The sequence below is a fragment of the Pseudomonas sp. UBA7530 genome (assembly GCF_002479365.1).
Lineage (GTDB): Bacteria > Pseudomonadota > Gammaproteobacteria > Pseudomonadales > Pseudomonadaceae > Aquipseudomonas.
Window position 1 is genome coordinate 282583 of the sequence record NZ_DLMS01000001.1, and the last position, 55549, is coordinate 338131.

At 64.3% G+C, this 55549-nt stretch carries 54 protein-coding genes and 2 pseudogenes (2 of these 56 running past the window's edge); 20 read left to right on the forward strand and 36 right to left on the reverse strand.

Going from position 1 to position 55549, the window contains the following annotated elements:
- A protein-coding gene (locus tag B2U07_RS01330) for a transglycosylase SLT domain-containing protein (protein ID WP_296275553.1) crosses the window boundary here: on the reverse strand, positions 1–264 show its start. 1152 nt of this gene lie to the left of the window's left edge; 264 of the gene's 1416 nt are visible here — the first part of the coding sequence; it begins with the start codon at positions 262–264; its stop codon lies beyond the left edge, outside the window.
- Positions 265–520: 256 nt separating this feature from the next.
- Here B2U07_RS01330 and B2U07_RS01335 point away from each other — a divergent pair, with 256 nt between their 5' ends.
- The 3 genes from B2U07_RS01335 (at position 521) to B2U07_RS01345 (ending at position 3348) form a co-directional block, all read left to right on the forward strand.
- Positions 521–1348, forward strand: a complete 828-nt coding sequence (locus tag B2U07_RS01335; RefSeq protein ID WP_275544972.1) for a TatD family hydrolase — start codon at positions 521–523, stop codon at positions 1346–1348.
- Positions 1349–1432: 84 nt separating this feature from the next.
- On the forward strand, positions 1433–2896 hold the full coding sequence (locus tag B2U07_RS01340) for a methyl-accepting chemotaxis protein (protein WP_275544971.1): 1464 nt from the start codon (positions 1433–1435) through the stop codon (positions 2894–2896).
- Positions 2897–2991: 95 nt separating this feature from the next.
- The gene (locus B2U07_RS01345) at positions 2992–3348 is read left to right on the forward strand and encodes an Mpo1-like protein (RefSeq protein WP_275544970.1); all 357 of its coding nucleotides are present in this window, start codon (positions 2992–2994) and stop codon (positions 3346–3348) included.
- A gap of 46 nt (positions 3349–3394) precedes the next feature.
- Here the strand turns inward: B2U07_RS01345 and B2U07_RS01350 are convergent, their stop codons facing one another.
- From B2U07_RS01350 to selD, 11 genes and pseudogenes are all read right to left on the reverse strand, one after another.
- Positions 3395–4192 (reverse strand): acyl-CoA thioesterase, encoded by a 798-nt coding sequence (locus tag B2U07_RS01350; protein WP_275545340.1) that lies wholly within the window; start codon positions 4190–4192, stop codon positions 3395–3397.
- A gap of 106 nt (positions 4193–4298) precedes the next feature.
- Positions 4299–5063 (reverse strand): CHAD domain-containing protein, encoded by a 765-nt coding sequence (locus B2U07_RS01355; protein ID WP_275544969.1) that lies wholly within the window; start codon positions 5061–5063, stop codon positions 4299–4301.
- Positions 5064–5134: 71 nt separating this feature from the next.
- Positions 5135–7120, reverse strand: a complete 1986-nt coding sequence (locus tag B2U07_RS01360; protein ID WP_275544968.1) for a DUF3488 and transglutaminase-like domain-containing protein — start codon at positions 7118–7120, stop codon at positions 5135–5137.
- Positions 7117–8073 (reverse strand): DUF58 domain-containing protein, encoded by a 957-nt coding sequence (locus B2U07_RS01365; protein WP_197856477.1) that lies wholly within the window; start codon positions 8071–8073, stop codon positions 7117–7119. Before B2U07_RS01365 ends, B2U07_RS01360 begins: the two co-directional genes overlap by 4 nt.
- A complete protein-coding gene (locus tag B2U07_RS01370; RefSeq protein WP_275544967.1) occupies positions 8073–8990 on the reverse strand; it encodes an AAA family ATPase in 918 nt (305 codons plus the stop codon). Before B2U07_RS01370 ends, B2U07_RS01365 begins: the two co-directional genes overlap by 1 nt.
- A gap of 95 nt (positions 8991–9085) precedes the next feature.
- Positions 9086–9952: a methyl-accepting chemotaxis protein gene (locus B2U07_RS22985; RefSeq protein WP_419096313.1), complete on the reverse strand. Its 867-nt coding sequence runs from the start codon at positions 9950–9952 to the stop codon at positions 9086–9088.
- Positions 9944–11053: pseudogene (locus B2U07_RS22990) on the reverse strand (HAMP domain-containing protein); the annotation flags it as partial. The pseudogene B2U07_RS22990 and the gene B2U07_RS22985, both read right to left, overlap by 9 nt.
- Positions 11054–11179: 126 nt before the next feature.
- Entirely contained in the window at positions 11180–11785 is a 606-nt protein-coding gene (locus B2U07_RS01380) for a flavin reductase family protein (protein WP_275544965.1), read from the reverse strand.
- Positions 11785–12063 carry a hypothetical protein gene (locus B2U07_RS01385; RefSeq protein ID WP_161868011.1) on the reverse strand — a complete coding sequence of 93 codons (279 nt, stop codon included), beginning with the start codon at positions 12061–12063 and terminating at the stop codon, positions 11785–11787. Before B2U07_RS01385 ends, B2U07_RS01380 begins: the two co-directional genes overlap by 1 nt.
- Before the next feature lie 77 nt (positions 12064–12140).
- Complete coding sequence (mnmH, locus tag B2U07_RS01390; RefSeq protein WP_197856473.1) at positions 12141–13241, reverse strand: tRNA 2-selenouridine(34) synthase MnmH; 1101 nt, start codon at positions 13239–13241, stop codon at positions 12141–12143.
- Positions 13241–14275 carry a selenide, water dikinase SelD gene (gene selD, locus B2U07_RS01395; protein ID WP_275544964.1) on the reverse strand — a complete coding sequence of 345 codons (1035 nt, stop codon included), beginning with the start codon at positions 14273–14275 and terminating at the stop codon, positions 13241–13243. Before selD ends, mnmH begins: the two co-directional genes overlap by 1 nt.
- Positions 14276–14382: 107 nt before the next feature.
- Between selD and B2U07_RS01400 the strand changes: the two genes are divergently transcribed.
- Positions 14383–15396, forward strand: a complete 1014-nt coding sequence (locus B2U07_RS01400) for a patatin-like phospholipase family protein (RefSeq protein WP_275544963.1) — start codon at positions 14383–14385, stop codon at positions 15394–15396.
- On the opposite strand, the gene B2U07_RS01405 is transcribed toward B2U07_RS01400, so the two are convergent.
- The 11 genes from B2U07_RS01405 to B2U07_RS01455 all read right to left on the reverse strand — a co-directional run bounded on the left by B2U07_RS01405 (position 15397) and on the right by B2U07_RS01455 (position 25130).
- Positions 15397–16482 (reverse strand): AI-2E family transporter, encoded by a 1086-nt coding sequence (locus B2U07_RS01405; RefSeq protein ID WP_275544962.1) that lies wholly within the window; start codon positions 16480–16482, stop codon positions 15397–15399. It lies immediately after the preceding gene.
- A 75-nt stretch (positions 16483–16557) separates the two neighbouring features.
- Entirely contained in the window at positions 16558–17361 is an 804-nt protein-coding gene (locus B2U07_RS01410) for a DUF4892 domain-containing protein (protein ID WP_275544961.1), read from the reverse strand.
- Positions 17362–17500: 139 nt separating this feature from the next.
- On the reverse strand, positions 17501–18364 hold the full coding sequence (locus B2U07_RS01415; RefSeq protein ID WP_275544960.1) for an alpha/beta hydrolase: 864 nt from the start codon (positions 18362–18364) through the stop codon (positions 17501–17503).
- Positions 18361–19164 (reverse strand): alpha/beta fold hydrolase, encoded by an 804-nt coding sequence (locus B2U07_RS01420; RefSeq protein ID WP_275544959.1) that lies wholly within the window; start codon positions 19162–19164, stop codon positions 18361–18363. Before B2U07_RS01420 ends, B2U07_RS01415 begins: the two co-directional genes overlap by 4 nt.
- Before the next feature lie 98 nt (positions 19165–19262).
- The gene (locus B2U07_RS01425) at positions 19263–19895 is read right to left on the reverse strand and encodes a LysE family translocator (protein WP_275544958.1); all 633 of its coding nucleotides are present in this window, start codon (positions 19893–19895) and stop codon (positions 19263–19265) included.
- Between the two features lie 42 nt (positions 19896–19937).
- A complete protein-coding gene (locus B2U07_RS01430) occupies positions 19938–20741 on the reverse strand; it encodes an AraC family transcriptional regulator (protein WP_275544957.1) in 804 nt (267 codons plus the stop codon).
- Positions 20742–20931: 190 nt separating this feature from the next.
- Positions 20932–21375: a hotdog fold thioesterase gene (locus B2U07_RS01435; RefSeq protein ID WP_275544956.1), complete on the reverse strand. Its 444-nt coding sequence runs from the start codon at positions 21373–21375 to the stop codon at positions 20932–20934.
- Positions 21376–21431: 56 nt separating this feature from the next.
- A complete protein-coding gene (locus tag B2U07_RS01440) occupies positions 21432–23099 on the reverse strand; it encodes an AMP-binding protein (RefSeq protein WP_197856463.1) in 1668 nt (555 codons plus the stop codon).
- A 184-nt stretch (positions 23100–23283) separates the two neighbouring features.
- Positions 23284–23742 carry a phosphohistidine phosphatase SixA gene (gene sixA / locus B2U07_RS01445; protein ID WP_275544955.1) on the reverse strand — a complete coding sequence of 153 codons (459 nt, stop codon included), beginning with the start codon at positions 23740–23742 and terminating at the stop codon, positions 23284–23286.
- Positions 23739–24086, reverse strand: a complete 348-nt coding sequence (locus tag B2U07_RS01450) for a DUF4389 domain-containing protein (protein ID WP_275544954.1) — start codon at positions 24084–24086, stop codon at positions 23739–23741. The genes sixA and B2U07_RS01450 overlap by 4 nt, the downstream gene beginning before the upstream one ends.
- 21 nt (positions 24087–24107) lie before the next feature.
- Positions 24108–25130 carry an NAD(P)H-dependent glycerol-3-phosphate dehydrogenase gene (locus B2U07_RS01455; RefSeq protein WP_017360809.1) on the reverse strand — a complete coding sequence of 341 codons (1023 nt, stop codon included), beginning with the start codon at positions 25128–25130 and terminating at the stop codon, positions 24108–24110.
- 282 nt (positions 25131–25412) lie between these two features.
- Here B2U07_RS01455 and B2U07_RS01460 point away from each other — a divergent pair, with 282 nt between their 5' ends.
- From B2U07_RS01460 to fabB, 3 genes are all read left to right on the forward strand, one after another.
- Entirely contained in the window at positions 25413–27317 is a 1905-nt protein-coding gene (locus B2U07_RS01460; protein WP_419096314.1) for an ATP-binding protein, read from the forward strand.
- A 218-nt stretch (positions 27318–27535) separates the two neighbouring features.
- Entirely contained in the window at positions 27536–28051 is a 516-nt protein-coding gene (gene fabA, locus B2U07_RS01465) for a 3-hydroxyacyl-[acyl-carrier-protein] dehydratase FabA (protein WP_197856459.1), read from the forward strand.
- 11 nt (positions 28052–28062) lie between these two features.
- Positions 28063–29283, forward strand: a complete 1221-nt coding sequence (gene fabB / locus B2U07_RS01470; RefSeq protein ID WP_275544952.1) for a beta-ketoacyl-ACP synthase I — start codon at positions 28063–28065, stop codon at positions 29281–29283.
- 57 nt (positions 29284–29340) lie between these two features.
- On the opposite strand, the gene B2U07_RS01475 is transcribed toward fabB, so the two are convergent.
- From B2U07_RS01475 to B2U07_RS01495, 5 genes are all read right to left on the reverse strand, one after another.
- A complete protein-coding gene (locus B2U07_RS01475) occupies positions 29341–30903 on the reverse strand; it encodes a methyl-accepting chemotaxis protein (protein ID WP_419096315.1) in 1563 nt (520 codons plus the stop codon).
- A 200-nt stretch (positions 30904–31103) separates the two neighbouring features.
- Positions 31104–31454: a hypothetical protein gene (locus B2U07_RS01480; protein WP_275544950.1), complete on the reverse strand. Its 351-nt coding sequence runs from the start codon at positions 31452–31454 to the stop codon at positions 31104–31106.
- Positions 31455–31458: 4 nt separating this feature from the next.
- A complete protein-coding gene (locus tag B2U07_RS01485; RefSeq protein WP_275544949.1) occupies positions 31459–32139 on the reverse strand; it encodes a dual specificity protein phosphatase family protein in 681 nt (226 codons plus the stop codon).
- Positions 32136–32861, reverse strand: coding sequence for a phosphatase PAP2 family protein (locus B2U07_RS01490; RefSeq protein WP_275544948.1), 726 nt, complete (start codon positions 32859–32861; stop codon positions 32136–32138). Before B2U07_RS01490 ends, B2U07_RS01485 begins: the two co-directional genes overlap by 4 nt.
- Before the next feature lie 9 nt (positions 32862–32870).
- On the reverse strand, positions 32871–34835 hold the full coding sequence (locus B2U07_RS01495) for an LTA synthase family protein (RefSeq protein ID WP_275544947.1): 1965 nt from the start codon (positions 34833–34835) through the stop codon (positions 32871–32873).
- 103 nt (positions 34836–34938) lie between these two features.
- On the opposite strand from B2U07_RS01495, the gene B2U07_RS01500 reads away from it, so the two are divergent.
- From B2U07_RS01500 to B2U07_RS01520, 5 genes are all read left to right on the forward strand, one after another.
- A complete protein-coding gene (locus B2U07_RS01500) occupies positions 34939–35622 on the forward strand; it encodes a response regulator transcription factor (protein ID WP_197856453.1) in 684 nt (227 codons plus the stop codon).
- Positions 35612–36880 (forward strand): sensor histidine kinase, encoded by a 1269-nt coding sequence (locus B2U07_RS01505; RefSeq protein ID WP_275544946.1) that lies wholly within the window; start codon positions 35612–35614, stop codon positions 36878–36880. The genes B2U07_RS01500 and B2U07_RS01505 overlap by 11 nt, the downstream gene beginning before the upstream one ends.
- 81 nt (positions 36881–36961) lie before the next feature.
- The gene (locus B2U07_RS01510; protein WP_275544945.1) at positions 36962–37651 is read left to right on the forward strand and encodes a class I SAM-dependent methyltransferase; all 690 of its coding nucleotides are present in this window, start codon (positions 36962–36964) and stop codon (positions 37649–37651) included.
- Position 37652: 1 nt separating this feature from the next.
- Complete coding sequence (locus B2U07_RS01515) at positions 37653–38357, forward strand: lipopolysaccharide kinase InaA family protein (RefSeq protein ID WP_275544944.1); 705 nt, start codon at positions 37653–37655, stop codon at positions 38355–38357.
- Positions 38354–38740 carry a diacylglycerol kinase gene (locus B2U07_RS01520; RefSeq protein WP_275544943.1) on the forward strand — a complete coding sequence of 129 codons (387 nt, stop codon included), beginning with the start codon at positions 38354–38356 and terminating at the stop codon, positions 38738–38740. The genes B2U07_RS01515 and B2U07_RS01520 overlap by 4 nt, the downstream gene beginning before the upstream one ends.
- Before the next feature lie 123 nt (positions 38741–38863).
- On the opposite strand, the gene B2U07_RS01525 is transcribed toward B2U07_RS01520, so the two are convergent.
- Complete coding sequence (locus B2U07_RS01525) at positions 38864–39874, reverse strand: amidohydrolase family protein (protein ID WP_275545339.1); 1011 nt, start codon at positions 39872–39874, stop codon at positions 38864–38866.
- 731 nt (positions 39875–40605) lie between these two features.
- Here B2U07_RS01525 and B2U07_RS22995 point away from each other — a divergent pair.
- From B2U07_RS22995 to B2U07_RS01560, 8 genes and pseudogenes are all read left to right on the forward strand, one after another.
- A pseudogene (locus B2U07_RS22995) lies at positions 40606–40947 on the forward strand (methyl-accepting chemotaxis protein); the annotation flags it as partial.
- Positions 40948–41175: 228 nt separating this feature from the next.
- Positions 41176–41511, forward strand: coding sequence for a PDC sensor domain-containing protein (locus B2U07_RS23000; protein WP_419096316.1), 336 nt, complete (start codon positions 41176–41178; stop codon positions 41509–41511).
- Positions 41512–41569: 58 nt separating this feature from the next.
- Positions 41570–41971, forward strand: coding sequence for an OsmC family protein (locus tag B2U07_RS01535; RefSeq protein ID WP_275544941.1), 402 nt, complete (start codon positions 41570–41572; stop codon positions 41969–41971).
- Positions 41968–42828, forward strand: a complete 861-nt coding sequence (locus tag B2U07_RS01540; protein WP_275544940.1) for a pirin family protein — start codon at positions 41968–41970, stop codon at positions 42826–42828. Before B2U07_RS01535 ends, B2U07_RS01540 begins: the two co-directional genes overlap by 4 nt.
- Positions 42829–42881: 53 nt before the next feature.
- A complete protein-coding gene (locus B2U07_RS01545; RefSeq protein WP_275544939.1) occupies positions 42882–43685 on the forward strand; it encodes an XAC2610-related protein in 804 nt (267 codons plus the stop codon).
- 106 nt (positions 43686–43791) lie between these two features.
- Positions 43792–44340 (forward strand): sigma-70 family RNA polymerase sigma factor, encoded by a 549-nt coding sequence (locus B2U07_RS01550; protein WP_275544938.1) that lies wholly within the window; start codon positions 43792–43794, stop codon positions 44338–44340.
- Positions 44337–45050: an anti-sigma factor gene (locus tag B2U07_RS01555; RefSeq protein ID WP_275544937.1), complete on the forward strand. Its 714-nt coding sequence runs from the start codon at positions 44337–44339 to the stop codon at positions 45048–45050. The genes B2U07_RS01550 and B2U07_RS01555 overlap by 4 nt, the downstream gene beginning before the upstream one ends.
- A gap of 183 nt (positions 45051–45233) precedes the next feature.
- Entirely contained in the window at positions 45234–46013 is a 780-nt protein-coding gene (locus B2U07_RS01560; protein ID WP_275544936.1) for a DUF4394 domain-containing protein, read from the forward strand.
- Positions 46014–46074: 61 nt separating this feature from the next.
- Here B2U07_RS01560 and B2U07_RS01565 read toward each other — a convergent pair whose 3' ends face one another.
- The 7 genes from B2U07_RS01565 to B2U07_RS01595 all read right to left on the reverse strand — a co-directional run.
- Positions 46075–46863: a dienelactone hydrolase family protein gene (locus B2U07_RS01565; protein WP_275544935.1), complete on the reverse strand. Its 789-nt coding sequence runs from the start codon at positions 46861–46863 to the stop codon at positions 46075–46077.
- A gap of 95 nt (positions 46864–46958) precedes the next feature.
- Positions 46959–47963, reverse strand: coding sequence for an HD-GYP domain-containing protein (locus B2U07_RS01570; RefSeq protein ID WP_275544934.1), 1005 nt, complete (start codon positions 47961–47963; stop codon positions 46959–46961).
- Between the two features lie 2 nt (positions 47964–47965).
- Entirely contained in the window at positions 47966–51655 is a 3690-nt protein-coding gene (locus B2U07_RS01575; protein ID WP_275544933.1) for a PAS domain S-box protein, read from the reverse strand.
- A 135-nt stretch (positions 51656–51790) separates the two neighbouring features.
- The gene (htpG, locus tag B2U07_RS01580) at positions 51791–53689 is read right to left on the reverse strand and encodes a molecular chaperone HtpG (protein WP_275544932.1); all 1899 of its coding nucleotides are present in this window, start codon (positions 53687–53689) and stop codon (positions 51791–51793) included.
- 84 nt (positions 53690–53773) lie between these two features.
- The gene (locus B2U07_RS01585) at positions 53774–55021 is read right to left on the reverse strand and encodes an MFS transporter (RefSeq protein ID WP_275544931.1); all 1248 of its coding nucleotides are present in this window, start codon (positions 55019–55021) and stop codon (positions 53774–53776) included.
- 60 nt (positions 55022–55081) lie between these two features.
- Entirely contained in the window at positions 55082–55528 is a 447-nt protein-coding gene (locus B2U07_RS01590) for a PaaI family thioesterase (RefSeq protein ID WP_197856436.1), read from the reverse strand.
- On the reverse strand, positions 55525–55549 hold the 3' end of the coding sequence (locus B2U07_RS01595) for a PaaI family thioesterase (protein WP_197856435.1). Its footprint extends 428 nt past the window's final position; only the last 25 of its 453 coding nucleotides appear in the window; its start codon lies beyond the right edge, outside the window; it ends in the stop codon at positions 55525–55527. The genes B2U07_RS01590 and B2U07_RS01595 overlap by 4 nt, the downstream gene beginning before the upstream one ends.

A 55549-nucleotide genomic window follows, 5' to 3' on the forward strand; every position in this document is an offset into this window, starting at 1 on the left:
ACGGCCATCGCGGGCATTGCGATTGAGGTATTGCTCGAAAGCGCGCAGGCGGTGGTATTCGATGCCGATGCTCTGGCCCTTGACCGAGCCGGAACTGTTGCGGCTCTGGTTGACCAGCACGCGCAATTCGCCACTGCTGCGGATAGCCGGCAGGTCGCGAGCGCTGCGGGTCTGGCTACCGACCTCCGGAGGGCCGGCCAGGCGCGCGCTGACGGGCAACGGCAGCACGGCCAACAGGCACAGGATCAGCAGCAATCGCGACATCGACTCTCCAGGGAAGGCGGTGACCGCCGAAGCCTCTTGATGGCCTGCTGCTCGCCGATGCGCGACAGACGGCTTCAGACCCTAAACCGCCGGACAACAAGGCGGGCGCGGAGATTGGCACAGCCGAGCGTTGCCGCGCCACCCCGCAACCTTGCATCAACCTTAAAAACAGCCAACAACCTATTGTTTTAAATCGACTTCCTGACGAACGGACGGCTTCTGCTATTCTGCCCCTTCGCGTCCTACAGGTGGCACCATGCAGCTCATCGATATTGCCGTCAATCTCACCCACCCCAGCCTCGCGGTGCAGGCCGAAGCGCTGGTCGAGCGTGCCTACGCCGCTGGCGTGTGCCAGATGGTGCTGACCGGCACCAGTCTGAACGAAAGCGAGGCCAGCCTCGCACTTTGCCGACAGCTGGACGCCAGCGGCGAACGTCTGTTCTGCACCGCCGGGGTCCATCCACACGACGCTAGCTCATGGAACGACACCAGCAGCGCTGCCCTCAAGTCGCTACTGGCACAACCACAAGTACGCGCCGTCGGTGAATGCGGGCTGGATTTCGATCGAGATTTCTCCCCGCGCCCCGCCCAGGAAAAGGCGCTGGAAGAACAGCTGGCGCTGGCCGTCGAGTTGCAGATGCCGGTGTTTCTTCACGAGCGCGAAGCCAGCCAACGCATGCTGGAGATTTTGCGCAACTATCGCGACCAGTTGCCTGCAGCCGTGGTGCATTGTTTCACGGGCGAGCGTCGGGCCCTGTATGCCTATCTCGACCTCGACCTGCATATTGGCATCACCGGCTGGGTTTGCGACGAACGCCGCGGCACGCACCTGCACCCGCTGCTCAAGGACATCCCTGGCGAGCGCCTGATGCTGGAAACCGATGCGCCCTTCCTGCTACCGCGCAGCTTGCGGCCAAAGCCCAAGAGCGGGCGTAACGAGCCGGCCTACCTCGGCGAGGTATTGCGCGAGGTGGCCCTGCATCGCGCTGAAAGTGAACAGGCGCTGGCGGCGCAGACCACGGCCTGCGCCCGGGCGTTCTTCAACATGCCAGCCATACTCGAGAGTCCGGCACCGGAGTCTTGATTGACGTCAAGACTCCGGTTGTTTTCCACGGCATACTGCTGGCATATAGCCAACAGTGAATGCAGCGACACGGATAACCACAGCATGGGCGCCTGGATCAGCAATCTTTCTCTGAAGTACAAATTCTGGGCGGTCAACGCCGTTGCCTTCGTCATCAGCCTAATGCTGGTGTTGTTCGCCCTGCATACCGAGCAACAGGCCCGCAGTGCCGATGCCAGGCTGGCTGCGCTGGAGCAGGCGCGCCTGCTGCAACAGTGGCCGCAACAATCGCCCTTGCCCAGCGCGGCCAATATCCAGGTGCTGCAAGGCAGCCTGCCGGGCGCCCAAGGTGCCCCCGATGCCAGCGGCTGGCAGCCACTGGAGCATGACGCCCGCTTCGGCGACTCGCCGGTAATCGGCGCGCAGCGCGTCACCCTCAGCGATGGGCGCAACCTGGCGGTCACCGCTCGCGCACCCAGCCTGCTCGATCTGTTCGCCGAGCACGCCCTCACCTACGCCCTGGCGGTCGCCGTGCTGATGCTGTTGCTGCTGGCAGCCTCGCAGCTATTGATCCGCTTCCTGCTCAGCCACCTCAACACGCTAAAGGACGTCATGCTGCAGGCCGAGCGCAGCGGAGACCTGTCGCTGCGCGTGCCGCTGGAGAGCCGCGATGAGGTCGGCCAGATGGCCGCCGCGTTCAATGCCATGCAGGCCGGCTACCAGCGTGTGGTCGGCACGGTTGGCCAGGTCGCCAGCGAGTTGAACAGCGGTACGCGCAACATGGCCGAACGCATGGGCGCCGTGCGCCAGGGCATGCTCAGCCAGCAGAGCGAAACCGACCAGGCCGCCACCGCGATCAACGAAATGTCGGCGACGGTTCAGCACATCGCCGATCACGCCGGCACCACCCGCGATCAGTCGCTGAACGCCGACCAACTGGCCCGCGCCGGCCAGCAGGTGGTCGAACGCGTCGAGCAGTCCATCGCAGCCCTGTCGCGCGGGGTGCAGCAGAGCGCCGGCAGCATTGAGCGCCTGGCCGAAGATAGCCAGCACATCAGCCGCGTGGTCGGCGTCATCCACGGCATCGCCGAGCAAACCAACCTGCTCGCCCTCAATGCCGCCATCGAGGCCGCTCGCGCCGGTGAAATGGGCCGTGGATTCGCCGTGGTCGCCGACGAGGTGCGCAACCTGGCCAAGCGCGTGCAAGACTCGACCGACGAGATCACCCAGATGATCGGCAACCTGCAGGGCGGCACCCGCGACGCCGTGGAGTTCATGCGCGAAAGCTCGGAGAACGCCAACCACTGCGTGCAACTGGCGCAGGAGGCTGGCGAGTCGCTGGCTGCGATCACCGCCGCCGTAGCGCTGATGCGCGACAGCAATACGCAGATCGCCGTGGCCGCCACCCAGCAGAGCCAGGTCGCCGAGGAGATGAGCCGCTCGGTGGTCGGCATCCGCGACGTTACCGAGCAGACGGTCGGCCAGACCCTGGAATCGGCGGCCACCAGCCAGCAACTCGCACAGCTGGCAGGCGAATTGAACAAGGCCATCGGTCAGTTGCGTCTGTGACAGCCCCCGATGAACTATCTGCCCGATAGCCAGGAGCAATTCGTCGTGCGGCAATGACAGCCCTAGACTCGGACCATCGAGTCGAGGACTGCATCATGAGCAAACGTCATCCCAATCTGCTGGCCTGGCAGTGGCGCCACTACGCCGACCAGCACAGGCACCCCACCAACCTGCTGCTGCACCTGATCGCCGTGCCGCTGTTTCTGCTATCGCTCCTGCTGCTATTGATCGGCCTGTGGCACCTAGGCTTCGTCCCGCTCGCGCTTGGCGCCATCGGCCTGTATGCCGCACTGGCCCTGCAGGCCCAGGGTCATCGCCTGGAACGGAATCAGCCGGAACCCTTCATCGGCAGGCGAGATGCCTGCAAGCGTCTGTTACTGGAACAGTGCATCACCTTTCCCCGCTTCGTGTTCAGCGGTGACTGGTGGCGTGCCTGGCGCAAAGGCAGGTAGCCAGCGGAGCCACAAACTTGCTGGCGCCCATCGGCTGCCTGGCGACTCAGCCGAATACCGTTACGGTCTGCCGGCTCAGGGCGATCAACTCGCCTGCCGGGCTCCACATCGCCGCGGCCACATGACCGTAGCCATCGCGGGCGTATTCGATGTCCGCGCGATACAAGCACCAATCTTCAGTGCTGAGGCTACGCAGTGGCTGGACGAACTCGATGGTCCAGGTCAGCGAACTGCCCGGCGCCGGACTTTTCAAATGCGCCAGCACCGCTGGCGGCCAGGCATCGACCAGCGCCAACAGATGCGCTTCGCTGAGCGCCTGCGGTTCGCCCTCGCCGCGCAAGCGCACCCAGCCGCCCATCTGCCGCGAAGGATTGTTGGTGAACGGCATGCCGCCGATGCCCCAGCGCATGGCCAGAAAGCGAGTGAACTCGGGCGTGACGTTGCGGACGTAGGGCAGTTCCTGGCACTGCTCGACCGGTGGAACCTGCGGTGCGGCAAGAGCCTCCACGGCGATCACCGACTGGCGAGACGCGCCGAAACTGCCCTGCACCACCGTCACCACCTGGCCATCCTGGACCGCGCGCAGGAGCATCTGGCTGACTGCCTTGCCTTCGCGCAGCACCTCGGCCTGGAAGCTCACCGGTACATCCGGCGCCACCGGCCCGACGAAGGTGATGGCCAGCGAGCGCACCGGCCGCCCCTGCGACACCTGGGCGCGCATCGCCTCGAAAGCAAGCGCGGCTACCAGACCACCGAAGCTGGCACGCCCCTGCCCCCATTCGGCCGGAATCGTCACGGCATTGGCATCGCGACGCACCGCGTCGAGCATCTCGGAAAAGACCATACGCACCTCAAGATTCATCGATGGCGACGATCTTAGGGTATGGGCACAGCGCAACGATAGCCTGGAAAAGTGCCTAAACGGTCATATTGCCGGCGAGAATGTCGTCTTATCCCGGGAAGTCGACATACAGCGCCAGCAACACCTCGTCAGCTCGGCGTTCAGCCGCTTGCTCGGCGCGCCGCCAGGCATCCAGACAAGGCTGCAGCGAAGGCGACGCTTCGGCCTGCGCCAGCCATTGCACATGATCGTGCCAGTCTCCCAAGGCGCTTTGCGCACGCTTGAGTCGCTGCCGTGCTGCCTTGTCCAAACGACTTTGCGCCGGGTAGGTTTCAGCGCCGTAACGCACTCGCTTGATCAGCAGGCGCAGGCGATGGCGGTCATGGGCAGGATCGCGCAATGCTCGGGCCAGTTGCCTTTGCTGACGGCGCAAACGACGCCGGATGCGTTTTTTTACGTCGTGCAATTGTCCCTGTCTGGCGGCGTCGTGCCAGTTGCTCGGCCAGCTGTCGAGCAGCAGCATCAGATCCGCAAGCTCACCGCTGCGAGCGATCGCGGCATAGCCGGCAGCACGCTGCGCCTCATCGGCCGGAGCCAAATGCGCCATCCCGCGGCGTTCCAGCTCGGCCACCAGCACCTCGCGATCACGCAGCGGCCCGCTGAGGCGTCCCAACACCGCTGCGCCCTGCTCCAAGGCATCCACCGCCGGCAGGCCGCGCAGCGGACGCAACAGGCTGCGCAGTTGGCGCAGGGCGATGCGCAGATCGTGTAGCGCCTCCGGGTCGGTGCAGTCAGCCAGCCGCGCCTGACAGGCATACAGGCGCATATGCAGAGCCAGAACGCGGCCCAGGCAATGCTCGATGAAATCGCTCATGCTCGTTCCTCCGATGACGATGGCCGCAGCTAACAGCCTGGCCATGCCCTGACGCAAGTGACCAATGGTCGCTAACGCGACAGGCGCCAGGGCAATGCCCGGCGCAAATCGCTCAATGCCCGTTGCAGGGCCGCCCGCGAAACCGGCTCGCCGGCGTAACGCTGCTGCTCGAAGCAACGCGCGAAAGCCTCGATGTGCGCCGCTTGCTCAGGCAGCTGCTGCGCAGCACGCAACGCGAAGGAGCGCGCACCTTCGCCCGCAGTTCGCTGCACGCCATGACGCGCCAGCAGGCGCTCGAACTTGCGGAACACCTGCCGCTGCGGGTCGGCACGCTGCTGCCAGGGCTTGAGTAACCACAAGGCCAGCAGCCCGAGTAATAATCCGCCCGTACCCACCAGTGCCAGGGCGAGCCGTTGCCAGTCAAGGCTGCCGAACCAGTTCTGCAGCAGCTTCAATTGCTGCTCGCCCTGATAGCCCAGCACCCAACGCTGCCAGCCGTAATTGAGATTCTCCCAACTCATGCGCAGCTGGTTGAGCCAGGCCAGCTCGCGATAGCGCAAAGGCGAGAACGGTTGATCGTCGAGAAAGCCATCCTCTTCGGCCAGGGCCTCTTCCAGGCCCTGCTCGATACGCTCTGGGGCGACCTGGAAAGTGGGGTCGACGCTGCGCCAGCCCTGCCCGGGCAGCCAGTACTCGACCCAGGCATGGGCGTCGAACTGGCGCACCTGGAGGTAGTTGCCGTTGGGGTTGAACTCACCGCCCTGGTAACCGGTGACCACTCGCGCTGGAATGCCCGCCGCTCGCAGCACGAAGGTCATGGCGCCGGCATAGTGCGCGCAGAAGCCACGCCGGGTGTCGAACAGGAACTCGTCGATGCTGTCACGCCCCAGCGGCTGCGGACGCAATGTATAGACGTAGGGCTCGCGGTTGAAATGCTGCAGCACGGCCGCCACCAGCGCATCGCCCTGCGGGTACTGGGCCTTCAGCTCGGCGGCCCAGGCACGGCTGCGCGGATCACCCTGCTCGGGCAACTGCAGCGCCTGGCGCACGCCAGGCGGCTCGGCCTGCGCCTCACGCACGGCCTGCGGCCAGGAACGCACCTGGTACAACAGAGGCCGATCCACCGGGCGCAAGCGCTGCCAACGGAAGTCGCTCATCATGCGCCCGCTTTGCTGCGCCATCTCGCCAACGTCCAGAGCGAACAGCCAGCGCTTGCCACTGGGCTGCATGATGACGCTGTAATCGAGCGGCTCTCCGGCCTTGCTCCACTGCGGCGCGACCGGCACTTCCGCGTAATTGGACTGCGACCAGCGCCGACCATCGAAGCGCTCCAGCGTCAAAGCGCGCCAGTACAGCTGCACCCGCGGCGGCACTTCGCCCTCGAAACTGGCACGAAAGGCCAGCGCCGAGGAACGGCTGAGTTCGGCAATATCGGCCGGCTCCATGCTGTCCGAAAGCCCGGTGACGCCCTTGTCGTTGGGCAGCGGCAGCGACCAAAGCGGCCCCATGCGCGGAAAAAACACGAACAGCAGCACCATCAGCGGTATCGCCTGCAGCATCAGGCTGCAGGCCAGGCGCAGGGTCGGCCAGGGGCGCTCGGCAAAACCGCTGTGCTGCAGGCCGACCAGTGCAGCCAGCAGTGCCGTGACCGGCAACAGGCTGTAGAGCGCGGCCAGAATGCCGTCCTCGAACAGGTAAGCGGTCACCACGCAGAAGAAGCCGAGGAAGATCACCACCAGCGCGTCACGCCGCGTACGCATCTCCAGCAATTTGAGGGTGAAAGTGGCGATCAGCAGCACCGCTGCCGCATCCAGCCCCACCAAGGTGCCACGCGACAGCAGGATACCGGCCAATACCAGCAGCACCAGGCCGCCCTTGGCCCAGCCTCTGGGGTAGCGCGCACGCATGCGGAAGATCTGCACGCGCCAACCGGCAGCGCCGAGCCACAGCGCGACCATCCACATAGGCAGGTGCACCAGGTGCGGCACGATCACCAGCACCTGTGCTACCAGCAACCAAATCAGGGCGACCCGCGGGATACCTGGCAAGCTGCTCATGGCCGCGCTCCGAACAGCGCCAGGGCACGCAGACAGGCGTCGCGATGGCCGTCGCCGTAATCCGGGGCGATCACCTGCCCCGGCAGTTGCAGGCCGAATGCCTGCTGCCGCTCGGAAAACTGCAGCACCCAGTGACAGAGCAGCGACAGGCGCATTTCGCTGTCGCCAGCCAGGCTGTCATAGTCCAGCCACAGGTCACGCCCGCTGAGCATGGCGAAATCCTTGACCAGCAGGCCCTGGCCACGCGAATAGGCCTTCCAGTCCAGGCGCCGCTTCGAGTCACCCGGCTGATATTCGCGCAGGCCCTGGAAATCGTCGGCGCCCTGGCCACGGGCACGCATGCCCTCTTCCTGCTCCTCATCACCCAGGCCCGCTGACAGCGGCAGGTCGCCTTCCAGCGGCCGCGGGTAGACCAGCACCGCCTGGTCCAGATCGACCCAGCTCCAGGCCACCAGCAGCCCCAGGGGGAAGCGACTTTCCACCCGCAGACGCTCGGGGCGCAGCCAGCCACGCCGCGTAGCGGCAAGATTCAGATCCACTTCGGTCTGTCCTTCACGCGGCACATCGCGCACCACCAGCTCCGCAGGCGGCCAACCCAGGGCGATGGCCTGGTGCTGGCGCGCGCGACTTTCCAGGCGCACGCGAAAACGCGCCTGCTCGCCGACGAACACCGCCCCGCCACCGCCTGCCTTGAGCACCAGCCCGGCCAGGTTGCGATAGGTGTGCAGGATGGTGACGACGAACACCGACATCAGCAGGAAGGTCAGGCCATAGGCCAGGCTGTTCTGGTAATTGATACCCACCAGCAGCATCAACAGCAGCACCACGGCGAACGCGCCGCCCATCCGGCTGGGCAGAATGAAGATGCGCCGCTGATTCAGGCGCACGCTGGCTGCCGGAGGAATGCGCCTGGCCAGCCAGCGCCGCCAGAGCGGTTTCAGCGCTGCGCGCATCAGAGTGCCGGCACTTCGCGCAACAGCCATTGCACCAGAGCGCCACCGCCATGGCCGGTGGGATCGGCGCGCTCGCGCAGACGATGGCCGACTACCGACGGCAACACCGCCTGCACATCCTCGGGAATCACGTAATCACGTTCGGCCAGCAGTGCCCAGGCCCTTGCCGCGGCCAGCAGCGCCAGGCTGGCGCGCGGCGACAGGCCCCAAGCGAACTGCGGCTGGCTGCGCGTCGCCTCGACCAGACGCAGCACGTAGTCGACCAACGCATCGCTGGCCCGCACCTTGGGCACCTCCGCCTGCAAACGTGCCAGCTCGGCATGGTCGAGAATCGGCTCGATGCGCGGCAGCAGGTCGCGCCGGGCGTCGCCCAGCAGCAAGGCCCGCTCTGCGGCCTGGGCCGGATAGCCCAGCGACAGGCGCATGAGAAAGCGGTCGAGCTGGGATTCAGGCAGGGCGAAGGTGCCGCCGCTGCTCACCGGGTTCTGCGTGGCAATGACGAAGAACGGCTCGGGCAGCGGCCGGGTCGCGCCCTCGATGGTCACCTGCCCTTCCTCCATGGCCTCGAGCAACGCGCTCTGACTTTTCGGGGTAGCGCGGTTGATCTCGTCGGCCAACACCAGCTCGGCGAAGATCGGCCCGGGATGAAAGACGAACTGGCCACTGTCCTTGTCGAACACCGAGGTGCCGAGGATATCGCCAGGCAAGAGGTCGGAGGTGAACTGGATACGCTGGAAGCTCAGTCCCAGCACGCGCGCCAGGGCATGACTCAAGGTGGTCTTGCCCATGCCAGGCAAGTCTTCGATCAGCAGGTGACCGCGCGCCAGCAGGCAGGCCAGCGCCAGACGCACCTGCGCCTCTTTTCCCAGCAGCACCTGATTGACCGAGTCGAGACAGGCGTCGAGTTTGCTTCGCATCGTTCGCTCCTTATGCAGAACGTCGATGCTACTGGCGTGCCGGCATGCGGCATAGCGCCATGAAATTTTTACTCACGAAACTGTGAGGCCAACCGCTATGCCAGTCGAAATTGCCCGGCCATGGCGTGCAGTTCCCGGCCCAGCTCGGCCAGTTGGATGCTCGACGAGGCGGTTTCGTCCATTGCCATGGCCGACTGATCGGCAATGTCGCGGATCGAGGTGACGCTGCGGTTGATCTCCTCGGCCACCGCAGTCTGCTGCTCGGCCGCCGCGGCGATCTGCTGGTTCATCTCCGAGATCAGGCCCACCGCCTCGGCAATGGCCACCAACGCGCCTTCGGTCTGGTTGGCGTCACCAACCGTCAGGTTCACCAGGCTGGCGCTCTGCTCCATGTCGGTCACGGCACGGCGGCTGCCTTCGCGCAGCGCCGCGATCAGCGATTCGATTTCCGCCGTGGACTGCTGGGTGCGCTTGGCCAGCGCACGCACCTCATCGGCGACCACCGCGAACCCGCGCCCCTGTTCACCGGCACGCGCCGCCTCGATGGCGGCATTGAGCGCCAGCAGGTTGGTCTGCTCGGCGACGCTCTTGATCACATCGAGCACCGCATCGATACGCTGGGTGTCCTGGCTCAGGCGCTGGATGCTCTGCGTGGTGGCGTCCATCGCCCCGGCCAGCTGCACGATGCGCTGCAAGGTCTGACGCACCACCTGGCTGCCCGCGCCGACCCGCTGGTCGGCCTGTTCGGTGGAGGCCGCGGCCGCTTCGGCGTTGCGCGCCACCTCATGCACCGTGGCGGTCATCTCGCTCATTGCGGTGGCGACCTGATCGGTTTCCAGCTTCTGGCCGTTGACGCCCTGGCGCGTCTGCTCGGCCGTTGCCGAAAGCGTCTGGGCAGAACTGGATATCTGCGCCACACCGCCCTGCAGGCGGCCGACCATCTCACGCAGGTTGCCGGCCATGCGCTGCACGGCTGCGAGCAACTGGCCGATCTCGTCGCGGCGATCCTGCTCGATGCGTACCCCGAGGTCGCCAGCGGCGATGGCTTCGGCCAGGCCGATGACCCGCTTGAGCGGACGCACGATGGCCAGGCTGATCATGAGCGCCGCACCGAGGCCGAACAGCAGGGCCAGGGCCGCTGCGGCGATGATCAGGCCGCTGCTGGCCTGACGCTCGGCCTGCATGCTCAGGCGCTGGGTTTCCAGGGCCAGTTCGACCTGCTGCAGCAACTGCTCGACCTGAGCGACCAGCTGTCCGTAAACCTGCTTTTGCTGCTGCAGCTGGCTGGCGTACTCCTGCAGGCGCTCGTTGAAGGAATCGACGTTGACCACCACCTCGCCGAGCACCGCGGCATAACCGGGGTCCTCCAGTGCATCGCGCAGCTCGGCAGCCAGTGCCTGTGCCTCGCCGGCCTGGGCGATTTCGCTCTGCTCGTCGGCATCGCTGCGCCGGCTGGCCTCCAGGCGCTGGCGCGCCTGGTCCAGCGCCTGCAGCAGCAGCTGGTGAATCTTGCCGACCTTGCCGGCCTGCAGCACCGAATCGCCGCCCTGCTCGCCCTGGGAGCTCTTGAGCAGGTCGACGCCATCCTCGGAGAGTCCTTCCTGCAGTAGATCCAGGCTGTTGGCGGCGCTGACCACCAGCCAGTCGGCGGCCTGTAGCGACAGCTGCATGTTGTCGGTGAGTTCGACGTAGCGGGCGAAGGCGCTGCGGTAATCCGCCAACGCCGGCTCGACCTGCGCCATGATCGTGGCCGTGTCGCTATCCAGCTCGGCCTGCAGGGCCTGGCCGGCCTGCAAAATCGCCTCGGCCTGCTGCGCCAGGCGCTCGGCATGCTGTTTGTCGCCGCTCAGGGCAAACGCCTGTTCGCTCTGGCGCATGCGCAGCACCTGCTCGCCAAGGGCGCTCATGCGCTGCTGCAATTCGGCGCCGGCACTGACCTCACGCAGCGCCAGCAATCCGGTGGCAGCCACCAGAGCGGTGAGCATCAATACCAGAGCGAAACCCAGCATCAACTTGCTGGCCGTACTCAGACTGGCCAAGCGCTTGCCCAATGAGCCACCCATGACATCCCCCTGCCTACCGCAGCCAGCCGCGAATTCTGGAACATAGGAGTGCAAGGCTGCTGGCGACAAGCCATCAACCAGCGAGATGGCCGGGAAAGCTAACTGGACGTCGTTTTCAGAACGGGATCAGGGGCGTTGCATCTGGAACAGGTCCCGTGTGCGGCAATAAGCGCTGCCACCCAGGCGCCCGATCAGGTCGAGCTTCAGAGGATCGAGACGCCCCTGCTCGTTGAGCACCTCGTCATCGATATGCGCCAGCAACACTTCGGCGAAGATCAGATGGCAGTTGGGCTGCTGCGCCGGATAGGGTTGGATCTGCGCCACACGGCATTCGAAAGTTACCGGCGCACCAGCGACACGCGGCACGTCGATGCGCTCGCACGGCTGGCTGGCGATGGCGCAGTGGCTGAACTCGCTGACCTCATGCGGCAGGATCTTGGCGCTGGCATTCATCGCCTCGGCCTGAGCGAAGCTGACCAGCTGAATCGCCAGCTCGCCGCTGGCCTGGGCATTGCGCAGAGTGTCCTTGAGGCTGCCATCGTCACGGGTGTTGACGTTGACCAGCACGGTCGGCGGGCTGTCACTGATCACCTGGAAGAAGCTGAACGGCGCCAGGTTGGCGATGCCTTCGGGCGAACGGGTCGAGACCCAGGCGATGGGGCGCGGGGTGACACTGGAAGCCAGCCAGCGATAGGCCTCGAGCGGACTCAGCTCGGTGAAATCAAGCTGCATCAACGCCCCGCTCGCGATTCGCGGATGTAGAAGCGTGCGCGCTCGGCCTTGCTGACGCAGCCTTCGTAGGCTTCGAACTGCTGCTGGGTCTTGGCGGCGGTCAGCAGCGAGAAGGCCTTGGAATAACTGACGGTACCGGCGAAGCCTTCGGCCTCGGCGATGCTCAGCTCTTTCCAGGCGGCATCCAGCTGATTGGCACAGGTCTCGCGGTAAACGGTCTTGCCGGCGCAGCCGGTAAGCGCCACCGCAAGCAGCGGCAAACAGATCCAGTGTTTCATCGACCACACTCCTCGGATGGATAGGGACTTCGGGTTGGCCCAGTCTATGACGCTACGGCAGGGCGAAAGTGCCCGACTCACCCGCCGTTTCGCTTGCGCAGGTATTCCACCACAGCCTGCTGCTCGCCGGCGAACTCGATGCGTCCGGATTTGCTCTCGCGCTGGAACACGTACATGGGATCGTAGTACTCCACCAGCAAGGCTTCTATCCAGCCACGATGGGTATCCACCTGCCCGTTGACCTGCTGCTCCTGTAGCGCCTGGTCCATGATCGCGGCCAGCCGTTGGTAACGCTCGCCGCCCAGGCGGCGGGTGATGTTGCCCAGGCTCTCGCGCAGACGCGCGGCGAATGCCACGAAGCCCTCTTCCTCGCCCAGAGCCGCGACGAACTCGGCGCACAGCTCGATCACGTAGGCCTGCAGAATGCGCTCCACACGATTGGCCACGCTGTCTTCCAGCCACACCAGCGGGTGGTGCTGCATCGCCTGGTGCAACGGCAGCGGCAACGAGCAGCGACCGATCAGACGCGCCTCGTCTTCCAGGACGAATTGCTGCTGGCCCGCGGCGCGGCGCTTGAGAAAATCGATGGCCAGCGCGTTCTCGAAGTCGATCTGGGCCGGCTGGCCACTGGCGCGCTTGCCGAAACTGGAGCCGCGATGATTGGCGTGAGCTTCCAGATCCACGGCATTGTCGAGCTGACCTAGGACCTCGGTCTTGCCGGTGCCGGTCATCCCGCCAACCAGCACGAAGTCGCATGCCTGCACCGCGTCGTCGCTGGTCTGCAGCAGGAAATTGCGCATGGCCTTGTAGCCACCGACCACCCGCGGGTAGTCGATACCCGCCTCGCTTTTCAGCCACTGCTGGACGATCTGCGAACGCAGGCCGCCACGGAAGCAGTACAGATAACCGTCGGGATTGGCCTTGGCGAAGGTCGCCCAGGCTTCGATGCGCTCGGCCTTGCTGCGGCCGCTGACCAGTTGATGCCCCAGCTCGATGGCTGCCTGCTGGCCCTGCTGCTTGTAGCAGGTACCGACCTTCTGCCGCTCGATATCGGTCATCAGCGGCAGGTTGATCACGCCGGGAAAGGCGCCCTTGTGGAATTCGACCGGCGCCCGGGTATCCATCATCGCCCGGTCATTGAGGAACAGTTCGCGGTAGTCGGTGCAATTGTCGCGCATCACAGCACCTCGACCGCGTAGCGCTGTCGCTCGACCATCTCGCCAATGGGCGCCAACGCCAGCCCCAGTTCGGCGGCCACGGCGAGAAACTCGGCCTCGCCTTCCGGCGCCACGGCAACCAGCAGGCCGCCACTGGTCTGCGGATCGCACAGCAGCAGCTTGGCCAGCTCCGGCAACGGCGCGATCCTGTCGCCGTAACTGTCGAAATTGCGCAAGGTGCCGCCGGGCACGCAGCCCTGCTCGAGGTAATGCTCGACGCTGTCCAGACGCGGCACGCGAGCAAAATCGACGCGCGCGCTGAGGCCACTGCCATCGGCCATTTCCACCAGGTGGCCAAGCAGGCCGAAGCCGGTCACGTCGGTCATCGCCTGCACGCCGGCGAGTTTGCCAAAGCGGCTGCCGGGCTTGTTCAGGGTGCACATCCAGTCACGCGCCAGGCCGACGTCCGCATCGCGCAACCTGGCCTTCTTCTCCGCCGTGGTGAGGATGCCGATGCCCAGTGGTTTGCTCAGGTAGAGCCTGCAGCCAGCCGTGGCGGTGTCGTTGCGCTTCATGTTGGCCTTGCTCACCAGGCCGGTCACGGCCAGGCCGAAGATCGGCTCCGGCGCATCGATCGAATGCCCGCCCGCCAGCGGAATACCGGCTTCGTCGCACACCGCACGACCGCCGCGGATCACCTCACGCGCAACTTCGGGGGCCAGCACATTGACCGGCCAGCCAAGGATGGCGATGGCCATCAGCGGGTCGCCGCCCATGGCGTAGATGTCGCTGATGGCATTGGTGGCGGCGATACGACCGAAGTCATAGGGATCATCGACGATCGGCATGAAGAAGTCGGTGGTGGAAACCACGCCGCGCTCTTCATCGATCGCGTAGACCGCCGCGTCATCGCGCGAGGCATTGCCGACCCAGAGATTGGGATCGAGATTCTGCGCGCCGCTGCCGGCGAGGATCACCTCGAGCACCTTCGGTGAAATCTTGCAGCCGCAACCGGCGCCGTGACTGTACTGGGTCAAACGAATGGGTTCGCTCATGGTTTCACTCTCGCCGCGTTTACTGGCGGCGGATTCTAGCAAAGACTGCCTTGGCTCCGCTCCGCTGGCCGAGTAAGGTCGAAGCTTGCTAGGGGGGAGACAAACAAATGAGCAAGAAAGTAGCGCTGGTGCTGGGATCAGGCGGCGCGCGCGGTTATGCGCACATTGGCGTGATCGAGGAGTTGCAGGCGCGCGGTTATGAAATCGGCTGCATCGCCGGCTGCTCGATGGGCGCGGTGGTCGGCGGTATCTTCGCCGCCGGCAAGCTGCGCGAATACCGCGAATGGACGGAGAGCCTGGATTATCTCGATGTGCTGCGCCTGATCGACGTCAGCTTCCGCCTCGGCGCCATCCGTGGCGGGCGGGTATTCGGGCGGATTCAGGAGATCGTCGGCGAGGTGGATATCGAGAACCTGAACATCCCCTTCACCGCGGTCGCCACCGACCTGACCAACCAGCAGGAAATCTGGTTCCAGGAAGGCTGCCTGCATCAGGCGATGCGCGCCTCGGCGGCGATACCCAGCCTGTTTACGCCAGTCGTCCAGGGCAAACGCATGCTGGTCGATGGCGGCCTGCTCAATCCATTGCCGATCGTGCCGGTGGTGTCCAGCCACTGCGACCTGATCATCGCGGTCAACCTCAACGCCACCAACCAGAACCACTACCAGTTGCCGGTCATCGAGCGCCCGGCCGCCATCAAAGGCCGCATCGACCAGTTGATGACCTCGCTCGGCTCACGCCTGCCGAGCTTCCGCCGCAAGAGCGAGGACGAAACCCTGCTGCTTGCCGAGGAGCAACGCGTTGCCGATGACGTCAGCCCGGCCGCAGCCCCGAGCCGCAGGGAAAATGAGGACGAACCCGCGCCTAAATCCGCCAGCGGTTCGCGGGTCGCCGAATTCAGCGGGCCGGCGTCGCTGCTGGAGCTGGTCAACCAGAGCTTCGAGGTGATGCAGACCTCGTTGGCGCAATACAAGATCGCCGGCTATCCGCCGGATGTGCTGATCAATGTGCCCAAGCGCGCCTGCCGTTTCTTCGAGTTCTACAAGGCGCCGGAGCTGATCATGCTGGGTCGGCAGATCGCGAGCGACACCCTCGACAAGTACGAGAGCGAACGCGGCTGATCAGCCGCGTGGTTCCTCGCCCGGCAGCGGCTTGTTCACCAGCGCTTCGGCCGGCGGCGTCTTGTCCGCCACCCAGTCGCTGAGCAGGCTGTAAGCTACTGCCAGCAAGGTCGGGCCGAGGAACAGGCCCATGAAACCGAAGGCCAGAATGCCGCCGAACACGCCCAACAGCACTACTACCAGCGGCAGGTTGCCGCCACGGCTGATCAGGTAGGGTTTGAGGATGTTGTCCACGCCACTGATGATGAAGAAGCCCCAGATGCCCAGGAAGATCGCCATGCCGATCTCCCCCTGCCACACCAGCCAGGCCACGGCCGGGCCCCAGATCAACGGCGGAATCATGATGAAGCTGAAGGCGAAGGTCAGCAGACCGAGCACCAGGGCGCCCGGCACGCCGGCGATGACGAAGCCGATATAGGCCAACACAGCCTGCGCTGCGGCGGTGCCGATCACGCCGTTGACCACGCGCTGCACGGTGCCGGCGACCAGCTCCAGATAATGGTCGGCACGCTCGCCGATCAGCCGCTCCAGCAGGCTGTGCACGAACACCGCCAGGCGCGGCCCGTCTCGGTAGAAGAAGAACACCAGCACCAGGCTCAGGGCCAGCTCGACCATGCCTGCGCCGATCTTCGCGCTACGCGCCACCAGCCAGTTGCCGACCTGGCCCAGATAGGGCCGCAAGGTGTCGAAGAAGGCGGCGCCCTGCTGGTCGATGGTGCGCCACAGTTCGACCAGGCGATCGCCCACCAGCGGAATGCTGCCCAGCCAGCTCGGCGGCGGCGGCAGGCCTTCGACCTGCAGATCCCTGACCAGGGCGTTGGCGTCCTTGATGTGATCGGCCAGGTTGAAGCCCAGCCACACCAGCGGCACCGCCACCATGATCACCCAGACGCCAGTCAGGATGCCCGCCGCCAGCGACAGGCGCCCGTTGAGCAATTGCGTCAGCAGGCGCATCAGCGGCCAACTGGCGAAGGCCAGCACCGCGGCCCAGAACAGCGCCGACCAGAATGGCGCCAGCACCCAGAGACTGGCTGCCAGCAGGCCAAGCAGGAGAATCTGCACCAGCAGACGATCATTAGTGGCCATCAGGCAAAACTCCCTTCGACGAAACGACAGAGCGCCCTTGCGGGCGCTCTATAACAGGCGATTGCGAGCGATAGCTTAACGCAACAGACGCACGCTCAGAGCATCATCCGCAGCATCCCCAAGTTCCAGGCGCGCCTCGCGCACACGCTGCTCGATCAGCGCCTCGCGCCAGGCTTCGGCCTGACTGCCTGCCAGGGCGACTCGCAGGGTGCTGTCGAGGTTCAGGCTACGCGCCAGCACCGCCACCCAGGCGCTGTCGGCCTTGGCCTCGTCGGGCAGCTTCAACTGCCCATCGGTGCGCAGCTGACGCAGCAGGGTCGCTGGTGTCGGCAGCAGCTCGCCCAGTGCCGCGTCGGCATCCAGTTGCTCGGCGTGCAGGTAGGCACGGCGGTTGCCGCGGGTGATGCTGTACAGCGCCAGCAGACTTTCGTGATTCGGTTCGGCCAGGCGCAACAGAGCATAGGCCTGCTGATCGTCGGAGCCATACAGCGTGGCATTACCGAACACCGCGTTGGCCCACAGGTTGCTCGCACCACACTCGCGCCCCTGGCACCAATAGAGCAACTCGGCGCCCTGCTCCAGCAGCGTTTCCCGCGCCGCGGTAAATACCTGATCGGCGCTGTGAGTGCGCGGCAGTTCGTAGGTCACTGCGCTGTGCTGGCCCTGCACCAGGATCTCCCGCTCGTAACGCAAACGCCCGCTGATGCGGCGAATCGAACCTTGCGGGTAGATGCGCTCGACGTCGGGCGCCTCCTTGAATGCAACGATTTGGCTGGCAGGAAAGCGCGGCAACACTTCAAGGTCTCGGCTGCCGGGCAAATCCGCCGCCAACGCTACACCACTGCAGAGAGTGGCAAGCACAACGGAAAAAAGCTTCATACGCCCCATCATCCAGAGGTGCCCCGTACCAGGGAAACGGCAGGTGAACTTGCGAAGCAATGAATGGCGACGTTGAACGGGTCGATCATGCGATCCTCCATGGCAGACCGCCACACCTTTCCCCAGGGCCGCAGGCAAGTCAAGAAATGCGCAGGAATGGATTGAAACAATCCGCTACACGTTGTGCGCCCGCCTCGTCATCCAGGTGCAGGTGGTGGCCGCCCGGCAGACGGTGAATCTCGAACGGCAGATCCTCGAGCAGCGTCTGCAGCGCAGGCTGCGCACCCATCATGCCCTGCTCGGCCAGCACCAGGCTCACCGGGCACTGCAGCGCGCGGACGAATGTCTGGGCGTGCGCCCAACTCAGACGCAGCGGCGAAGGCAGTGTCAGACGAGTGTCGGTGCGCCAGGTGTAGCCGCCCGGCACCGGCATCAGGCCGCGCTGGGCGAGCAATTCGGCCGCCTCGCGGCTGACCGCACCGACGCCCTTCATGCGCGCTTCGACGGCTCGCGCCATCTCGGCATACACCGGCTTGCGCTTGTCACTTAGCGCCTGCCTGGCTCGCAACGCCTCGCCGAGCTTGGCCGGTGCCTGTTCGGCTTCGCCGGTGTATGGCACCAGACCATCGATCAACGCCAGTCGCGCAATCCGCTCGGGCATCGCCCCTGCCAGCAGCACCGCAGTGATTGCGCCCATGGAATGCCCGAGGATGGAAAACCGCTGCCAGCCAAACTGCTCGGCGACCTGCAGCACATCGAATGCGTAGTCCCACAGCGCATAACCGGCGCCGGCCGAACGGTGATCGGAGTGGCCGTGGCCGGCAAAATCCAGGGCGACGATACGCAGCCCCTCCAGCTTCGGCGCCAGGCGGGCGAAACTCGCTGCGTTATCCAGCCAACCATGCAAGGCCAGCACCGGCAACCCATCCTCCGGCCCATAGAGATGCGCCGCCAGTTCGATATGCGGCAGACTCAGGCGAACTTCTTCGAAACCTGCGTTCATGCGCTTTGCTCCTGATCGGCATCCCAACGGCTGAACAGCTGACGCAGCAGCTCGGCGGTGGCCTGCGGGCGCTCCAGTGGAAACATATGGCCGCCCGGCAGGTGGTGGTATTCCGCACGCGGCATGCGCCTGAGCAGCCGCGCATGGTGCGGCAGCACGACGCGACTGTGGCGCCCGCGCACCATGGCCAGCGGCACGGCCAGCTGCTGCGGCCGCCCCGGAGCGGTATGCGGCACGCTGCGATAGATGCTGATCTCGGTGGCAGGATCGAATTTCAGACGCAGGCCCTCCTCACCCGATTGCAGACCGTGACTGACATAGGCGTCCAGGCATTCCGGATCGAAACGGCGGAACAAACTTTTGCCGGCGAAGTAGGTACGCGCTTCGAGCAGATCGGCGAACGCCTCGCGGCGCCCCAGCGTGCGGCCGGCGGGCGTGATGCGGTCGATGAACCCGAAACGTTTGGCAGCACGGATCACCATGCGGTCGGCCAGGGTCAGCACCGGTGAATCGAGCATCACCACGCCGCGGTACAGCTCGGGGCGGAGCAAGGCGGCGTGATAGTGCAGCACGCCGCCAAGGGAATGGCCGACGCCCCAGACCGGCTCGCCACCACCCTCCAGGTGATGGATCAACTCATCGACCAGGTTGGACCAGTTGTCATTGACCGGAAAACGCGGGTCGTGGCCGTGTTGCTCCAGGTGCTGCACCTGGAAATCCGGTGCCAGCGCGGCGAACAGCTTGCCGTAGGTGGCAGACGGGAAGCCGTTGGCATGGGCGAAGAAGATCGGCTGCGGCATGCATCAAACTCAAGCTACGAATATGCCGAGATTCTCCGGCAGCCACCGGCCTGCGGCAATGACCGTAATGGCCATTGATGGCGGCGCAATGGTCAGGGCTATAACACCAGCCTGCCGATGATGCTCGCCGCCACCAGCAGAAACACTAGGCCGCAGACGAAGTCGATGGTCGGCGCCACCTGCAGCAGCCGCTGGCGCATCAGCGGGCGGCTCAGGGTGATACCAAGCAGGCTGAACCAGAACAGACTGAGGCCGAACAACAGCGCAGCGCAAGCCACCTTGCCGGGCAGCGACATGTCCGCCGGCACCAGACTGCTGAGCAGCGCCAGGAAGAACACCAGGGCCTTGGGGTTGCCCAGGTTGGTCAATACACCGCGCAGCCAGGGACCGAACAGCGAAGGCGCCAGCTCACCGTCCAGCCGCGTGGGCCCGGCGGCGCCGCGCCACCAGGCCTGTACCGCACCAAGGCCCAGCCAGCCCAGATAGAGCGCGCCGCCAACCTGCACCAGGTCGAACAGCCACTCGGTGCGACTGAGCAATAACGCCACGCCACTGAGCACCAGCGTGCCATGCAGAAGAATGCCGCAGGCCAGGCCCAAGGCACTGAGCAGGCCTGCACGCTGGCCCTGATGCAGGGAAGTACGCACCACCAGCGCCACATCGGGGCCGGGGCTGATAAGGGCCACCGCGAACACGGCAGCCAGCGACAGCAAGACGGACGTCTCCTGCATGGACGATCTCCAGGAAATTGAAAGATGAAATGTGCGGTTGAATCAGCCCTGGCGCAGGCGCGCCGGAGGCAGGCCGTAAGTACGGCGGAACAACCGCGAGAAGTGCGCCTGGTCGTAGAAGCCCAGGCGCAACGCGATCTCACTCAGGGGCTGCCCTGCCAGCACCAGCGGCAACGCCCGCTGCAGACGCAGCTGGGTCAACCACTGATGCGGCGGCAGGCCGGTATGCTGACGAAAACGCCGGAGCGCCTGCCACGGGCTCATGGCGCAGAAGGTGGCGATTTCCTCCAGCGAGGGCGGATCGTCCAGGCGACTTTCCAGCCAGTCGCGCAGCCGCTGCCAGGTGCGCTGATCGAAAACGCGATGCGGCTCGCTGACGCGCAATGTCGAGCCCATCTCCAACAGATGGGCCAGCGCCTGCCAGAGCGCCTCCTCCTGGGCCAACTGCGAACCGCCCAGCATCGCCGCATGAAAATGCTGCAGGTGCTGCGACAGCAAAGGGTGGCGCAAGCTGCTGGTAGTCAACCTCGGCGCCCCCTGGCGGCCGTCGCTCAGGGTTCGACTGGCTTCGTCCAGCCAGAAGGGATCGAAGGCCATCACCCGAATGCGGTAGCTCTCTCCATCCAGGCAGGCGCCGTCATGAATGCCTTCCGGCGCCATCAGAAGCACATCCCCTGCCCCGACGTGCCGCCGCTCACCACCATAGACGTAGCGATGCTGCCCCTGGATCAGCAGGCCGACGTGGTACTCCAGATGAAAATGCCGGGGAAAGGCAAAGCGGCGATATTCCGCGTCGATCAGGCGAACGCCGGGCAAGCTGCTCTGGATGTGAGTGATCTGGTCCATGGCGCGTACTGTAGCGCCACGGATCGGACAAATCTTGGATGAAATTGCAGATCATATAGCTTGGTCAAAGGCTAGCGAGCTAGCGCCAGGCAAGGCGAAACTAGGCGAAAAAGCGCAGTTTACAAGCTGTAAATGAGCATATTGAGGCTAGTTTCAACGCAGTATGGCCGACGCGCAGCAGCCTTTGCTCTCACAGCTTCGGCGGCTGCTCGCCCAACGGCACTATGGCCATGGTCAGCCGTGAAATGCAGCTGGGTTTGCCATCGTCGCCGCTGAGGCGGATGTCCCAGACATGCGTGGTACGCCCTAGATGCACCGGCCGGGCCACAGCATGCACGCGCCCGCTGCGCAGACCGCGCAGGTGGTTGGCATTGACCTCCAGGCCAACGCAGTAGAAGCGACTGCTGTCGATGCACAGGTAGCTGGCGGTAGAGCCGAGGGTTTCCGCCAGTACCACCGAGGCGCCACCATGCAGCAGGCCGTAAGGCTGATGAGTGCGCGGGTCGATCACCATGCTGGCGCTGAGCGATTCGTCGTCGAAGGACTCGAAACGAATGTCCAGCACCTCGCCGATGCTGTTCTTGAGCGTGGCGTTCAGTGCCGCTATGTCGGGGGTTCGTTGCCAGAGAGCCATGGACCTTTCCTTGGGCAAAAGGGAAAACAGGGCCGGCGTCACCGACCCGGCGACACTCAGTCGTGCCAGAGCACCGCTTCGCTGCGCTGCTGCCACTCGGCGAAACGCTCGCCGTAGGTGCCTTCGATCATCGCGCGCTTGATCTTCAGGGTCGGCGTGAGGAAGCCGTTCTCCACGGCCCAGACCTCCTTGACCAACACCAGGCCCTGCAGCCGCTCATGCTGGTCGAGGCGGTCGTTGACCTCGGCAAGCAACGCCTTGAGGCTGCTTTCCAGCTCATCACGGCTGTCGTTGGCCGCCTCCTGGCGCCCAACGTCGGACAGCACGCACAGCGCGATGGGTTGCGGCAAACCATCGCCGACCACGCAAACCTGCTCGATGCGCGAGTGTTCGCCGATGCGATTCTCGATCGGTGCGGGGGCCACGTACTTGCCCTTGCTGGTCTTGAAGATTTCCTTGATGCGCCCGGTAAGGCGCAGGTTGCCCTCGGCGTCCTGCTCGCCCTTGTCGCCGGTCCGCAGAAAACCATCGTCGGTCAGCGTCTCGGCGGTCTTGAGCGGATCCTTGTAATAGCCCTGCATGGTCGCACCGCTGCGCACCTGGACTTCACCATCCTCGGCGATGCGCACCTCGACGCCCGGGTTGTTCTGGCCAATCCAGCCCTGCTTGAACCGGCCGGGTAGGCAGACGTGGGAATACCCGCAGTTCTCGGTCATGCCGTAGACCTCCTGGATCTCCATGCCCAGGCGCCGATACCAGTTGAGCAGCGCCTCGGGTACCGGCGCTGCGCCGGACAACGCGTAGCGGATGGCGTCCAGCCCCAACCCGGCGAGCACCTTGCGGCCGATGAAGTGACCGATGATGGGCAGGCGCAGCAGGCGGTCCAGCTTCTGCGCCGGCATCTTGCTGTACACGCCCATCTGGAACTTGGTCCAGATGCGCGGCACCCCGAACATCACGGTCGGCCGCGCGCGCTTGAGGTCTTCGAGAAAGGTGTCCAGGCTCTCGGCGAAGAAGATCGTCTGCCCGGCATAGATCGAGGCCAGCTCGACGAACATGCGCTCGGCCACATGGCACAGCGGCAGGTAGGAGATAAGCCGGTCGTCCTCGCCCACCCCGAACAGCTTGATGGCATTGCTCGCCGCAAAACCGAAATTGGAGAAATTGTGCATGACGCCTTTCGGCGTACCGGTGGTGCCGGAGGTGTAGATGATGGTGGCCAGCTGGTTGGCGGCAGGCTTGGGGTCATCCTGGATCGGTGCGCTGCGCTGCAGATCATCCCAGCTGTAATCGAAATCGCCAGGCGGATGCAGTGGCAGGCTGACGGTAGGCAGGCCCTGCGGCAGCCCTGGCGCCATCGAGGCCCAGTCATCGAGTTTGCCGATGAAGGCAAGAGCGGCCTCGGAATGCTCCAGCACCTGGCGCATGGAGTCGGCGGTGAGGTTGGGATAAAGAGGGACTGAAACATGCCCCGCCATCCAGATCGCCAGATCGGTCACGATCCAGTGCGCGCAGTTCTTGGAAACGATGGCGATACGACTGCTCGGCGGCAGCTCGCGGCTGCGCAGCCAGTTGGCGACACGGCGCGCCTGTTCGCCGACATCGGCCCAGCTCAGCTCGAGCAGTTGGCCGCCCCCCAGAGGTTGCACCATGTAGCGTTTGTTCGGGTGCCTTGCTTCACGTTCGTAGAACAGCTCGAGCGGCAAACGGATTGCATCAGCCACAGGGCTTCCTCCTTTGTTGTTTTTGTAGGAATCAACCAAGCACTTGCTTGGTTGAATATTCCACGCAGACAAAAGAGGTGCAAGTTAAGAAATGTTTCTGGTTTAGGCAGACGGCAGGCGTGCCAGTGTGTGACCCCGACACATTAGTCGAGCTTGAGCTCCTGCCTGTAGCTTGGGGTTTGCCTCAATGCGGATGAATCAGCGCCAGCAGTTCCATCAGCCCGGCAGCCGGGATATCACCTTCCAATTCGGCCAGGCTGGCGGTGCGCATGGGCAACGGCTCCTGACGGTGGCCGTGGACCAGCAAGCCACCCAGGGCACCGATCAGCGGCTGGTGGCTGACCAACAGCACCTCGCCGCCCTCTCGCTCATCGAGAAATTTCAGGGCATCACGCGGATCACTGTCCGGCGTCAGCCAGGGCACCGTATTGATCTTACCGGCGAACCCCAGCGAGCTGCGCACCAGCTCGGCTGTCTGCTGAGCTCGCACGTAAGGACTGGCGATGATGGCGGTCAGGGGCCGACCGGCGAGCTGCGTGGCGGCCTGCTGCACTTCCTTGCGTCCATAAGCGGTGAGCTCGCGGGCGGCATCGCTGGCAGCCTGCGGTTCGGCCTCGCCATGGCGCAGCAGCCATAGCCTCACAGTTTGGGCTCCTCGTCGCGCACCGGGTGCGGCGCCGGCGGAATGCTGTGTGCGGTTTCGCCTTCCGGGGGACGCGGCGTCGGCCAATCGGCGAACGGCCAGGGCTTTTCATCGGTATTGAAGGTGCCGAAGCGGCCGATCTGCGCCAGGTACTGGCTGAGACTGTCGCCAAAGCCCAGCAGGCCGGCGTTCGGCGCAGCGTAGAACAGGCGGTAAGCCAGTTGCAGTAGCACGACCGCACCAAGCAGCAGCTCGGCCAGTTGCCAGACGATGAAGAAAATCACCATCCACAGAATGCGCAGCAGAATCGACTCGCGCTCCAACTCCTGCTTTTCGTCGCTCATGACTCACTCTCCTTGATTGATTCAGAAACCCGCAGTAGGGATGAAATCGACGTCGGTCTTGGGCTCGCCACGCATCAGCAGCTCGATGACCTGAGCCAGCGTACGCCCCTCAAAAAGGATGGCATGCAGGCCGGCGACCAGCGGCATGTAGACTTCCAGCTCTTCGGCGCGCGCCTTGAGCACCTTCAGCGTATTGACGCCCTCGGCGACCTCGCCAAGGCGCTGCACCGCCTCCTCCAGGCTGAGGCCTTCGCCCAGAGCGAAACCGACCTGATAGTTGCGGCTCTTCGGTGACGAACAGGTGACGATCAGGTCGCCGACGCCCGCCAGGCCGAGGAAAGTCATCGGATTGGCGCCGAGCTTGACTGCGAATCGGGTCATTTCCGCCAGGGCGCGGGTGATCAGCATGCTTTTGGTGTTCTCGCCCATGCCGAGCGCCGCCGCCATGCCGGACATGATCGCGTAGACGTTCTTCAGCGCACCGCCGAGTTCGACACCGAAACGGTCGGCACTGGCGTAGACGCGGAAGGTTCTGCCGTGCAGCGCTTGCTGCACGCGCAGACACAGTTCTTCGTCCTCACTGGCGATCACCGTCGCGGTCAGGGCGTGATCGGCCACTTCCTTGGCCAGGTTCGGCCCCGACAGCACGCCAATGCGCGCGTCGGGAGCGATCTCCTCGAGGATCTGGCTCATCAGTTTGAAAGTTTTAGCTTCGATGCCCTTCGTCGTGCTGATCAGCATCTTGCCCGCCAGTTGCCCCGCCACCGGCTGCAGGGCATCGCGCAGGGCGCTGGAAGGGAGCGCCACCAGTACCAGCTCGGCCTGCTGTAGCGCAGCGCCAAGATCACTGGTCGGCTCGATACCACGGTGCAGCTTGACGCCCTTCAGATAGCGCGGGTTTTCGCCACTCTGGCGCATCTGCTCGGCCTGCTCGGGATCGCGCATCCATTGCAGGACACGCTGGCCGTTCTCCGCCAGCAGGTTGGCCAGGGCGGTGCCGAAGCTGCCGCCGCCGAGGACGGCAATGGGTTGGGGCTGAGTCATAGTTCTTCCGAATGAGGCCATGCGTGATGGCGGTCTGCGGGCATTATACGGAGCCGAGAGTGCCCGGCCAGGGCAAAAGTTCAGTGGCGGCCGCACGTTGACGGGCGCTAACGAGAATTAGCGCAGAGTGCGCGCGCCTGGCACTGGCAAAGTGCGACGGGTCGGTTAACATGCTGGATCGACGTTAATTGCCAAGGACGATTCGTGCCCACAGGCAGCCCCTTGCCCCCGCCCTGCCCCTCTCGCCAACAGGCGGCAGAGCCGCAGCCCACCAGGGATGGTATAGCCACTGGGCAGCGCCGTGGCTGGAATATCCATACCCGCACCCAGCTGATCAGCGTCGGCCCGGCACTGCTGCTGACGCTGTTGCTGACCGGTTTTCTCACCTTCACCCGCCTGCAGGACCTGCGCCAGGAGCAGGGCCATACCGGTCAACTGATCGCCAATCAGCTCGCACCGGCCACTCAGTACGGCGTGCTCAATGACAACCTGGACACTCTGGAAAGCCTGTTGCGCGCTACCCTGAGCACGGCCGACGTGCGCTTTGCCGAGGTTCGCGACCGCGACGACAATATTCTGGTCTACGTCGAGCGCCCCAAGGAACCAGGCCACAGCACGCCGGAGGTGGAGGTGTTTCAGGCGCCGATTCACCTGCAAGGGCCGCCAGGCCGCGGGCTGGCCTTGCCACCGTTGGGCAAGGCGATCGGCGATGGCTACCTGGGTCGGGTCATCGTGGGCATGTCCAATGACACCTTCAATACCCGCCAGCAGGAAATCCTGCTCAAGGCCGGGGTTCTCTCGCTGTTCGCCCTGCTGCTCACCTTCCTCCTCGCCCGCCGCCTGGCCAGACGCCTCGCGCAACCGCTCAGCGCCATGGGTCAGGCTCTGGAACGCATTCAGAGCGGCGATTACCGCCCCTCCCTGATCGAGCGTGGCAACGACGAACTGACCGATCTGGCCAGGCACATCAACAACCTAGCCTGCGCACTCGAAAAAAGCGGCCTGGAACAACAACAGGCGATCGCCCAGCTGATCCAGGCCCGCGAGGAGTCGGAGCAGGCCAACCGCGCCAAGTCGGACTTCCTGGCCATGATGAGCCACGAGCTGCGCACCCCGATGAACGGCGTGCTGGGCATGCTGCAGTTGCTGGAAACCACCAGCCTGAACGACGAGCAGAGCGAGTACGCGGCGCTGGCGACAGAGTCCACCGAGCACCTGCTCAAGGTGATCAACGACATTCTCGATTTCTCGCGCATCGAACGCGGGGCACTGGAACTCGAAGCCATTTCCTTCAACCTGCTGGACCTGTTGCAGGGCTCCATTCAGGTCTTCCAGCACAGCGCCCAGCAGCGCGGCCTGCAACTGCTGCTGGACGCTCAACCGGGCCTGGAGGGATTGGAGGTAAGCGGCGACCCCACACGTATACGGCAGATTCTGGTCAACCTGATCGGTAACGCGCTGAAGTTCACCGAAGAAGGTCACATCCGCGTGGAAACACACTGGCAGCCACTGGACGACCAGGTGCTGTGGTTCACCTGTGCCGTACGCGACAGCGGCATCGGTATCGACGGCGAACGCCTGGAACATATGTTCGATGCCTTCCAGCAGGCAGATACGTCCATTTCCAGACGTTACGGCGGCACCGGTCTCGGCCTGCCGATCGCCCGCACCCTGGCCGAGCGCATGGGCGGTACCCTGCGTGCAGAAAGCCAATTGGGCGAGGGTTCGGTCTTCACCCTCGAGGTTCCGCTGCCATTTCGCACCTGCAACGAGCAGGCTCAGCGCAGTGACATCCTGACGCTCGGCAGCGGTGAGGGTCAGGCAGTACTATTGGTCGAGGACAATCCGGTCAACCAGACGGTGATCGAGGCCATGCTGCGCAGCCTGGGCTATCAGGTCAGCCTGGTCGGCGACGGCCAGCAAGCCGTGCAAAGCTGCAGCCAGCACGACTACGCAGCAATCCTCATGGACTGCCGGCTGCCGCTGATGGACGGCTACGAAGCGACGCGGCAGATCCGCCAGCTCGAACAGGGGCAGCAGGTGCCGATCATCGCCCTGACCGCCAACGCCCTGCAGGGCGACCGCGAAGCCTGCCTGGAGGCGGGAATGAACGATTACCTGGCCAAACCGTTCAAACGAGCAGATCTGCAACGCATTCTGCTGCGTTGGCTACCTGCTCGATCCTAAGCGCGATGGGCCCGTGACAAGCTGGAGTTACAAGGGGAAACTGCTGGGCCTGTGACAACGCACAGCCAGCGGAGTACAACTGTACTCACAGCGCTGTGACTTTCACCACAACGCAACAGTCTATGACTAGGCTGCCGGCAGTCGCCCCTATTTTTCAGGCGCGCCGGCCAGGACGATTCGCCCAGCCTTAGAAGCATGGGGATAATTGAGGAGCTCGCATGACAAAACAAAACGCCTACTCTCGGGAAGACCTGCTCGCCTGCGGCCGCGGCGAACTGTTCGGCCCCGGGAACGCGCAACTGCCCGCCCCGAACATGCTGATGATCGATCGCATCGTTCACATCAGCGAGACCGGCGGCAAGCACGGCAAGGGCGAAATTGTCGCTGAGCTCGACATCAACCCGGACCTGTGGTTCTTCGGCTGCCACTTCGAAGGTGACCCGGTCATGCCAGGCTGCCTCGGCCTCGACGCCATGTGGCAGCTGGTCGGCTTCTATCTGGGCTGGCAAGGCAATCCCGGCAAGGGCCGCGCCCTGGGCTCGGGTGAAGTGAAATTCTTCGGCCAGGTACTGCCGACCGCCAAGAAAGTCACCTACAACATTCATATCAAACGCACCATCAACCGCTCGTTGATCCTCGGCATCGCCGATGGCAGCGTCAGCGTCGACGGCCGCGAGATCTACAGTGCCGAAGGCCTGCGCGTTGGCCTGTTCACCTCTACCGACAGTTTCTGAAGGACTTGCACATGCGTCGTGTCGTGATTACCGGTCTGGGCATCGTTTCCTGCCTGGGCAATGACAAAGAAGCCGTTGCCGACAGCCTCCGCGCGGGCAAATCCGGCATCCGTTTCAACCCGTCCTACGCTGAAATGGGCCTGCGCAGCCATGTTTCCGGTTCGGTCAACCTGAACCTGGAAGAGCTGATCGACCGCAAGCTGTTCCGCTTCATGGGCGACGCCGCAGCCTACGCCTACCTGGCGATGGAGCAGGCGATCCAGGATTCCGGACTCAGCGAAGAGCAGATCTCCAACCCGCGCACCGGCCTGATCGCCGGTTCCGGTGGCGCTTCCACCGTCAACCAGATGGAAGCCATCGACACCCTGCGCGAGAAAGGCGTCAAGCGCGTCGGTCCGTACCGCGTGACCCGCACCATGGGCAGCACCGTATCGGCGTGCCTGGCCACGCCGTTCAAGATCAAGGGCGTCAACTTTTCCATCTCCTCGGCCTGCGCCACCAGCGCACACTGCATCGGCCAGGCCATGGAGCAGATCCAGCTGGGCAAGCAGGACGTAGTCTTCGCCGGTGGCGGTGAAGAGGAACACTGGAGCCAGAGCTGCCTGTTCGACGCCATGGGCGCCCTCTCCACCCAGTACAACGAAACCCCGGAAAAAGCCTCGCGCGCTTACGACGCCAAGCGTGACGGTTTCGTCATCGCCGGCGGCGGCGGCATGGTCGTGGTCGAGGAGCTGGAACACGCCCTGGCCCGTGGTGCCAAGATCTACGCGGAAATCGTCGGCTACGGCGCTACCAGCGACGGCTACGACATGGTCGCCCCGAGCGGCGAAGGTGCCATCCGCTGCATGCAGCAGGCCCTGGCCACCGTCGACACGCCAATCGACTACCTGAACACCCATGGCACCTCCACTCCGGTCGGCGATGTCGCCGAAATTCGTGGCGTACGTGAAGTGTTCGGCGACAAGGCCCCGGCCATCAGCTCGACCAAGAGCCTGTCCGGCCACAGCCTCGGCGCTGCAGGCGTGCAGGAAGCGATCTACTGCATGCTGATGATGGAAGGCAACTTCATCGCCGGCTCGGCCAACATCGACGAGCTCGACCCGGAAGTCGCCGACCTGCCGATCCAGCGCAAGACCGTCGAGAACGCCAAGCTCGACACCGTAATGAGCAACAGCTTCGGCTTTGGTGGCACCAACGCCACCCTCGTGCTCAAGCGCTGGGCCGGCAAGTAATTGCTGCTGCGGTAAAGAAACGGCGCCTTCGGGCGCCGTTTTCGTTTGTCCCGCGCCTCAGACTTTGAAGCGCGCCACCAGGTTATTGAGGTCGACTGCCAGGCGCGATAGCTCCTGGCTCGCTGCGCTGGTTTGATTGGCACCAGCGGAAGTCTGCATCGACAAGTCGCGGATATTCACCAGGTTGCGGTCCACCTCGCGCGCCACCTGTGCCTGCTCCTCGGATGCGCTGGCGATAACCAGGTTGCGCTCGTTGATCGAGGAAATCGCCTGGGTGATCTGCTCCAGCGCGACGCCTGCGGCCTGGGCCACTTCCAGCGTCGAACGGGCGCGGCCATTGCTGCTCTGCATGGCGTTGACGGCGCGATCCGTACCGCTCTGGATGCCGCCGATCATCTGCTCGATCTCCTGGGTCGACTGCTGGGTGCGATGCGCCAGCGCGCGTACTTCGTCCGCGACCACGGCGAAGCCGCGCCCGGCATCGCCAGCACGGGCCGCCTCGATGGCCGCGTTGAGCGCCAGCAAGTTGGTTTGCTCGGCAATCGAACGAATCACGTCGAGCACCTTGCTGATTTCGTGCACGCGCTGCGCCAGCTGTTCCACCTCTCCCGACGTGGTGGTGACATCGGCGGCCAGCTGGCCAATCGAGTCGACGGTCTGGCGCACCTGCTCGCGTCCTTGCTGCGCAGTGACGTTCGATTCACGCGACGCCTCGGAGGTGCTTACCGCATTACGCGCCACCTCTTCGACTGCCGCGGTCATCTCGTTGACCGCCGTAGCCGCCTGCTCGATCTCGGTGTTCTGCTGATGCAGCCCGCGGGTCGAATCCTCGGTCACCGCGTGCAGCTCCTCCGACGCCGAGGCCAGCTGGTTGGACGAATCGGCAATGTTCTGGATGGTGGTGCGCAGGCTTTGCTGCATGGTTTTCAGGGCAGCGAGCAGACGTGCTGGCTCGTCCTTGCCCTCGATCTGGAAATTCTGGGTCAGATCACCCGAAGCGACGATTTCTGCAGCTTCGACCGCCTGTTTCAGCGGCGCGACGATACTGCGTGTCAGCAGCATTGCGAGGATCACGGTCGCGATAGCGGCCAGTACGACCGCCAGGATGACCCCGTAACGCGCATTGTCATTGGCCGCAGCGATGTTGGCTACCGCGCTGCTGACCCCGGTGTCGTTGAGCGTAGCGAGTTCGGTCAATGCAGCAGCCAGAGCGTCGGCATGCCGACTCAACACGTCGGTAGCGAACCTGGCCGTGGCAGCATCGAAGTTACCGCCCTGAGCCAAGCGCAGAATCTCGGCGCGCTCTGCCAGGTAGTTCTTTTCTGCATCCAGGAATCGCTGAAAGACCTGCCGCTCTTCCTGAGAGCTGATCAACGCTTCGTAACGCTCACGCACGCTGCTGGCGTGATCGAGCATCCCATTGGCGCGCGCAATCCCCTGCTCGGCCTTTTGCGTATCGCGTTCGACCAGTATGCGCAGGGTCAGGGCACGCACGCGCAGGATCGTCTGAGACAGATCGTTCAGCGCCATGATGCTAGGCACCCAGTTCTTCTCGACTTCCTGCGATTGCTTCTTGATGTTGTCCAGCGTCAGTAGTACCCACGCGCCCATCAGCACCATGAACAAGGCGACCAGACCAAAACCGAGCCCGGAGCGAGGGGCGATTGATAGATTCCGCAGCGACATGTTGTGAAACTCCCATTGCACGCAAAAATTGAGTCATCCTCAGCCATACCTGGCGGAGAATCAGATAGGACGGTGCTTGCCCCTCTTTTTTATCGGCGACATTTCCGTGCACTTGATCACGAAAAAAAGAGAATTTACCGACGCAAGGCCCTCGCCATCGTTTGATCGACATGCCGACGCCATTCCTGGTCGCGCCAGTGGTCCTCTCGGCGCTGCTCCCAGTCATCGATACGTTGCGCGTTTTCGCACTGCTGAAATCCATCGTCCCAGCCCTGTGCGTACAAAAGTTCGTACCGGTACCGCGGCACATCCTTGGCGAACTTACCGAGCGGGCCAGCCGCCGAGCGACCGCTGCTGCAGCCGGCTTCGAAACCATCGACGAAAGCTGACGGATAATTGGCCGCCTGCATCTGCTCACGCAGGCTCTGGCAGCCGCTAATGGCCAGGAGAAACAGGCCGCCAAGCACAAGACACGGAAGTTTCATCGGTTCACGCCCTCTCGATCATGCCCAGCAAGCGCTCGCTGAATGCGCACATTGCCCACCGGCTGGTGCTGCACGCGCCGCTGGCCAGTGCCGAGCGCAACGCCGGGATATCGGCGTGGCGCAGGTAACGCTCGGCATCATCCATGCGCGACTCACCACCAAAGCCGCCGCCGCGCATTTCCGCCAGTGCCTGCTCCTTGCTCCAGTGCTGGTAGATCACCCGGTAAAGGGCGGCGACCAGCCCGGTTCTGTTCTGCCCGTGCTTGCAGTGAATCAACACCGGACCACGGCTCTGCGCCTGACGAATGCTGCGCAGCACTTCGATGACGTCGACATCGTCGATGCGGTCGGTACGCAGCGGCAGATGCACCTGAACAACCTTGGGATTCTTCAGCCAGTGCTCATCGCCGCGCTGATAGAAGTTGATCACCGTGGCGATGCCCAGCGTCTGCAGCTCAGGCAAATCCCTGGCCCTCGGCAAGGCGCTGCGATAGAGATTTGGCACCATGCGATAGAGGTTGATGCGGCTGTCCAGCGGCTGCGCCCAGCTGGCCGGACGCACGGTTTGCACCGGCACTGGCGCAGTGGTGGCGGCCCAGGCCATGCTCAAGGGCAGCGCCAGCAGCGCACCAAAAAATACCAGCGTGGCCAACGCCAGACGCAGCCCCGGTAGGAATCTGTTCATCGGCAGGTTTCTCTCCATTCAAGCGAGTTGCGCGATGGCTGTTCGGCAGGTGCGCGATAGAGCAGCCAGCGGTAAGTCAGCACGCAGATGATCCAATCGATCAGCAGCGTCCACAGGTTGTGCGAGAGAAAGTGTGCGCCTTGCAGCATGCGCCCCAGGGAGAACAGCGAGCCGAGCCCCAGCGCCACCAGCAGCGCGATACGTGCCATCCGCGGCCTGCGGTCACGCAGGACGAAGAACAGCGCCAGCAGCGAGAACCCCGCCGAAGCATGGCCGCCTGGCCAGCAGCGGCCGGGATTGGCGGTCGGCGCGCGCTCGGCCAGCAGCGGCGTGAATTGCTCCTGGCCGCCGAACTCGCTCAGGCTCCAAGGGCAGTGCATGCCGGTGAGCGTTTTCAGCGGGGTGACCAGGGAAGTCGACAGCCCCAGTGCCAGCACCAGGTAACCGAGCTGACGACGCCAGACGCGCAGCCGCGTCGGCAGCAGGCTGAGCACAAAGCCTGCGATAGCCAGCGCACCGAGCAGGATCAGCGCCTGCTTGGCGCGGTCATGCAGGATGTCCTCGAGCCAGAAGCTGCTACGCCCGATGAAACCCAGTCCGGGTTCGTAGAACAGCCGCGCCAGGGCAAAATCCACCGGGCTGGGATCGAACGCCAGCAGCAGCGCCATCAGCAGTACCGGTATACTGAGCGCCACGCGAAAGTCGAAATAACGGGACGACATTTCCACTCCTTAGCGCGCGCTGAGTTGCTGGCTGGATTGGGCGTCTGGATGCCAGGCCATCAGGTGTTTACCGAAGGCATGACTGGCACCCTGGTAATAGGCGATGTCACGACGCAGCAGCGGATCGTCGCCATCGCTGCGCGACTCATGACTCAGCCCCAGGGCGTCGTCATGGCGGCGCATGCCCCGGCGCGGGCTGAGGATCGCCAGGTCCTTGCCGTCGAACAGTCCAAGATGCTGGTAGTTGCCCAGCAGCGCGCGGCCTGCGGGATGATCAGCGCGTAACAGGTTGCGGCCGAAGAAGGTGGAGACGTAATCCAGATTGAGCAGGCCGAGCAGCGTCGGCGCCACGTCGATCTGGCTGGCGACGTCGGCGTATTCGGCCGGTTTGACGTATTTCGGGGCGTAGATGAACAGCGGGATGTGGTAGTTGGCCACCGGCAGATCCTCACGCCCGGCGCTACCGGCGGTATGGTCGGCGACGAAGACGAATAGCGTCTGATCGAACCAGGGCTTGCTGCGCGCCTCGGCGAGGAACTGGCCGATGGCGTAATCGGTGTACTTCACTGCCCCTTCGCGCCCCTCGCCGGAGGCAATGTCGATGCGCCCGTCCGGGTAGGTGTAGGGACGGTGGTTGGAGGTGGTCATCAGTTGCAGGAGGAACGGCTTGCCGGCGGCGTGATCGGCATCGGCCACCTTGATCGCCTGGCGATAGAGGTCCTCGTCGGCCATGCCCCAGGCGTTCTGGAAGCTCATCTCGGCCTCGTCGACGCTGCTCTGGTCGACGACGCGATAACCGTTGCCGCCGAAGAAGGCGTTCATATTGTCGAAATAGCCGCGGCCGCCGTAGACGAAGACGCTGTCGTAGCCCTGAGCGCTCAGTTGCTGGCCCAGGCTGGCGTAACCGGACTCATGGCCGATGCGCTTGACGATGGAGCGCCCCGGTGTCGGCGGTACCGACAGGGTCAGCGCCTCCAGACCGCGGTCGGTGCGCGTGCCGGTGGCGTAGAGGTTGGTAAAAACCAGGGCGTGCTTGCGCAGCTCATCGAGGTTCGGGGTCAGCCCGCGGGTGTCGCCGAAACTGCCCAGATACTTGGCACTCAGGCTCTCGATGGTCACCAGCACCACATTGAGCTTACGCGGCGAGCCGGGGTTGTCGATCAGCCGGCGGATGTCCTGCGGATCGCTGCCGATGAAACGGGCATTGGGCTCGGCCACCTCGGTACGCAACTGAGCGGCCACCGTCTGTTCTGGCAAGGTGGCGTAGAACTGCTGGTAATCCAGCTCGTTGTTACGGAATGCGGCGAAGAACTGGTACGGCCCGTTGCTGGCCAGCTCGCGCTGGTAGGTGTTGCCACCCAGGCCACGCGGCGCGTCCTGCCCGACCAGGCCACTGCACAGGCCTGCCAGCAACGCCAGCATGACCAGCGTACAGAAAGCCTGCAGCGCAGGCAGGCGCGGTGCCTCCAGTGCGGCCCGCAGCGGTCGTCGCAGCGCCAGCGTCAGGCCTATGGCCAGGATCGCCAGCAGGGCCAGCAAGGGATAGATCGGATAGGACTCAAGGATGTTGTCCACCACTTCCTTTGAATAGACGAGGTAGTCCACGGCGATGAAGTTGAAGCGCACACCGAACTCGTCCCAGAACAGCCATTCGGCTACGGCAGTGAAGAACATCGCGAACAGGCTGACGGCCACCAGGGCGACCAGCAGGCGCTGATGCCAGCGACGGCGCCATAACCAGGCCGGACAGAGCATCAGGTACAGGGTCAGCGGCAGCGGCAGCGCGGCGTACACCAGGAAGCTGAGGTCATAGACCAGGCCGACGCCATACAGGCCAAGCAGCCCCGGCAGCGTCACGCCCGCATCGCCCAGGTGCCCGAGCAGCAATGCGCTGCGGGTGAGAAAAAACACTGCCAGCCAGGCCAGCAGAATTATCGACAGATAACGAAGTTGCGCGCAATGAAGCCGTGGCATCGTATGATCCTTGCAGAATGAACGAGCCGCAGTCTGCGAGGCGCACCGTGAGCCTCTCGTCAAAGCCGTGTGAAAAAATCGTCAAACCCAGGAATTACTCGCGATGCGCATTCTGGTCATCGAAGACAACCGAGATATTCTCGCCAACGTGCTCGACTACCTGCAGCTCAAGGGCTTTTCCGTCGATTGCGCACAGGACGGCCTGAGCGGCCTGCACTTGGCCAGCAGCGGTCATTACGATTTGATCGTGCTGGACATCATGCTGCCGGGCATCGACGGCTATCAGGTATGCAAGCGCCTGCGCGAGGATGGTCGCAGCGAAGTACCGATCCTGATGCTCACTGCGCGAGATGCTCTGGATGATCGCCTGAAAGGACTCAATGCCGGCGCCGATGACTATCTGATCAAGCCCTTCGCGCTGTCCGAGCTGGTTGCACGTATCGAGGCGATCCTGCGCCGCAGCCGCGGCAGCCGCACACGCCAGCTGCAGGTCGCCGACCTCAACTACGACCTCGACACCCTGCACGTCAGCCGCGCCGGCCAAGCGCTCAAACTCAACCCGCTGGGCCTCAAGCTGCTGGCCATTCTCATGCAGCGCAGCCCGGCGGTGGTGCGCCGTGAGGCGCTGGAAGAAGCGCTGTGGGGCGACGACTGCCCGGACAGCGACAGCCTGCGCAGCCATGTCCACCAGTTACGCCAGGTGCTCGACAAACCCTTCCCCACGCCGCTGCTGCACACCATTCACGGTATCGGTTATCGCCTGGCGGAGAGCTCCGATGCTGTCTAGGCAGCCGTTCGAGCGGCGCATCCTGATCGCCTTCATCCTGATGACTGCGGTGGTCAGCGGGCTGTTCTCGTTGAGCATCGTCGGCGTGGTGCATTTCATCGAGGAACACCTGGTTTCCCAGGAGATGAGCCGCGAGCTGGGCGAAACGCTGAACGAGGACATTCGCCAGGGACGCCCCCCGCGCCTGGATTCCAGCACCCGCTTTTTCTCGTCCAATTACCCCGACTATGCAATCCCGCCCGAATACGAGGGTCTGCAGGAAGGTTTCAACGAGGTCGTCAGTGGCGACGAGGCGTATTACGTTTACGTGCAGCAGATCAATGGCGAGACCTACCTGCTGGTGCAGGAGCAGCAGGAGTTCGAAGCCCGCGAAAATGCGCTGTTCAATGTAGTGCTGGCGGGTTTCCTGCTGACCGTCATCGCCGCCTGGGGTCTGGGCCTGATCATGGCGCGCAAGGTGATGGCGCCTATCAGCCGCCTGGCGCAGCAGGTGCGTCACCGTGATCAGCTGCATCCGCTGGCGCCACCGCTGGCACCGGATTACCCCAATGATGAAGTCGGCCAGTTGGCCGCCGCCTTCGACAGCACCCTGGGCCAGGTGCGCCAGTCATTGGAACGCGAGCGCCTGTTCACCAGCGATGTCAGCCATGAGCTGCGCACGCCGCTGATGGTCATCGCCACCTCCTGCGAGCTGCTCGCCGAGGCGCCATTGAGCCCGCGCGAGAAGGAACAGGTAGCACGCATTGCCCGCGCCAGCGAAGAGATGCGTGAGCTGGTACAGACCTTCCTGCAGCTGGCGCGGGACAAGAGCAACGAAGCGGCATTCGTTGGCGACCGCAGCCTGGCCGCCATCGCCAATGAACAAGCCAGCCGCTGGGGCGCACTGATGAAGGAGAAGGGGCTGGATTTCCAGCTGATCGAGGAAGGCCAGGATGACGGGCGCTACAATGCGACCTTTCTCGCCACGGTGATGGCCAATCTGCTACGCAATGCCCTGCACTACACCGAGCGCGGCGAGGTGCGCCTGATTCTCGAGTCCGGCGCCTTTCGCATCGAAGACAGCGGCACCGGTATTGCCGCCGAGCAGCGCGAGCGCATCTTCCAGCCCTTCGTGCGCGGCGACCAGGCCCGCGGAGAGGGCCTCGGCCTGGGCCTGTCGCTGGTCAAGCGCATCTGCGCCAAACAGGGGTGGCAGGTCAGCCTGGAGAGTGAGCCGGGCCATACGCGCTTTCGCGTGACACTCAACAATGGCGCTTGACGAAATTTTCACATCCCTTTGACGGGACCTTGATGCACGACTCCCTAAGGTGGCGAACATCTCCATCAAGGGACGTTCGTCATGCCCAAGCCCAGCCCCATCGAACTGGATTTTTCCCGCAAGTACGATTTCGACCACGCCCAGCAATACCTGCACAAACATCAGGACGGCTTGTCCCGGCGCCTGTCGCATTGGCGTGATGTACAGGTGGCGCGTCGTGCATTGCAGCTGGCCGCTCAGCCTAACCTGGTACTCGACCTGCCCTGCGGCGCCGGCCGCTTCTGGGCGATGCTTTGCGAACAGCCGAACCGGGTGATCCTCGCCGCCGACAACTCTGCCGACATGCTTGCCACCGCGCGTGCCGCGCAGGCGCCCGAGGTGGTGGCGAGAGTCAACAGCCTGCGCACCTCGGCCTTCGCTATCGACCTGAGTGCCAATGCAGTGGACTGCATCTTCTGCATTCGCCTGCTTCATCACATCGAGTCGGCCGAGCACCGTCTGGCCATCCTTCGCGAGTTCCATCGAGTCAGCCGCGACACGGTGATCGTCTCGCTGTGGGTCGACGGCAACTACAAGGCCTGGAAACGTCGGCGCCTGGAGGCCCGGCGCGCCGCTCAGGGCGGTGCAGAGCCGAATCAGAACCGCTTCGTCGCTCCTCGCAAGACACTGGAGGATGAGTTCCGCCAGGCCGGCTTCGCCATACTCGGCCACCTGGACTTCCTGCCCGGCTACGCCATGTGGCGCACCTACGTGCTGCGCAAGGTGGCCTGACATGGGAGTCCTCAGCGAACAAGCGCTGGCCGCCCTGCCCTCTACCGAGTTCGATCGCTGGTGGCACAGCCCTGGCGAATGGGTCGAGGCAGCCAACCAGCGGCGCGGCGGCGAAAGCGGCGTGCGTCTGTTGCAACACTGGGATAGCAGCAGGCCGCTGCTTTACTGCAAACGCCAGAGCGGACACACCTGTCGCTCGCTGCGTCACCCGTTAGGCAGGCCTACCATTCTGCGTGAGCTGCAGGCCTATCGCGCCTTCGCCCGCCTCGGCATTCGTACACCAAACATCGTTTACTGCGCGGCCCGCAAACAGGCCGGTCGCTGGCAGGCGTTGCTGGTCACCGAAGCATTGCCAGGCTTCGTCAGCCTGGAGCAGTGGTACAGCGAGCCCCGAACGCCGCAGCTCAACCAGGCTATGTTGCAACGCCTGGCCGCGACCCTGGCACGCCTGCACCTGGGCGGCTGGCAACACGGCTGCTGCTATGCCAAGCACCTGTTCGTCAAAGCCCGTAGCGATGGCGATGTGGAGGTCGCCCTGCTGGATCTGGAGAAAAGCCGGCGACGCTGGCGTGTCGCCAGCGCCTCGCGGCGCGACCTGGGCCAGTTGGACCGACATCGCGGAACCATGCCCGACGCGGACCTGAGTTACCTGCGCCAGGCCTACCAGCAGGCCATGAACGATCCCTGGGGTGGGCTGCATCCATGAACGACAGCTCCGATCTGGACGCCCTGTCCTTCAAGGGGCGCCGCGGCCTGGCACGCATCCTCGACGCCACCGGCTACTCGCTGGCCGGGCTGTGCGCGGCGTATCAGGGTGAAGCGGCGTTCCGCCAACTGGTCTGGCTGAATCTGCTACTGCTGCCGCTGGCCTGCCTGGTCGATGTCAGCCGCGCGGAGCGCGCGTTGCTGGTGCTCGTGCCGCTGCTGGCACTGGTGGTGGAGCTGCTCAACTCCGCCATCGAGGCAGTGGTCGACCGCATCTCGCTGAACCTGCACCCGCTGTCCAAGCAGGCCAAGGACATGGGCAGCGCGGCGCAGATGGTCGCGCTGCTGATGATCGCCCTGACCTGGGCGACCATCCTGCTCTGATCAACCGTTAAACGCTGCCCGGCGAGCCTGTGGTCGCCGGGCACCACTGCGGCGTTCGGTGACTTCGAAGGCCATCACGTCCTGCGGCGCACCGCCCCCGCTTAAAGTCTGAAGACTGCGCCGCTAACGATCCAGCTCGGCCTGCACGCGCCGCGGCAGAATGGAAAGGAAGTTGTCACGCGCGACCTTGTGCGCGACGTCCTCGGGCAGCGCATCGAGGAAGGCATCGAAGCCTTTCATGTACTCGCCCAGGTTGCCGAAGCGCCCAACCACGTCGGAGCCGAGCATGAAGCGCTCCGGATAGCTGCTGACCAGATGCACCCATTTCTCGTCGGGTTTGCCGTTCTCATCCAGCAGATAGGGCCGCAGCATGGTCCAGGACAGGTCGATGTACAGGTTCGGGTACTGGCCCAGCATCCGCTCGACGGTATCCATCAGGAAGTCGAGCTTCTCCTGATGGCGATGAATCTCGGCACTTGTGCCGGCATGCGCCCAGATGAAACGCACATGCGGATGATTACGCAGCGGCGCCTCGATTTCCTCCAGGTAGATCGGCTCACGCTCGCGCTTGGAGGTGATGTTCGAATGCAGCATCACCGGCAGGTCGTATTCGGCTGCCAGGTGAAACACCCGCGCCAGCGCCTCGTTGTTGGCGCGCGGCGCACTGCCGTGGATCAGCGCGGTGAGATCGTCATGCCGGGTGAAGACTTCACCGATGCCCTGCCACAACCCGGGGTCCAGCTCGAGCATGCGGCGGATATGGGCATCGGCGTTCTTGTCATTGGGGTTGAAGCCGGAAAGAAACGGATGGAAGCGCTTGCGCTGCTCGGCCGGCAGGCGCTTGTAGGCAGCGGCGATGAAGACATCGGTCGCGCTGTACCAGTAGGCATTGGCATCGTCCCCCGCGTAATAGCGTGGGCGCTTGGGCTCGTCTTCGTCCCACTTCTTGGCCACCGGAATGCCGGAGAACATCACATGATCGACGTTGTTCTCCGCCATCTTCTCCAGCAACTCATCCATGCCGGCGCTTTCCTGGAAGAAGTCGACATAGTGTAGATGGGCGTCGCTGTAGCGGTACTCCCTGGCCTGGGCGCTGCAGGCGATCACCGCACCGAGCGCAAGTATCCATGGCATCGTTCGAGATTTGAGCAAGGCAAGTCCTCCTGACGGTTCGAGCAGCATAGACCGCCGACTCGCTGGGCAAGTTCGGCGGGCCAACGGCGCGCCGGCGCACTTCGATGAAGCGTGCGGGCTAAGCGCGCACCAACGCCGCACATCGATAGCCAGCTCAAGGCGCGGAACGGGCCACGGAAAACGCTGGCAGATAGTGGCACCTGGCTTGCAATGCCCTCGTCAGACCAGACAGGGGAATCATCATGTTGCAGTTACTGCGCAGGCGGGCCCGCCAGAGCGAAGGCGAAACCGCATTGAACGCGCTCTTTCACCGGCACGACCTCACCACCCGCCTGCCCGAGCACCATCAGTGGATGGTGCGCCTGAACGATTTCAGTGCCAGCCTTCAGGAACGCATTCGCACCAGCCTTGGCGCTGCTGTCGGCATTGCTGCACATGCGCCGCAACTGGCGCGTATCGCCGCCGCCAACCAGCAGAGCGGGCAGACCCTGGCGCAGTCCTCGGAACTCATCGCCAGCGCCAGCGAGCAAGTCACCACTACCCTGGATGTCGAGCTGGTGCCGGGTACCGGAGAAGTCGCGCGGCTTTCCGCGCAAGTGTCGGCAACCCTGCACCAATGTCAGCAAAGTGGCGAGGCGGTGCTGCGCCAGGTCGAAGTGATCGATGCCAGCGAGGCGCAACTGGCTCAGGTCATCGGGCAACTGGCCGGGCAGCTGGACGAAGTGAGCAAGGTCATCGGCGTGATCGCCAGCATCTCTCAGCAGACCAATCTGCTGGCCCTGAACGCCGCCATCGAGGCCGCTCGCGCCGGCGAACATGGCCGTGGCTTCGCCGTGGTCGCCGAGGAAGTTCGCCGCCTGGCCGGCCACACCACCGATGCCACTGGCCAGGTCAGCGGCATCATCGAACGCTTTCGTGAAGGCATGCACCAGCTCGGTGATGCCGGCCAGCATATGAATCAGGCCGTGGCCGACGGCCGCAGCGGCATTCTCGCGGTCAGCCAGGGCCTGGACAGCACGCGCCAGGCCATGGACCGTCTCGACGCTCAGGTCGGGCAGATCGCCGCGGGCACCGAGCAGATCGGCCAGGCCGTGCGCTCGATCAACGGCGACGTGCAAAACATAGCCCAGGTCGCAGGCGAGCTGCTTGGCAAAGCCGGCCAGGTGCTGCATCACAGCAAGGCCGTACGCGAGGACGGCGACCGCCTGCTCGCCGGGCTTGGCGACTTCCGCCTGGAAATTCACGCAGCCGTGCGCGCCAGCGTCGAGCAGCTGGCGACACGCTCCGAACTGGCCGGCGACATGACGGCCGCCGAACGCCTGCTTGGCGAAACGCTCGCGCGCGACAGCCGTTTCGAGCTGTTCTACCTGGTCGACAGCCGCGGCGTGCAGATCTCCGAAAACATTTTCGCCGCCGACGTAGCACACGACGAAAACACCAGTTGCCGCGGCCGCGACTGGAGCCAGCGTCCCTGGTTCCGCGCCGCTGCCGAGCAAATGCAGGCGCATATCACCCAAGTCTATCGCTCTTCGGCGACCGACGATTTCTGCTTTACCGTGTCGATGCCCATCATCAATGGTCAGGGACGCCTGCTGCGGGTATTGGGCGCCGATGTAAGGCTCTCGGCACTGGTGTGATCGGGCCTGCCTACGCTAGTCTGGCGGCCATTGCCGTCACGCCTACCAAGGAAGCGTCATGATCCGCATTCACAACAGCAAGGGTCTGCAGCAGCAGATCGAAATCGGTTCTCACCAGTTGCTCGGCGACGTTTCGACCGAGCTTGGCGGTGACGGGGCCGGCCCCGACCCACACGATCTGTTCGACGCCTCGCTCGGCACCTGCAAGGCCATGACCCTGCTGCTCTATGCGCGCCAGCGCGGCCTGCCGCTGGAAGGCATCGACGTCAGCGTCGAGCGGGACGACAGCGAAGAGCGCGAAGGCAACTATCACCTGATCATCGAACTGTCGCTCAAGGGGCCGCTGGACGATGCGCAGCGCCAGCAACTGCTGCGCGTCGCCGACAAGTGCCCGATACACAAGCTGATGACCACCACCGATATCCAGGTGGAAACCCGCCTGGCCGGAGCGCAGGCATGAGCGAACTGCAGCTTATCCGCCCGCGCGCCGAAGACATCTCCGGCCAGCCGATTCTGCGCCCCCTGCCCTCGGCACGTTTTCGCAGCATCGGCCCCTTCGTTTTCTTCGACCACATGCTCGAGCAGGACTATCCCGCCAGCAGCGGCATGAACATCGCTCAGCATCCGCATATCGGCCTGTCCACCCTCACCTACCTGTTCGAAGGCCAGTTGCAGCACAAGGACAGCCTCGGCTCCGATCAGCTGGTCGGCCCCGGCGAGGTCAGCTGGATGACGGCCGGGCGCGCCGTTGCTCACGTCGAGCGCACGCCGCCCGAGCAGATCGGCCAGAACAAGCGGATGCACGGCCTGCAGGTGTGGCTGGCGCTGCCGGAAGCCGATGAGCAATGCGAGCCGGCTTACAGCCACCACCCGGCCGATTCGCTGCCACGTAGCGAGGCCATGGGCGTGCAGATCACCCTGATCGCTGGCGCCGGCTTTTGCCTGGAATCGCCGGTACCGGTTCGCTCGCCAACGCTCTACGCCGAGTTGCGCCTGGCTGCCGGTGCCAACCTGCTGATCCCGGACGAGTACAGCGAACGCGCGCTGTATCTGATCACAGGCGAAGCCGAGCTGGACGGCGAAACGCTGCCGGCGCACACCATGGCGGTGATCCCGGCTGGCGCGACCCCGCTGCTCAGCGCCTGCGGCGAATGCCATCTGGCACTGGTCGGCGGCGAGCCAATCGGCCCTCGGCGGATGAACTGGAACTTCGTCGCCAGCACGCCGGAACTGATCGACCAGGCCCGCCAGCGCTGGGCCGCCGGGGACTGGCCGCAGGTACCTGGCGAAACCACGCGCATCGAACTGCCGCGCTGACGCCAATGAAGACAGGCGCACAAAGCGCCTGTCACTCGCAAAGGACTGCCCTCTTGCCTCTCTATCTCCCCCTCTTCGGCCTGCTACTGTTGCCCACGCTGGCCCTGGCCGACCTTCCCCATTTCGAACCTGAACCAGGACAACATGCCCAGGTACAGCAGCAAGGCGAGCGCTATGTCCTGCAGCAGCCAGACGGCACTCGTCTCGAACTAGACATCCCCGAAGGCAACGAAGTGGAAGCGCCGAGCTTCTACGTCGAGGACTATGATTTCGACGGTCATCTCGACCTGGCCATTCGCGTACCGGTGGGGATGGTCAACTCCGTCTACCATCTCTACCTATATCGCCCCGCCGAGCGCCGCTTCGAACTGCTGCAGCTGCCGCCCGAACTGAGCGAGCGCGCCAATTGCTCGCAACTGTCGGAGCTGCAGCCCAACCTCGACGAACGCGCGCTGTACAGCCACTGCCGCAGCGGGCCGCGCTGGTATCACGACGCCTATCGCTTCGATGACGCCGGCGTCCCCTGGCTGTACAAGACCCTGCAGGTCAACCACGCCTATGACCCGAACGCCCCGGTATTCTTCCCGCTGTTCGAGAAGACGCTCGACCCTCAGGGCAGGATCATCGCCAGCCGCGCCCTTGACGATGATGACCAGCCACGGACCTGGACCGTGCCCAACGCGCGCCTGTACCTGCACCAGCGCCCGGACGCAACGAGTCGGACCAAGGCCTACCTGATCGAGGGTGACGTCTGCGAGGTGCTGGACCAGCAGGGAGACTGGCTACTGATCCGCTACGCCTCGCGCAAGGGCCCGCTGGAGCGCTGGGTTTCGCTCGGCGAAGCGTATGGGCTGTGAACGGCGATTGTATTCTGCAGCGGATTTTTTGTTACGCCGGCGTGATCCGGCACGCCCGCTGGCGGGTATAAGCTGCATGCGGATTTCTCAGGCCAACGGATGACCCATGGCAGATCGCGAGTTCGATTACGAAAGCACCCTGGAAGCCTGCGCACGCGGAGACGAGCGTGCCTTCCAGGCGCTCTATCGGCAAGAGGCCGGGCAACTGCTCGGCCTGGCCATCAGCATGCTGGGCCGCCGCGACATCGCCGAGGATTGCCTGCACGATGCCTTCGTACGCATCTGGCAACACGCCGTGCGTTATCGACGCGATCTGGGCAGCGGCCGTGCCTGGGTGCACAGCATCCTGCGCTATCGCGTGCTCAACGCCCTGCGCAGTGGCGGCCGGCATGCCGAGGTCGACGATGAGTTCATCGAGCGCGTGCTGGACGACAGCCCGCAGGCCGAGGCGCAGGCGCTGGAGCGATCCGAACAGCGCTTGCTGCGACGTTGCCTGCAACGTCTGGAAAGGCCGCGCCGCCACCCGATCCTGCTGGCGTTCTACCGTGGTCTGACCCACGAGCAGATCGCCAGCCGCCTGAGTACACCGCTGGGCACTATCAAGGGCCGTATCCGCGCCGGCCTGCGCGCGCTGCAGGAGTGTCTGCAAGCATGATTCCGCACGACCGCGAAGAACGTCGCGCCCTGATCGGCGAATACCTGCTCGGCTTGCTCGAGGAGCCTGAAGCCACCGAGGTGCGCCAATTGCTCGAAGAGGATGAAGATGCCGCCCGCATCGCCCTGGAGTGGGAGCGGCACTTTCTCGAACTGAGCGACCGACTGCCAGCGCACGCACCCTCCCAGGCGCTCTGGCCGCGCATCCGGCAGAGTCTGGGTCTGCACGAAACTCCACGGGCCAGCCCATTGGCCACCTGGTGGAACAGCCTGCTGACCTGGCGCCTGACCGCTGCCGCGCTGGCCATGGCGCTGCTCGTCGCTGTGCTGATGCCGCTGTTGCGCGCCCCGGATATCACCGGCGAGCGCTACACCGTGGTGCTGCAGCAACCTGGCGAAGCGGCCAAGCCTGGCTGGGTCATACAGGTCTCTCGCGATGGCACGCTGACGCTCGACCCGCTGGTCGCCGACCAGGTGCCTGAGGGCCGCGCCCTGCAGTTCTGGACGCTGATCGATCCGGCCGACGGTCCGCGCTCGCTGGGCCTGGTCGAAGCCGGCCAGCCGCTGCGCCTGCCAGCCGAGCAGATCGGTACCGTGCAGGCCGGCCAGCTGTTCGAGCTGACCCTAGAACCGGCCGGCGGCTCGCCGTACAACCGTCCGAGCGGCCCGGTGCTGTATATCGGCCGCGCCGTGCTGGCCAGCACCAACTGAACGGGTGCCGGCTACACAGCCGGCAACCTTTCAAACGACCGATCACGCGGCGGAAAATATTTTCATCTGCGGACATCCAACCCCGTTCCTCGCGGGTATAGCTCACAGGTGTTTCGTCGAGGCACCTGCGAAGCCGGCTCGTCGGCTTCGTCTCGATGCTGAATCCTTTTATGAGGAACAACCATGAAACGCATCATTAGCTTCTGCACCGCCGGCCTGTTGACCCTCAGCGCAGGTGCCGCCAGCGCCACCGAACTGCTCGCACTGGGCGCCAATGGCAAGCTGTTCAAAGTCGATGTCGCCAGCCTCAAGGTTACCGGCAGCATGACCGTCAGCGGCGCCAGCGACTTGCGCGGCCTGGATGTGCGCCCGGCCAGCGGCCAGGTCTACGCCCTCAGCGGCACCGATCAGCTCTACACCCTGGACGCAGCCAGCGGCAAGGCAACGGCAGGCAGCAAACTGCAAACCGCACTGGCTGGCAGCGGCCAGGCTGTGGTCGACTTCAATCCGGTAGCCGACCGCCTGCGCCTGCTCGGCCCGGACGGCACCAGCCTGCGGGTAAACGTCGATACCGGTGAAGTCGCCGTAGACGGCAAGGTCGCTTACGCCGCCGATGGCCCTTACGCCGGCAAGCAACCCAAAGTGGTGGCCGGTGCCTATACCAATGCCTATGCCGGTACCCAGAGCACCGCGCTGTACAACATCGACCTGGCCAGTGGCAGCCTGATGCTGCAAAACCCGCCGAACGACGGCGTGCAGCAGGAAGTCGGCAAGGTCGCCGATGGTCTTAAGGCGGCCGCCATGGACATCGCCAGCGATGGCAAGGGTGGCAACACGGCCTACGTGCTGACCGGCAAGACCCTGCACCAGCTGGATCTGGATAGCGGCAAGCCCACCACGTTGGGCGACATCGCCGAACTGCCGGACGGCATCATCGACATCGCCGTGCTGCCTGCGAAGTAAGACAAAAAAAGGCTGCGCCCAGCCGGCGCAGCCTTTCGTTCGACGCCTGACAAAACCGCTGTCACTGCTCGGCGAACACCTCATCGAACAGATCGTTCATCGCCTTGAACGCGCGCGCCGCCACCACCGGGTGGTATTCGTTACGCCCCGGCACATTCGCCTTGGGGTTGGTGAACGAGTGCACCGCGCCACCGTAGCTGACCAGTTGCCAGTCGGTCTTGGCCGCCTTCATCTCGGCGATGAAACCGTCGACCTGCTCCTGCGGTACGGCCGGATCGTCCGCGCCATGCAGCACCAGCACCGGCGCCTTGATGTTCTTGGCATCGGCCGGATTGGGTGTGTCCAGGTTGCCGTGGAAGGACACGAAGCCCTTGAGCGGCGCGCCCGAACGGGCGAGTTCCAGCACCGTGCCGCCGCCGAAGCAGAAGCCGATGGCGCCCAGTTTGTCCAGATCCAGCGCCACCTCGCTATCTTGCGCCTTGAGCACATCCACTGCAGCCTGGGCGCGCTTGCGCATCAGCGGACGATCGGCGCGGACCTTGCTCGCCGCGGCGCCGGCCTCTTCGGCATTGCTCGGGCGAATCGACTTGCCGTACATGTCGGCGACGAACACCACGTACTTGTCACCGGCCGCACGGGCGGCCTTGGCAACGGTGTCTTCATTCACCCCCATCCAGCTGGGAACGGCGAGCAGCCCCGGACGCGGCGTGGTCACCGAATCGTCGTACACCAGCACGCCCTCGAAGGCTTCGCCATCGATCTCGTAGGGAATCGTCTTGGTCACGACAGCTGCATCGGCGAGACCGGCGAACGCCGCGCACAACAGGGGAACCAGTGTTTTCTTCTGCATGGTGAGGCCTGCCCTTGGCAATGGTAGGCCCCTAACAATAGCCGCGCTGACGCTAATGGCCAAATCGCCGACGCGCGGGTTTTAGACAGAAGGTTTCAGGCGGCAGATTGCTCGGCCCAGCGTTCCTTGATCTGCAGGATCTCCGGCAAGCATGCGATGAACAGCTCGACCAACTGCGGATCGAAATGACGGCCACTCTGCTCGCGGAGAAAGTCGAGCGCGGCCTCCACGGACCAGGCCTGCTTGTAGGGGCGCACGCTGGTCAGCGCATCGAACACATCGGCGATGGCGACGATACGCCCCTCCAGGGGAATGTCTTCGCCACGCAGCCCCTTGGGGTAGCCGCTACCGTCCCACTTCTCGTGGTGCGACAGGGCGATCCGATGCGCGGTGCGCAGCAGCCCCGAGCTGTGCTCGCCGATGATCCGCGCGCCGATCTCCACGTGCTGACGCATCACCTGCCATTCTTCATCGTTGAGCTTGCCCGGCTTGCGCAGCACGGCATCGGGGATGCCGATCTTGCCGACATCGTGCATCGGCGCAGCGTTGAGCAACTCCTCCGCGGCGCTTTCGCTGAAGCCCGCGGCCAGCGCCAGCACCTTGGAAAAATGACTCATGCGGATCACGTGCAGACCCGTCTCGTTGTCCTTGTACTCGGCCGCCATGCCCAGGCGCTGCACGATCTGCAGGCGCGTCTGCCTGAGTTCCTCGACACGCACCAGCGATAGATGGGTGCGCACGCGAGCACGCACGATGGCCGGGCTGACCGGCTTGGTAATGTAGTCGACCGCACCTACCTCGAACCCGCGGGCCTCGTCATCGATATCGCCCAGGGCGGTGACGAAAATCAACGGAATGGCCTCCAGCAGCGGGTTGGCCTTGAGCGCCTGGCACACCTCGAAGCCGGTCAGGCCCGGCATCATGACATCTAGCAAGATCAGGTCAGGCCGTTCGCGCTCGACCATTTCCAGCGCACGAGCACCTTCCTTGGCGAACAACAGGCGATAGTCGTCCTGCAGGATGTGACGCAGCACCTGCAGATTGGTGGGCTCGTCATCGACCAGCAGCAAGAGCGGACGTGCATCGGCAGCGAGAGTCATAATCAGGTAATTTCCTCGCCCTGCAATCGCAGGGACAGTTGATCGAGCAACAACAGCGCCTGATCGAAGTCGAAGTCATCCAGCGCTTGGCGCAGGTCGTTCACAATGCCAGCGCAGACCGTGCCGCGTGCAGCCCGCTCCATGCTCGCCAGCGCCGTGTCGTCGAGGCTGCCACGCTCCAGGGCGATACGCAGCTGAGCGGCGAGCTCACTCAGCAGGCCAAGGTCGACGCTCGCAGCCTCTGCCGCGCGGCCGTGTTCCGGCACCAGCGGCACCCTCTCGACGACAGCCTGCAAGGCCTGTTCGAGCTCGCCGAGCAGTTCGCGCAGGCGATGCTCGTCTCTTGCCTCGAACGCCTGGTCGATGGCCCGGCCAAGACCGCTCAGATGCATCAACGCCAGGTTGCTCGCGGCACCATGCAGGCGATGCGCAAGGGCCTGCCCTTCATCCCATCGCTGCGTCGCCAGCATTTGGCTCATGCGCGCCACCAGGTCGCCCTGCTCGGCGACGAACGCTGCGATTGCCTGGGCCATGCGTAACGGCCCGCCCCACAGGGCGCTGCCGCGGACCCAGTCGAACATGTTGGCATTGGCGGCGCCGCTGGCAGCACTCGCCACGGCGCTCGGCGCTTCGTTCAAACCTAGCAGACGCGCGATTTCCCACATCAGCCCGTCGAGGTCCAGGGGCTTGGAGGCAAAAGCATTCATCCCCGCATCCAGCGCCGCCTGGCGATCACGATCGAGCACACTGGCGGTCAGCGCGATGATCGGTACCGGCTTGCGGCCCTCGCCGGCTTCCAACTGACGGATGCGCCGCGACGCCTCGAGACCGTCCACACCCGGCATCTGCACATCCATCAGGATCAGGTCGAAGCGTTCCTCGGTGAAGACCTGCACGGCGCTTTCACCATCGCCGACGCTACGCACGCGATGCCCGAGGCTTTCCAGCAACAGTTGCAGCAGCTCCAGGTTCTGCGGCACGTCATCGGCAGCGAGAATGTTCAATTGCCCCAGCTCCGGCAGCGCCGCGCGCTGCTGCGTGGCCAGGCGCTTGCCGGTGCGCAGCGGCAGCTCGACGCTGAAGCAGCTACCCTGCCCTTCGCTGCTTTCCACCCGCAGACGCCCACCCATCAGTTCGACCAATTGCCGGGAAATCGTGGTGCCGAGCCCGGTACCGCCAAAGCGTCGGCTCATCGAGGCATCGGCCTGAGCGAAGGGTTCGAAGATCTTCTCCAGGCGGTCGGCGGCGATGCCGATGCCGGTGTCGATGACGGCCAGGCGCATCGCCCCCGATTCGCCGGAAACCTTCAAGCGCACTTCGCCCTTTTGGGTGAACTTGACCGCGTTGCCCAGCAGATTGGTCAGCACCTGCCGCAAACGCAACGGGTCACCGCAGAAGAAGTCGCCGGCCGTCGTCAGATAATCCAGATGCAGCTGCAGCCCCTTGCTTTCGGCTGTCAGGCGCTGCGTTGCGACCACCTGATCGCACAGTTCGCGCAGGGAGAAGTCCAGTTGTTCCAGTTCGATGGCGCCGCGGTCGAGTTTGGCGGTATCGAGGATGTCATTGAGCAACCCCAGCAGCGAGCGCGACGAATGCTGCACGGTACTCAGGTGACGGCGCTGCTCGGCCGACAGCTGGGTTTCCAGCAGTAGGTCGGTAAAGCCGATGATGGCATTCATCGGCGTGCGGATTTCATGACTCATGTTGGCCAGGAAGCTGCTGCGCGCGGCGGCGGCGGCTTCGGCGCGATCGCGCGCGGCACGCAGCTCCTGCTCCATCACGCGCCGCGGGGTCAGGTCGGTAGCCAGCTTGACCACCTTGAACGGCTTGCCGTCGCCATCGAGGATGGGGTTGTAGCTGGCTTGAATCCAGACTTCCCGTCCGCCCTTGCCGATGCGCTGGTATTCGCCGGTACGGAAATGCCCGGCGCGCAGGTCCGCCCACAACTGACGGTAGGCATCGCTGGTCACCAGTTCGGCGGCGCAGAACATGGCGTGGTGCTGCCCGACCACTTCTTCCCGGTCATAACCGAACAGGGCCAGGGCATTGTCGTTGATGTCGAGGATTTCGCCGCTCAGGTCGAACTCGATCAGCGCCATCGCCTTGCTGATCGCCGTGACCTTGCCCTCGTACTCGGCATTACGCCGCTTGGTTTCGGTCTGATCGATGAGAACACCGTCGATCCAGTGCGGCACGCCCTGCTCGTCGCAAACGGCGCTGCCGCTCTCCCAGATCCAGTGCTCCCGGCCCTCGCGGTCGAACAGCCGGTACTCCACCGTGTAGTTGCTCCCCTGCTCGACCGCCAGGGCCACCTTTTCGGCGGTGGGCTGGTAGTCGTCCGGGTGATACAGGTCGGCGATCGAGCAGCGCCGCTCAATGAAATCCTCGGCGCTGTAGCCGGTCAGGTTCTGCACCGCGTCGCTGATGAACAGCATGCTCCAGTCGCGGTCCAGCAGGCAGCGGAACGAGACGCCGGGAATGTTGCTGATCAGCGAGCGGTACTGCTGTTCGCTGTCACGCAGCGCCCTCTCCATACGCTGGCGTTCGCTGATGTCGGCGACGAACACCACGAACAATGGGCGGCTGCCGGCATGTGTGATACCAACGCTGATGCGCACCGGCTTCTCTTCGCCGTCGCGGGTCAGGCAGACCAGCTCCTGCTCGCCCGCCACCATGGTCAGCCGCCCGGTCCTGAGGTAGTCGGCCAGCAGCGTTTCAACCTGGTCGATATGGCGAGCCGGCACCAGCATGCTCATGTGCTGACCATCCAGCTCCTGCGGCGTCCAGCCGAACAGGCGAGACACCGAACGGTTGGCCGAGCGCAGCGTACCGGTGTGATCGACCGTGATGATCGCATCCAGCGCCGTATCGAAGATCGAGCGCAGATGCTGTTCGCTGGCCTTGAGCTGGAGGCTCATGTGCCGGTAACGCAGCAGCGTGTTGGCGGCCACGACGAAGATCGTCAGCGCGACGGTCAACAACGTGATGCCAATGGCGATGTAACCGCTGTCGACCACAGCCGTCGGCGTTTGCGACTCGGGGGCACCTACGAAACGCGCCGCCGCCATGCCGGTGTAATGCATACCGCTGATCGCCAGGCCCATCACCAGGGCGCTGAGCAATAGCGCCCAGCGCGTTGGCAAGCGCCCCTCCAGGCCGAAACGCACCCATAGCGCCAAAATGGCCAGGGCCACCGCGACAATGATCGACAGGGCGAACATCCAGGGGTCATAACGCAGCAGCGGCGCCATCTGCATCGCCGCCATGCCACTGTAGTGCATGGCGCCGATACCGGCGCCGACCAGCACGCCACCGACGCACAGTTGCAGCAGACTCAGATCGCGGCGCGCCAGCAGGCTCAGCGCGACCCAGGAAGCGGCCAGGCTCGGTAACATGGACAGCAGGGTTATGCCCAGATCGAAACGCACCGCCGCGCACAGCTCGAACGCCAGCATGCCGAGAAAGTGCATGGACCAGATGCCGCCGCCGAGGGCGAGCGAACCGGTGAAGATGGTGATCTGCCGAGCGAGCGGATGCGAGCTGTCGCGTGCCTCGCCGGCCAGTTGCAATGCCATGCCGGCGGCGAACACGGCAATCGCCAGTGACAACAGCACCAACTGGGGATCGTAGCGACTGAGCACGAGGACACCGGGATCCGCGCCCATGATGAAGAACAGCTCGAAAAGCGACATACAACCCCAGGACGCGACAGAGCGCCGGCTATTTGCCAGCATCTGAAACGACGGCATCGCACTTGTCAATTAAAGCCGATCAATCGCACCCATAGAAAAGCCCGCCGAAGCGGGCTTGTCCTAGCACCTGACCGATCAGGCGGAGAGTTCCACCAGCAGTTTATTCAAGCGCTGCACATAAGCGGCCGGGTCTTTCAGGCTGTCGCCCGCGGCCAGCGCGGCCTGGTCGAAGAGAATGTGCGACAGGTCGGCGAAGCGATCTTCGTCCGGCTCGGCGTCCAGGCGCTCGATCAGCGGGTGGCCGGGGTTGAACTCGAAGATCGGCTTGGCATCCGGCACCTTCTGCCCGCTGGCTTCGAGAATCTGGCGCATCTGCAGGCCCAGGTCCTGCTCACCGATGGCGAGAATCGCCGGGGAATCGGTGAGGCGGTGCGAGACGCGCACCTCGGCCACCTGCTCACCTAGCGCACCCTTGAGGCGCTCGATCAGTCCTTCCTTGGCCTTGGCTACCTCTTCCTGAGCCTTCTTGTCCTCTTCCGAGTCCAGCTTGCCCAGATCCAGATCGCCACGCGCCACATCGACGAACTGCTTGCCGTCGAACTCGGTCAGGTAGCTCATCAGCCACTCGTCGATACGATCGGTGAGCAGCAGCACTTCGATGCCCTTCTTGCGGAATACTTCCAGGTGCGGGCTGTTCTTGATCTGCGCGTAGGATTCGCCGGTTAGGTAGTAGATCTTGTCCTGGCCTTCCCGGACGCGGCCGAGGTAGTCGGCCAGCGACACCGACTGCTCGTCGCCCTCGCCTGCAGTGGAGGCGAAACGCAGCAGGCCGGCAATCTTTTCCTTGTTGGCGAAGTCTTCCGCCGGGCCTTCCTTGAGCACCTGGCCGAAGGCCTTCCAGAACGCCTTGTAGTCGTCCGGCTTGTCCTTGGCCAGCTTCTCCAGCATGTCCAGCACGCGCTTGGTCAACGCCGACTTCATCGAAACGATGACAGGGCCGGACTGCAGGATTTCGCGGGAAACGTTCAGCGACAGGTCGTTGGAGTCGACCACGCCCTTGATGAAGCGCAGATACAGCGGCAGGAACTGGTCGGCCTGATCCATGATGAATACGCGCTGGACGTAGAGCTTGAGGCCCTTGGGCGCTTCGCGATGGTACAGATCGAACGGCGCACGAGCCGGCACGTACAACAACGAGGTGTACTCCAGCTTGCCTTCGACCTTGTTGTGGCTCCAGCTCAGTGGGTTCTCGAAGTCATGGCCGACGTGCTTGTAGAACTCCTGGTATTCCTCGTCCTTGATCTCGGTACGCGGGCGGGTCCACAGGGCGCTGGCACGGTTGACGGTTTCCCACTCGACTTCCGAGGGTTTGTCTTCACCGTGGTGCTCCTTCGGCAGTTCGATGGGCAGCGCGATATGGTCGGAGTACTTCTTGACGATATTGCGCAGGCGCCAACCATCGGCGAACTCTTCTTCGCCGCTCTTGAGGTGCAGGACGATACGTGTGCCGCGCTCGGCCTTGTCGATGGTGGCAACTTCGAACTCGCCCTCGCCTTTGCTCGACCAGTGCACACCCTCGCTGGCCGGAGTACCGGCGCGGCGGCTGAACACCTCGACCTGATCGGCGACTATGAACGCCGAATAGAAGCCCACACCGAACTGACCGATCAGGTGCGAATCCTTCTTCTGGTCACCGGAGAGGTTCTTCAGGAAGTCAGCCGTGCCGGACTTGGCGATGGTGCCCAGGTGCGCGATGACTTCCTCGCGGTTCATGCCGATGCCGTTGTCTTCGAGGGTAACGGTCTTGGCATCCTTGTCGAAGGACAGGCGGATCTTCAGCTCGGCGCCGCCTTCGAGCAGCTCGGGCTTGGCCAACGCCTCGAAACGCAGCTTGTCAGCGGCGTCGGAAGCGTTGGAGATCAACTCGCGCAGGAAGATTTCCTTGTTCGAGTACAGGGAATGGATCATCAGGTGAAGCAGTTGCTTCACCTCGGTCTGGAAGCCCAGGGTTTCTTTTTGAGTTTCCACACTCATGGTCGTCTAACTCCACATGCAGGACTATGCCGCTCAAGCGGCGGATGTCCTGCAGATGGGGGCAGCGTGATCAATTTCAAGGGCTTAGGGTTCGAGCAACTCCAAACGGCCAATTTCTTCCGGCTGGAAACTGAAGCTGGCCTGGCCACCGCCGCTGCCCATCTGCTGGCTGAGGCGAATGCTGCCGTCGGCGTCGACACCGACGAAGCGGCCCTCGACCGTACCGCCGTTGGCGCGGCTCAGGCGCATGCTGAGATTGCGGTATTGCTCAGGGTTGCGCTGCAGGCGCGCCAGGCTGAAGCGCTGCCGGCGGTCGGCCGGGCGACTCAGGCGTTCCTCGACCGGCGCCGCCTCACGCGGCTGCGCAACCTGGGCCGTGGCAACGGCGGGCAGTGCCGGGAAGCGATCGCCCTCCACAGCCCAGCCGGACTCGGCACGCTTGAGCAGGCGCACCGGCAGGCGCTCGCTACGCCCGTCAATCCGTGCGTCGACCTGCAGCTCCAGGGTATCGCCTTCGAAGGTGAACAGCGGCAGTTTCAATTCGCGTACCTCGCGCGTGGCGAAGCGCCGTTGCAGATAGTCCTGCAGTACATGGGCAATGGTGTCACGGGAATCGAAACGCGCATCGACCTGGCCGTCGACATAGCGCAGACGATCACGGTACAGCTCGACGCGACCGCTGAGGCTGGTCTTGAAGCGCGGTGGCAAGACCAGATGGAAGTCGCCGGCCAGGCGGTTCGGCGCCTGCGGCTGCAGGTCCAGATGCAGGGTGTAGCCACGGCTCAGGCGCCGCGCCTCGGGCAGGTCCTGCTCCGGCAGCAGCCAGCTCAACTCCACTTCCGGCAGGTCGCCGCTGTCCTGCGGCAGCACGTCGACACGCACCGGGCCGTCGATGGGCTGCGGCAGGCGAATGCTCAGCTCACGCAAGGCGAAGAAATCCAGCCCCTCGCGCAGCACCAGCACGCCATCGATCAGCTCGCCCTGCTGCGGCCGGAAGGGCTGACCGTTGAGCTCACCGCCTAGCTCGATGGCCAGCTCTGCCGGTGCCTGTACCTCGGGCCTGAGCCAGTCCAGGCGAATGATCGCCGCCAGACGCTCGGCATCCTTGCTGGCGAGCAGCGTCATGCCCACCACCAGGGGGATCACGCCAAGCCCAACCAAGGCGACCGCACTACGCGCACGTGCCCAGTGACGCATGATGTAGAACAGCGTGATCGGCGGTATCAGGCTGCCCCAGCCCCACAGCAGACTGGTGGCGAAAGCGCGCATCACCAGCCAGACCAGACCGGCCAGCACCAACACCAGGCCACCAATAATCAGCAACGCATCCATCTACAGAATCCTTGTTATCGTTTCGCTGCGCTGCCAAGCCGCTCGGCGTTCCGCGCGCACTCAGGGCTCATCGACCTTGAAGTGGGCACGGGCGGTGGCGATGGGCTCGCTCTGGGTGGTTTGCCAGGCGGTGATCGCCACGTTGGCCACCCGTCGCCCCTGGCGCCAGACCTGGCATTGCGCGTAGGTGTCACGATAATGGCCGGCGCGTAGGTAATCTATCGAGAAGTCGATGATTTTCGGCAAATGTGGAATGCCCATGAACATCAGCAGATGGAGCATGGCGGCATGTTCCATGAAGCCGGCGATCACCCCGCCGTGCAGCGCCGGCAGCATCGGGTTGCCGATGCAGTCCTGGTTGGCTGGCAGGCGCAAGACCATGTCCTCGCCCAGGCGCAGGCACTCGATACCGAGCAGCTTGGCGTAAGGGATCAGGTTGATCAGCGGGTCGTAGTCGTTTTCCTGGTGGGCGCGCGCCACCAGTTGCTCGAGATTCAGCTCGCTCATGCCCCTGCCCCCTTGCCCGCA

Excerpts from the sequence above, each read along its gene's own strand:
- B2U07_RS01420 (WP_275544959.1), bottom strand. The coding sequence starts at position 19,164 with ATGCCGCAGCCGATCTTCTTCGCCCATGCCAACGGCTTCCCGTCTGCC.
- B2U07_RS01515 (WP_275544944.1), top strand. The coding sequence starts at position 37,653 with ATGGGAGTCCTCAGCGAACAAGCGCTGGCCGCCCTGCCCTCTACCGAG.
- B2U07_RS01475 (WP_419096315.1), bottom strand. The coding sequence starts at position 30,903 with ATGGTGCTGATGGGCGCGTGGGTACTACTGACGCTGGACAACATCAAG.
- B2U07_RS01590 (WP_197856436.1), bottom strand. The coding sequence starts at position 55,528 with ATGAGCGAGCTGAATCTCGAGCAACTGGTGGCGCGCGCCCACCAGGAA.
- B2U07_RS01340 (WP_275544971.1), top strand. The coding sequence starts at position 1,433 with ATGGGCGCCTGGATCAGCAATCTTTCTCTGAAGTACAAATTCTGGGCG.
- B2U07_RS01405 (WP_275544962.1), bottom strand. The coding sequence starts at position 16,482 with ATGGCCACTAATGATCGTCTGCTGGTGCAGATTCTCCTGCTTGGCCTG.
- B2U07_RS01370 (WP_275544967.1), bottom strand. The coding sequence starts at position 8,990 with ATGCGAAGCAAACTCGACGCCTGTCTCGACTCGGTCAATCAGGTGCTG.
- B2U07_RS01560 (WP_275544936.1), top strand. The coding sequence starts at position 45,234 with ATGAAACGCATCATTAGCTTCTGCACCGCCGGCCTGTTGACCCTCAGC.
- B2U07_RS23000 (WP_419096316.1), top strand. The coding sequence starts at position 41,176 with ATGACGGCCGCCGAACGCCTGCTTGGCGAAACGCTCGCGCGCGACAGC.
- B2U07_RS01505 (WP_275544946.1), top strand. The coding sequence starts at position 35,612 with ATGCTGTCTAGGCAGCCGTTCGAGCGGCGCATCCTGATCGCCTTCATC.
- B2U07_RS01345 (WP_275544970.1), top strand. The coding sequence starts at position 2,992 with ATGAGCAAACGTCATCCCAATCTGCTGGCCTGGCAGTGGCGCCACTAC.
- B2U07_RS01570 (WP_275544934.1), bottom strand. The coding sequence starts at position 47,963 with ATGACTCTCGCTGCCGATGCACGTCCGCTCTTGCTGCTGGTCGATGAC.
- htpG (WP_275544932.1), bottom strand. The coding sequence starts at position 53,689 with ATGAGTGTGGAAACTCAAAAAGAAACCCTGGGCTTCCAGACCGAGGTG.
- B2U07_RS01380 (WP_275544965.1), bottom strand. The coding sequence starts at position 11,785 with ATGCAGCTTGATTTCACCGAGCTGAGTCCGCTCGAGGCCTATCGCTGG.
- B2U07_RS01525 (WP_275545339.1), bottom strand. The coding sequence starts at position 39,874 with ATGCCATGGATACTTGCGCTCGGTGCGGTGATCGCCTGCAGCGCCCAG.
- B2U07_RS01435 (WP_275544956.1), bottom strand. The coding sequence starts at position 21,375 with ATGGCTCTCTGGCAACGAACCCCCGACATAGCGGCACTGAACGCCACG.
- B2U07_RS01535 (WP_275544941.1), top strand. The coding sequence starts at position 41,570 with ATGATCCGCATTCACAACAGCAAGGGTCTGCAGCAGCAGATCGAAATC.
- B2U07_RS01490 (WP_275544948.1), bottom strand. The coding sequence starts at position 32,861 with ATGTCGTCCCGTTATTTCGACTTTCGCGTGGCGCTCAGTATACCGGTA.
- selD (WP_275544964.1), bottom strand. The coding sequence starts at position 14,275 with ATGAGCGAACCCATTCGTTTGACCCAGTACAGTCACGGCGCCGGTTGC.
- B2U07_RS01415 (WP_275544960.1), bottom strand. The coding sequence starts at position 18,364 with ATGAACGCAGGTTTCGAAGAAGTTCGCCTGAGTCTGCCGCATATCGAA.
- B2U07_RS01495 (WP_275544947.1), bottom strand. The coding sequence starts at position 34,835 with ATGCCACGGCTTCATTGCGCGCAACTTCGTTATCTGTCGATAATTCTG.
- B2U07_RS01365 (WP_197856477.1), bottom strand. The coding sequence starts at position 8,073 with ATGCGCGCAGCGCTGAAACCGCTCTGGCGGCGCTGGCTGGCCAGGCGC.
- B2U07_RS01400 (WP_275544963.1), top strand. The coding sequence starts at position 14,383 with ATGAGCAAGAAAGTAGCGCTGGTGCTGGGATCAGGCGGCGCGCGCGGT.
- B2U07_RS01485 (WP_275544949.1), bottom strand. The coding sequence starts at position 32,139 with ATGAACAGATTCCTACCGGGGCTGCGTCTGGCGTTGGCCACGCTGGTA.
- fabB (WP_275544952.1), top strand. The coding sequence starts at position 28,063 with ATGCGTCGTGTCGTGATTACCGGTCTGGGCATCGTTTCCTGCCTGGGC.
- B2U07_RS01455 (WP_017360809.1), bottom strand. The coding sequence starts at position 25,130 with ATGACTCAGCCCCAACCCATTGCCGTCCTCGGCGGCGGCAGCTTCGGC.
- B2U07_RS01360 (WP_275544968.1), bottom strand. The coding sequence starts at position 7,120 with ATGAGCAGCTTGCCAGGTATCCCGCGGGTCGCCCTGATTTGGTTGCTG.
- B2U07_RS01480 (WP_275544950.1), bottom strand. The coding sequence starts at position 31,454 with ATGAAACTTCCGTGTCTTGTGCTTGGCGGCCTGTTTCTCCTGGCCATT.
- B2U07_RS01450 (WP_275544954.1), bottom strand. The coding sequence starts at position 24,086 with ATGAGCGACGAAAAGCAGGAGTTGGAGCGCGAGTCGATTCTGCTGCGC.
- B2U07_RS01500 (WP_197856453.1), top strand. The coding sequence starts at position 34,939 with ATGCGCATTCTGGTCATCGAAGACAACCGAGATATTCTCGCCAACGTG.
- B2U07_RS01430 (WP_275544957.1), bottom strand. The coding sequence starts at position 20,741 with ATGGACCAGATCACTCACATCCAGAGCAGCTTGCCCGGCGTTCGCCTG.
- B2U07_RS01520 (WP_275544943.1), top strand. The coding sequence starts at position 38,354 with ATGAACGACAGCTCCGATCTGGACGCCCTGTCCTTCAAGGGGCGCCGC.
- B2U07_RS01510 (WP_275544945.1), top strand. The coding sequence starts at position 36,962 with ATGCCCAAGCCCAGCCCCATCGAACTGGATTTTTCCCGCAAGTACGAT.
- B2U07_RS01410 (WP_275544961.1), bottom strand. The coding sequence starts at position 17,361 with ATGAAGCTTTTTTCCGTTGTGCTTGCCACTCTCTGCAGTGGTGTAGCG.
- B2U07_RS01350 (WP_275545340.1), bottom strand. The coding sequence starts at position 4,192 with ATGGTCTTTTCCGAGATGCTCGACGCGGTGCGTCGCGATGCCAATGCC.
- B2U07_RS01425 (WP_275544958.1), bottom strand. The coding sequence starts at position 19,895 with ATGCAGGAGACGTCCGTCTTGCTGTCGCTGGCTGCCGTGTTCGCGGTG.
- B2U07_RS01550 (WP_275544938.1), top strand. The coding sequence starts at position 43,792 with ATGGCAGATCGCGAGTTCGATTACGAAAGCACCCTGGAAGCCTGCGCA.
- B2U07_RS01385 (WP_161868011.1), bottom strand. The coding sequence starts at position 12,063 with ATGAAACACTGGATCTGTTTGCCGCTGCTTGCGGTGGCGCTTACCGGC.
- fabA (WP_197856459.1), top strand. The coding sequence starts at position 27,536 with ATGACAAAACAAAACGCCTACTCTCGGGAAGACCTGCTCGCCTGCGGC.
- B2U07_RS01540 (WP_275544940.1), top strand. The coding sequence starts at position 41,968 with ATGAGCGAACTGCAGCTTATCCGCCCGCGCGCCGAAGACATCTCCGGC.
- B2U07_RS01355 (WP_275544969.1), bottom strand. The coding sequence starts at position 5,063 with ATGAGCGATTTCATCGAGCATTGCCTGGGCCGCGTTCTGGCTCTGCAT.
- mnmH (WP_197856473.1), bottom strand. The coding sequence starts at position 13,241 with ATGCGCGACAATTGCACCGACTACCGCGAACTGTTCCTCAATGACCGG.
- B2U07_RS01565 (WP_275544935.1), bottom strand. The coding sequence starts at position 46,863 with ATGCAGAAGAAAACACTGGTTCCCCTGTTGTGCGCGGCGTTCGCCGGT.
- B2U07_RS01575 (WP_275544933.1), bottom strand. The coding sequence starts at position 51,655 with ATGTCGCTTTTCGAGCTGTTCTTCATCATGGGCGCGGATCCCGGTGTC.
- B2U07_RS22985 (WP_419096313.1), bottom strand. The coding sequence starts at position 9,952 with ATGGCCGGCAACCTGCGTGAGATGGTCGGCCGCCTGCAGGGCGGTGTG.
- B2U07_RS01335 (WP_275544972.1), top strand. The coding sequence starts at position 521 with ATGCAGCTCATCGATATTGCCGTCAATCTCACCCACCCCAGCCTCGCG.
- B2U07_RS01585 (WP_275544931.1), bottom strand. The coding sequence starts at position 55,021 with ATGGATGCGTTGCTGATTATTGGTGGCCTGGTGTTGGTGCTGGCCGGT.
- B2U07_RS01555 (WP_275544937.1), top strand. The coding sequence starts at position 44,337 with ATGATTCCGCACGACCGCGAAGAACGTCGCGCCCTGATCGGCGAATAC.